The organism is Lutibacter sp., assembly GCF_016342705.1.
Taxonomy (GTDB): domain Bacteria; phylum Bacteroidota; class Bacteroidia; order Flavobacteriales; family Flavobacteriaceae; genus Lutibacter.
In genome coordinates, this window is sequence record NZ_JAEINV010000007.1 from 57672 (window position 1) to 115342 (window position 57671).

Here is a 57671-nt window from a genome sequence, read left to right on the forward strand (position 1 = left end):
ACTACCTTTAAATAAGAATGATAATACTTCTTTATTTACTGTATCTAACATTGAATTAAACAATTCAAATGATTCAAATTTGTAAATTAATAATGGATCTTTTTGCTCGTAAGTTGCATTTTGAACAGACTGCTTTAATTCATCCATTTGACGCAAATGATCTTTCCAAGTATCATCAATAATAGCCAATGTAATGTTTTTTTCAAAATCTGTAACTAAACCTTTTCCTTCAGTTTCATAAGCTTCTTTTAAGTTTGTAACAACTTTTAATTCTTTAGAACCATCAGTAAAAGGAACAACTATTCTTTCAAATCTGTCACCTTGTTTTTCATATACTTCTTTAATTACTGGGTATGCAGCTTGTGCATTTCTAGATAATTTTTCTTTATAATGTTTGTAAACCTTATCAAATAATTTATCGGTTAAATCCTGTGCAGGTAAGGTTTTAAATTCTTCTTCTGTAAAAGGAGCGCTTGTTGAAGAAAAACGAATTAATTCAAATTCAAAATTTTGAAAATCATTAGTTCCTTTATTCTCAAGAATTAAAGAGCTACAGGTATCATACACCATATTTACAATATCTACTTGTAATCTATCGCCATATAATGCGTGACGACGACGTTTGTAAACTACTTCTCGTTGAGAGTTCATAACATCATCATATTCTAACAAACGTTTACGTACACCAAAATTGTTTTCTTCTACTTTGCGCTGTGCACGTTCAATTGACTTTGTAATCATAGAATGTTGAATTACTTCACCATCTTCTAATCCCATTCTATCCATCATTTTTGCAATTCTTTCCGAACCAAATAAGCGCATTAAGTTGTCTTCCAAAGAAACATAAAATTGCGATGAACCTGGATCTCCTTGACGACCAGCTCTACCACGTAACTGACGGTCAACTCGACGAGAGTCATGGCGTTCAGTACCAATAATGGCTAAACCTCCAGCTTTTTTAACAGAATCAGATAGTTTAATGTCTGTACCACGACCAGCCATGTTGGTTGCAATTGTTACCACTCCTGCATTACCAGCTTGTGCAACAATATCGGCTTCTTTTTTATGTAATTTTGCGTTTAATACATTGTGATTTATTTTTCTGATGGCAAGCATTCTACCTAACAATTCAGAAATTTCAACTGATGTTGTACCTACTAAAACCGGACGGCCTTGATTTACCAAGTTTACTATTTCATCAATAACAGCATTGTATTTTTCACGTTTGGTTTTAAACACTAAATCTTCTCTATCAAAACGTTGTAAAGGAACATTTGTTGGAATTTCTACAACGTCCAATTTGTAAATATCCCAAAATTCACCAGCTTCAGTAATTGCAGTACCTGTCATACCTGAAAGTTTGCGGTACATTCTAAAGTAATTTTGAAGTGTTACTGTTGCGTATGTTTGGGTAGCGGCTTCAATTTTTACATTTTCTTTAGCTTCAATAGCTTGATGTAAACCATCTGAATATCTACGGCCTTCCATAATACGACCAGTTTGCTCATCAACAATTTTAATTTTATCTTCCATAATAACATATTCAATATCTTTTTCAAATAAAGTATATGCTTTTAATAGTTGATTCATTGTATGAATACGCTCGCTTTTTATGCTGAAATCTCTATAAAGGGTTTCTTTTAGTGCTATTTTTTCTTCCTCGGAAGTTTCTTCTTTTTCAATCCTTCCAATTTCGGTACTTAAATCTGGTAAAATAAAGAAGTTTTCATCACCATCATCTCCAGATAAAAATGTGATACCTTTATCTGTTAATTCAATAGAATTGTGTTTTTCATCAATCACAAAATACAATTCTTCATCAATTTTAGGCATTTCACGGTTGTTATCTTGCATGTAGAAGTTTTCCGTTTTCTGTACAAGTTGTTTAATACCTTCTTGACTTAAATATTTTATTAATGCTTTGCTTTTTGGTAAACCTCTAAAAACACGGTACAATAAAAAAGCACCGTCTTTTGTGTTTCCATCAGCTATTAATTTTTTTGCTTCAGCTAAAACTCCTGTTAAGTAATTACGTTGTGTAGATACAATTCTGTCTACACTAGGTTTTAGTTCGTTAAACTCGTGGCGATCTGCATTTGCTGTTGCACCTGAGATGATTAATGGTGTACGCGCATCATCAACTAAAACTGAATCCACCTCATCTACAATGGCGTAATTGTGTGGGCGTTGAACTAAATCGTTTGGCGAATGTGCCATATTATCACGCAAATAATCGAAACCAAATTCGTTATTTGTCCCATATGTAATATCAGAATTATAGGCTTTTCTGCGTTCATCGGAATTTGGTTGGTGATGATCAACACAATCAACACTTAAACCATGAAACTCAAACATTGGACCCATCCAAGCAGCATCACGTTTTGCTAAATAATCGTTTACTGTTACAACGTGAACTCCTCTTCCCGTTAAGGCATTTAAATATACAGGCAATGTTGAAACCAAGGTTTTTCCTTCACCAGTCATCATTTCAGCAATTTTACCTTGATGTAAAACAGCACCTCCAATTAATTGTACATCATAATGTACCATGTCCCAAGTAACTTCTTTTCCTTGCGCATCCCAAGTGTTTGCCCAAATAGCTTTATCATTATCTAAACTAACATTGTCTCTTGTTGCAGAAAGTTCTCTGTCAAATGGAGTTGCAGTTACAATAATTTTTTCATTTTCAACAAAACGTTTTGCCGTTTCTTTTACAACTGCAAATGCTTCGGGCATTATTTCTTTTAAAATTTTTTCAGAAGCTTCGTAGCGTAAATCTTCTAATTCGTCAATTTCGGTGTAGATTTCTTCTTTTCTATCAACAGTTGCATCGTGAGCTTCCTCATTTAGCGAAGTTATTTTTGAAGTAAATTCTTGCGTTCCTTCATTTATTTTTTGTTTGAAATAATTAGTTTTTGCTCTTAACTCATCATTAGTAAGCTTTGAAATTTCATTTTCAAAAGCTCTTACATTAGCAATAATTGGTTGTAGTAGTTTTAGATCACTCTTTTTTTTATCTCCAACAAATATTTTTAGAACTGAATTTAATATACTCATTTTTAGGTTAAATTTTTTTATTATACCAATCTTGTTTAAAAGGGTTTAATAGTGTTTAATATTACAAAGCGAAGTTAAAATAATTTAAGGTTATATTTTAATTTCAAATTAAAATAATAAGTTAAAAAATAAAAAAAAGCCTCAATAGAGACTTTTTAGTTTTTTAATATTTTTAGTATTCATCCTCATTCCAAAGATAATCCTCATCGGAAGGATAATCAGGCCAAATTTCGAGAATTGATTCAAAATTTTCATCGTCATCTTCAATTTCTTGAAGATTTTCAACAACTTCTAAAGGAGCACCCGTTCTAATTGCATAATCTATTAACTCATCTTTTGTTGCTGGCCAAGGCGCATCTGATAAATAAGATGCTAATTCTAATGTCCAATACATAATTTTGTGTGTATTAAATTTTTGCAAAAATAATTTTTTTACTTAAAAAACCAAGTATTTTTTGCTTTTTTTTCACTATTAAAAAGAACTTATTTTATTTTCTCCGGAATCCATTGAATTTCCTGAGCATTATTGTCGTAAGTCAACTTTCGTGCCAGTACAAATAAGTAGTCAGAAAGTCGGTTTAAATAAATGAGTATTTGTTCATCAATCTCACTTTCAACACTTAATTGTGTCGTAATTCTTTCAGCTTTACGACAAATACATCTTGCAATGTGACAAAATGACACGGTTGTGTGGCCGCCAGGTAGAACAAAGTGAGTCATTGCTGGTAAGGTTTCATTCATAGTGTCAATTTCATTTTCCAAAAGTAGAACAGCTTCGGAATTTACTTTGTTAATATTTAAACGTTCCTTTCCGCTTTTTAAAATAGCTTTTTCAGGTGGAGTAGCCAACATAGCACCTAATGTAAAAAGTTTGTTTTGAATTGAAATTAATATTTCTGTGGAATGTTGGTCAATTTTTTGGTCTCTTATTAATCCTAAGTAGGAGTTTAATTCATCAATTGTTCCGTAGGCTTCAATGCGCAAGTTGTATTTTGGCACTCTTGTTCCACCAAATAATGATGTTTCTCCTTTATCTCCAGTTTTAGTATAAATTTTCATAAATTAATTTTAAATAATTAGGTACAATACTTTGGGTGTGTTTTTTAAACACGTATTGTAAAATGTTGTTTTAACTGTTCATTTCTAAAAAAAACAATTCCCCAAAAGTACGTATTTATTGTAACAGTTACTTTTGGATGCTGCTTAATTATTTCCCAAGTTTCATGCATTTCTTTGTTCCAATAAATATCATCAAAAATAAAAATAGCATTTGTGTCTGCTGCTTGTAAGCACCTGTTAAAATAATTTAAAGTGGCTTCTTTTTGGTGATTTCCATCAAAATAAATAAAATTAAAATTTGTTTTTTCAATAATTTCTGGTAACGTGTTTTGAAAATTGCCAACTATTAATTGAATGTTTTTTAATTGAAATTGATTAAAAGTTTTTTCTGCAATTTCAGCTGTATTTTTACATCCTTCAAGGGTGTATATGTTGGAATTAGCATTTCCAATATGTAAAGCACAACTTCCTAAACCAACAGAAGAGCCAATTTCAAGTACATTTTTTGGGTTAAAATATTCAACTAAACGTATTAATAAAAAGGCTTTTTTAGTTGTTATTCCTGCAATTTTTGCAATGTCAGATATTTTACGTGTATTGCTTTTAAAAACTCTAGAACCTTTTCCAAAGTCGGATATTTCAATTTCAGAAGTATTATTCTTTAAGTGCTTTTTAATTTTTTTAAACAATAATATTTTAGCGCGGTTAGTTTTACTATAAAAACATTTTGTTACTAAATTATAAACAAACGGCGAATGAACTCCATGCTGATTTGTAGATTTTAATAAAAACGAAATATATGTAGAAATTTTAAACCACATGAATGCTTATTTTAATGCGAAAATAATAGAAAAATTATTTTAATAAGCGATTTAAAATTATATTTGCCTTACCCACATTTAATTTTATGAGAAAAATATTTTTATACCTTATTTTTATTGCAATTTGTTCATCTTGTGTTTCTACAAAACAAATGACCTATTTTCAAGGAGAGCCTGTTAGTAAATCGGATATTTATAAATTGAATAATGAGCCTTATCGTTTGCAAGTAAATGACATTTTATATATTGATATTAAAGCTGAAAACCCTGAAATAGTCTCGTTATTTAAAAGTGGTGGAAGCAATGGAAGTGGAGTTTCTTCAAGTAGCGGAGGTTTGTACTTTAGTGGGTATACAATTGATAGACACGGAAATATTAGAATTCCATATATTGGAGATTTAAATGTGTTGGGTTATACGGAAAAGGAGGTAAGAGAAAAAATTGAAGTTGAATTGGGTAAGTTTTTAAAAAATCCCGAACTAGTTTTTGTAACTGTTAAGTTAGCTGGAATTAGATTTGTGGTTACTGGTGAAGTTGGTTCACCTGGAACTATTAATTTAATGCAAAATCAAGTAACCATTATTGATGCTATTGCCAATGCAGGAGAAATTTCTGAATTGGGAAATAAGCAAGAAGTTACAGTGATTAGAAAATCTTTAGATGGCGTTAAAAAATACCAATTAGATTTTACTAAAATTGAAGTTTTTGAATCTGAAAATTTTTACGTACAACCAAATGATATTATTTATGTAGCTCCTTTAAGACAAAAATCGTGGGGAACAGGAACAACAGGTTTACAAACTTTTTCTACTGCAGTAACAATTTTATCATTTTTGGTAAGTTCTGTATTATTAGTTAAAAATATATAATAGTTGCAATGAATAATAAATTCAAATTTGTTGAAAACCAAGGAGATCATATTTCAGATATTAAAGATTATTTATTCAGAATTTTATCTAATTGGAAATGGTTTTTAGTTACAATTCCGGTAGCACTTGCAATTGCGTATTATTTTAATATTTCTGCTGAAAAAATTTATGGATTAACAAACACTATTGAAGTTAAAGAAAAAAGTAATCCATTATTTTCATCAGGAACAAATATAGCTTTCAATTGGGGAGGAGTAAGTGATAAAGTAGAATCTATAAGGAAAGCGTTAACTTCAAGATCTCATAATGAAAGTGTTGTTGAGGAATTAGAATTTTATATAGATTATTTAAAAGAAGGGCGATTTAGACAAGAGGATGTTTATGGAATGACTCCTTTTAAAATTATATTACAACCAAATCAATTTCAGCTGTTAAATACGCCTATAAAAATTGATTTTATAGATGAAAAAACGGTTAATTTATCAGTAGTTTTTGAAAGTGGAAAAACATATAAATTAATTAATTATAAAGATCAATCTACTAAAAAATTTAAATCAGAGACTTCAAATTTTTCTCAAACATTTTCTGCGGATGAATATATAAATTTACCCTTTTTAAAAGGTCAAATTAGTATAGAATCTATTACTAATGATTTTAAAGGAAAAACCTATTACATTCAATTAAATACAATAAACCAAGTTACGGGCAAATACCAAAATGTACGAGCAAAAGGTTTGGCAGGAACTTCATTAATTGAACTTTCATTAACGGGAACAAATAAAAATAGACTGGTTGATTATTTAAACAAAACTGTTGAAGTTTTAGCAAGGGTTGAATTGGAGCAAAAAACAAATTATGCTAGAAGTACCAAAGAATTTATTGACGCGCAGTTTAAAAACACATCTGATAGTTTAAAATTAATTGAAACTAATATTGAAGAGTTTAAACAAAAAAATTCAATTTATAATTTATCGGCTGAAGGTGGAGAAATTTTCTCGCAAACTACTGGGTTAGATAAAATGCAAGAGCGACTTTCAGATAGAATTGTTTATTTTAATAATTTAGAAAATTATATAAAAACGCACACAAACTATTCAAAAATTCCTGCTCCAGCTATTATAAATATTGAAGATGGTTCAATTTCTGAAATGGTTGGAAATTTAACGGACTTATCAATAAAAAATGAAAAACTTTCTAAAGAAGTAACGGCAAATCACCCTTCATTAATATTAGCAAATCAGCAAATTGAAACCGCTAGAAATGTTTTGTTGGAAAATATATCATCACTTAAAGATGCCACAAAAATTAGTTTAAACAATAGTTTAAAAAGGCTGAATTCTTATACTTATGAGTTAAATAAGTTACCAAATAAAGAACAAAAATTATTAAATTTTCAAAGAAAATACAGTTTAACAGAATCTAACTTTGTGTTTTTAATGCAAAAAAGATATGAAGCAGATATTGCTATTGCAGCAAGTGTTTCAGATATTACAATGTTAGATTCAGCAAAAGATACCGGGCAAGGATTTATTTTACCGCGTGTGTCATTTAATTATATGATAGCGTTATTATTGGGAATTATTTTACCATTATTTGTAATAATAGCTAAAGAAATCCTGGATAGTAGAATTCATACAGCAGAAGATATTGAACGTGTTTCGCCTATTCCAATTTTAGGTATTGTAGGGAAAAATACTGCAAAAAATAATTTAGCTGTATTTTTAAAACCAAAATCTACTGTTGCGGAATCATTTAGAGCATTAAGATCAAATATTCAATTTTTATTTGTTAGAAAATCAAGAGACACCTCTAAAACTGTGATTGTTACCTCATCAGTAAGTGGTGAAGGAAAAACATTTATTTCTATTAATATGGCTACGGTTTTTGCTTTGGGAGGAAAGAAAACCATATTAGTTGGATTGGATTTAAGGAAACCAAAAATATTTGGAGATTTTGATTTAACAAATGATAAAGGAGTTGTTAATTATTTAATTGAAGAAGAAAATATTGAAGGAATTATTCAGCGTACAACTATTCCAAATTTAGATGTTATTACATCTGGGCCTATACCTCCAAACCCTTCAGAATTATTAATAAGCTCAGCAACTGAAGAATTAATCAGTTATTTAAAAGAGCATTACGATTATATAATATTAGATACACCACCAATTGGTTTAGTGAGTGATGCCATTGAATTGCTTAAATATGCAGATTCTACAATTTATGTGGTGAGACAAGGATATTCTCAAAAGGGAATGTTACGTATGATTAATGAAAAATACAAAAAAGAAGAAATATCAAATATCAGCATTGTTTTAAATGATTTTAAAATTAAAACAAAATATGGATATGGTTACGGATATGGCTACGGATATGGTGGTTATGGCAATTACTCGAATGGATATCATGAAAATGATAAAAATTCTTTTTTCAGTAAAATTTTCAAGAAAAAATAAGAGTTAAATTTCAATACCTTCAATAAAAACTTTTTCAATTTGGTGATTTCCAAATGAATATGGAATAAAATTATAGCTAGGTATTTTTTTAGTAACTATAAAATTAGCTTTTTTACCTCTACAAATACTTCCGTGAGTTTTTTCTAAACCCATAGCGTAGGCGCCGTTTATAGTGGCTGCATTTATAGCTTCTTCAGGAGTCATTTTCATTTTAACACATGCAGTTGAAACAACAAAATTCATATTTCCAGATGGCGTAGAACCTGGATTATAATCAGTTGCAAGAGCTAAAGGTAATCCTGCATCTATCATTTTTCTTGCCGGAGTATATGGAATACTTAAAAAATAGGAGCAAGAAGGCAATGCAACCGGCATTGTAATGGTATTTTTCAGACATTCAATATCTTCTTCTCTCATTTCCTCTAAATGATCTACAGAAAGTGCGTTGTATTTAACGCCAGCTTGGACTCCTCCAATTGCATTAAATTGATTTACATGAATTTTTGGTTGTAACCCATAAACTTTTCCCGCTTCTAATAATTGATTTGTATCTTCAACAGAAAAGTAACCTGTTTCACAAAATATATCAATAAATTCGGCTAAATTTTCTTTCGCAACTTGTGGTAAAATAGTATCTATTACATCTTTTAAATAATCACTTTTTCTATTTTTATATTCATTTGGCAAAGCGTGAGCTCCTAAAAAGGTAGCTTTTATTGCTATAGGATAATTTTCCTTTAATTTTTTTATAACGTTTAGCATTTTTAATTCAGCTTCTTTTGTTAAGCCATAGCCAGATTTTATTTCAACAGCACCAGTTCCCAAATGCATTATTTCTTCCAAACGCAGGGCAGATTGTGAGTATAAATCTTCTTCACTAGTTTTTTGTAAAAGTTTTGCAGAATTTAAAATACCACCACCCTTATTTGCAATTTGTTCATAGGTAAGTCCATTAATTCTATCTACAAATTCTTGAGATCTGTTACCTGCATAAACAATATGTGTATGACTGTCACACCAAGTTGGCAAAATTAATTTATCTGTAACATCAAAAATTTTATCAAAATAAATATTATTAGGAAAACTTTCCATGAAACCAAAATCAGAAATAATATCATTTTCAATAATTAAAAAAGCGTTCTTTATCGTTGGAAGATTATTCATTTCTTTTCCTGAGACGTATTTTTTTGGTGAATCTTCAATTTGAATTAACTCTTTTATATTAATAAATGCATTTTTCATATTTTGAACTAAAATTTAATTCAAATATACTATTATTTTATAGAGTATTTAATGAAGATTTTTTTTGAAAACGTGACAAATGTCACAAAAATTAATTTAAAATAAAGTGGTAAACCAGTTCATATGGAGTATCTTTGCAAAAAATTATTAGAATGAATAAAGCTATATATATAGCAACAAGTGAGGCCAATAGTGGTAAGTCAATTGTTGCTTTAGGACTCATGAGAATGCTGTTAGGGAAAACTGCAAAAGTTGGGTATTTTAGGCCAATAATTGATGGTCATAAAGGAGGTAAAAAGGATAATCATATTAATACAATAATATCTCATTTTGAGTTAGATATGAATCCAAGTGAAGCTTTTGCTTTTACACGTGCTGAATTTATAAGTAAGAGAAACCAAGGAAAAGAAAGTGAAATATTTGACACCATTATTGAAAAATACAAAGCAATAGAGGAAAAGAATGATTTTGTATTGGTTGAAGGAAGTGATTTTTCTGGTGAAGGAACTGCTATTGAATTAGATGCAAATATTTTGGTGGCTAAAAATTTAGGTATTCCTGCAATAATAGTTTCAAGTGGAGTTGGAAAAACATTGGATGAATTTATAAATGGTTTACACTTGGCCTATGATTCTTTTAGAGAAAAAGAAGTGAAAGTTTTGGCAGTAATTGCCAATAAAGTTCAGGAAAAAAATATTGAAATTGTAAGAGAAGGTGTTGAGAAAAATTTACCTAAGGATGTTTCTGTAAATGTAATTCCATTAATTCCGTCATTACAAAACCCAACAATTAAAGAAATTGCAAAAGCCATTGATGCAAAAGTATTGTTTGGAAAAGAGTTTATAAATAATCAAACTACAACGTTTAAAGTTGGAGCAATGCAGTTAAGAAATTATTTAACGCATTTAGAACAAGATTGTTTAATTATAACACCTGGCGATAGAGCCGATATTATTTTAGGAGCGTTGCAAGCAAATATATCTAGCAATTATCCGTCTATTTCAGGAATTGTGCTAACTGGTGGAATTTTACCAGAAGAACCAATAGTTAAACTAATAGAAGGATTACAACAAATTGTTCCAATATTAACTGTAAATGGTGGAACTTTTGATGTTGCAAATAAAATAGGCGCCGTTCGCTCTCATATGTATGCGGAAAATAAAGAGAAAATAATTACATCGTTAAATATTTTCGATAAATATTGTGATGCTGAGAAATTAACAGAAAAATTTGTAACATTTAAAAATAATGGGATTACTCCTAAAATGTTTCAATATAATTTGTTGAAAAGAGCAAAAACAGCAAGAAAACATATAGTATTACCTGAGGGAAATGATGATAGAATTATTGCTGCTGCAGTTCGTTTAATTCAAATGGATATTGTTGATTTAACTATTTTAGGTGATAAAAATAAAATTGAAGAAACTGTACTTAGATTAGGGTTGAAAATGGATTTTGAGAAAGTTTCAATTATTAATCCGCTAGATTCTGAATATTATAATGATTTTGTAAATACTTTATTTGAACTAAGAAAAAACAAAGGAGTTACAAAAGAAATTGCAGAAGATTTATTGAGTGATGTTTCTTATTTTGGAACAATGATGGTATATAAAGGCTTGGCAGACGGAATGGTTTCTGGAGCAGCACATACTACTCAACATACAATTAAACCAGCACTACAATTTGTAAAAACCAAACCAGGTGTTTCAGTTGTTTCATCGGTTTTCTTTATGTGTTTAGATGATAGAGTATCTGTTTTTGGAGATTGTGCAATTAATCCAAATCCTACTGCAGAACAGTTAGCTGAAATTGCAATTTCTTCAGCAGAATCAAGTATTAACTTTGGAATTGAACCAAAAATAGCAATGCTTTCATACTCTTCAGGAGCTTCAGGTAAAGGTGAAGATGTAGATATTGTAAGAAGAGCTACTGAAATAGTAAAAGAAAAACGACCAGATTTAAAAATTGAAGGACCAATTCAATATGATGCTGCGGTAGATCCTGCAGTTGGTAAAAGTAAAATGCCAAACTCAGAAGTTGCAGGGCAAGCAAATGTGTTAATTTTCCCTGATTTAAATACAGGAAACAACACCTATAAAGCTGTGCAAAGAGAAACAGGAGCATTAGCAATTGGCCCAATGTTACAAGGTTTAAACAAACCAGTGAACGATTTAAGTAGAGGTTGTACAATTGACGATATTTTTAATACAGTAATATTAACTGCAATACAAGCACAAGGTTTATAATGAAAATTTTAATAATTAATTCAGGTAGTTCTTCCATTAAATATCAACTATTTAAAATGCCTCAAGAAGAAGTAATTTGTTCAGGATTAGTAGAAAGAATTGGATTGGCAAATCCAGAAATTCACTACAAATCAAATAATCATTCTATTGATAAAATTTGTGAAATTCCAAATCATGAAATTGGTTTAGGAAAAGTAGTGAAATTTTTATTAGATGAAGAAGTAGGTGTCATAAAATCTACTTCTGAAATAATAGCTGTTGGACATAGAGTAGTGCATGGTGGTGCTGCTTTTTCTAATACAGTAGTTATTGATGAAAAAGTAAAGGATATAATAAAAGAATTATTTCCATTAGCTCCTTTACATAACCCAGCAAATTATGAAGGAATTATAGTAGCAGAAACCATGTTTCCTTCGGCAACACAAATAGCTGTTTTTGATACTGCTTTTCATCAAACTATGCCAACAAAAGCATATAAATATGCAATTCCTAATAAATTCCTAAACGTAAATAAAATTCGTAGATATGGTTTTCATGGTACAAGTCACAAATTTGTAACTGAAAAGGCAATTGAACATTTAGGTGCAAAAAGCTCAAAAATAATCACAATTCATTTAGGAAATGGATGCAGTATGACAGCTGTAAAAGATGGAAAAAGTGTTGATACTTCATTAGGTTTTGGTCCAAATGAAGGCTTAATTATGGGAAGTAGAAGTGGAGATGTAGATCAAGCAATTATATTTCATTTAGTGAATAATTTAGATTATAGCATTGATGAAGTGAACAATATATTACTTAGAGATAGCGGTATGACAGGTTTAACCGGTCACAGCGATTTAAGAGACATTGAAAAACTTGCAGCGCAAGGAAATGAAGACTGTAAGTTAGCTTTAGATATGAGTGCTTATAGAATTAAACAATACATAGGTAAGTATGTAGCCGTTTTAAATGGGTTAGATGCTATTATATTTACTGCTGGAGTTGGTGAAAATTCTATAGTACTTAGAAAATTGATTTGTGAGGAAATGGAATTTTTTGGAATTGAAATTGATGAAGAAAAAAACAACGTTAAAGCAAGAAAATTAACTGAAATTCATTCAGAAAAATCAAAAGTAAAAATTGTTGTAATTCCAACCAATGAAGAGTTAGAAATTGCAAAACAATCTTTTCAATTATTAAATTAATTACAAAGATTTTATATAAAAAAAAGCGTTGAAGAAATTCAGCGCTTTTTTATTTTATCAATATAATAATTCTTATTTCAAAGAACCAATCATATCTTCAGGTTTTACCCATTCATCATATTGTTCTGGAGTTAAATACCCTAAACGAACGGCTTCTTCCTTTAATGTTGTTCCATTTTTATGTGCAGTAGTTGCAATTTCTGCAGCTTTGTAATACCCAATTTTTGGGTTTAAAGCAGTAACTAACATTAAAGAATTATTTACTAATTCAGAAATACGAGAATGATTTGGTTCAATGCCAATGGCACAGTTTTCATTAAAACTAGCACAGGCATCTCCAATTAAACGAGCCGATTGTAAAAAGTTAACCGCCATAACAGGTTTAAAAACATTTAATTCATAATGACCTTGAGATCCTCCAAAAGTAATGGTAACATCGTTACCAATAACTTGTGCACAAACCATTGTTAATGCTTCAGACTGAGTAGGATTTACTTTTCCTGGCATAATTGAACTTCCTGGCTCGTTAGCTGGAATTATTAATTCACCAATTCCTGAACGTGGGCCAGAAGCCATCATTCTAATATCGTTGGCGATTTTATTTAAAGAAACTGCTAATTGTTTTAATGCGCCATGGCTTTCAACAATAGCATCATGTGATGCTAATGCTTCAAATTTATTTTCTGCAGAAATAAAAGGAAGTCCAGTAAATTCAGCAATTTTTTGAGCAACTAAAACGTCATATCCTTTTGGAGTATTTAATCCTGTACCAACGGCTGTTCCTCCTAAAGCTAACTCAGCTAAATGAGGTAACGTATTTTTTAACGCTTTTATACCATGATTTAATTGAGAAACATAACCAGAGAATTCTTGTCCTAATGTTAAAGGAGTTGCATCCATAAGGTGTGTTCTACCAATTTTAACAACAGCTGCAAATTCTATGGATTTGGACAGTAAAGTATCTCTTAATTTTTCAACACCAGGAATTGTTATTTCTGCAATCATTTTATAACATGCAATATGCATTCCAGTAGGAAAAGTATCATTACTAGATTGTGATTTGTTCACATCATCATTTGCTTGAATTACCTGTTCGCCTTCACCAATCACATTCCCTGAAATTTCCTGTGCTCTGTTTGCAATAACTTCATTCACATTCATATTACTTTGAGTGCCAGAACCTGTTTGCCAAATTACCAATGGGAATTGATCATCTAATTTTCCTGCTAAAATTTCATCACAAACATCTGAAATTAAATCTCTTTTTTTTGAAGAAAGTACGCCTAAATCACAATTTGCGTGTGCTGCTGCTTTTTTAAGGTAGGCAAAACCGTAAACAATTTCCAAAGGCATGGATCCAGAAGGGCCAATTCTAAAGTTGTTTTTAGATCTTTCTGTTTGAGCTCCCCAATAGTTAGCACCAGGAACTTTAACTTCCCCCATGGTGTCTTTTTCAATTCTGTATTTCATAAGATTGTATTTAACATTTTAATAGAGGTGTTTTGAGTTTTTATTTAAATATAAGCATTAATTATATAATTTTTTTATTTGGAATAGAATCAATCAAAAATTACTTTTTAAAATTATTGCATTCATTCAATTTTGAAATTAAAGAGGATAAATAAATCTCATTTCTATCAACTATTTTCTACATCCATTGTATATTTGTAGGAGTTAAAAATTGAATTACAATAAAATTATATAAAATGTCTGAATTTAAATACCAAAAGCCATTTCCTATAAAAAAGGATACAACAAAATATCGTTTGTTAACTAAAGATCACGTATCTGTAGTTGATTTTGATGGAAGAAAAATTTTAAAAGTTGCACCTGAAGGACTTGAGTTACTATCACAAGAAGCCTATCACGATGTGTCTTTCTATTTACGTGCAACTCACTTAAAAAAGTTAGAAACTATTTTAAAAGATCCAGAAGCTACAGATAACGATCGTTTTGTTGCATATACCATGTTATTAAACCAAATGGTAACAGCTGAAGGAGAATTACCAACTTGCCAAGATACTGGTACCGCAATTTGTGTGGGTAAAAAAGGGGAAGATGTTTATACTGGTGTTGAAGATGCTGAGTACATTTCAAAAGGAGTGTACAATACTTTCCAAACGGATAATCTTCGTTTTTCGCAAATTGTTCCGTTAACGATGTTAGAAGAGAAAAACTCAGGAAATAACCTTCCTGCTCAAATTGATATTTATAGCGCAACAGGAAATACATACGAATTTTTATTTATCACAAAAGGTGGTGGATCAGCAAACAAAACATACTTGTATCAAATGACCAAGTCTTTGTTAACGGAAGAAAATCTAACCAATTTTGTGAAGAAGCATATTATGGATTTAGGAACTTCTGCTTGTCCTCCGTACCATTTAGCATTTGTAATTGGTGGAACTTCAGCTGAAGCAAATTTAGCAACTGTAAAAAAGGCGTCAGCTGGTTATTTAGATCATTTACCAACTGAAGGAAACGATGGCGGTCAGGCTTTTCGTGATCTTGTATGGGAAGAAAAAATCACAAAAATTTGTCAAGAAAGTGGAGTAGGAGCGCAATTTGGCGGAAAATATTTTGTACATGATGTTCGTGTTATTCGTTTACCTCGTCACGCTGCATCTTGTCCAGTAGGAATGGGTGTTAGTTGCAGTGCCGACCGTAATGTAAAAGGTAAAATCACAGAAGAAGGAATTTTCTTAGAACAATTAGAAAAAAATCCGTCACAATTTTTACCAAAAGAAGCGCCACACTTAAAGGATGCAGTTGAGTTAGATTTAGATCAACCAATGGATAAAATACGTGCCGAGCTTTCAAAATATCCTATAAAAACACGTTTCAGTTTAAGAGGAACATTAATTGTTGCTCGAGATATGGCACACGCAAGAATTAGTGAAATGTTAGCGAATGGTGAAGAAATGCCTCAGTACTTTAAAGATCATCCAGTGTATTATGCAGGACCTGCAAAAACACCAAAAGGAATGGCTTCTGGAAGTTTTGGACCTACAACAGCAGGGCGAATGGATCCTTACGTAAATGAATTCCAAAAAGCTGGAGGTAGTATGGTAATGGTTGCGAAAGGAAACCGATCTCAACAAGTAACTGATGCTTGTAAGGCAAATGGAGGTTTTTATCTTGGCTCAATTGGAGGGCCAGCGGCAATTTTAGCGAAAAACAGTATAAAATCTGTTGAAGTAGTTGATTTCCCAGAATTAGGAATGGAAGCGGTTCGTAAGATTAGAATTGAAGATTTTCCAGCATTTTTATTAGTTGATGATAAAGGGAATGATTTTTTCGCAGAATTTAAATAGTAAATAGAAATCAAAATATATTAATTAAAGACACCATATTTTTTTGGTGTCTTTTTTTGTTTAAAAAGGGATTATGATAAAGAATAAAATTTTCAATGAGAGTTTTTACAAATGAATAGTTAATTTTCTTTCATTCAATTTATTTAGTTATACAAACCCAATGATCGTAGTTTTAGTTTACCTATTTTAAGGAAATTATTTTTTTAAATAGAAGTAAAAATTGAACAAGAAGGGTAGTTGCGTTTTTTTATTGAAATATGATATGAGAAATATCATAAAAAAATAAAAAGTAGTTATGATTAATTAAAAATAAATACTAATTTTGTTAAAAATTAAAAAAACCTTATACAAATTATGGATTTATCTCAGTTTTCAGGATTCTTAGTATTTTTAGCAATTTTCACCATGGGATTTTGGTTAATGATTTTTTTATTAACATTTGTGATTCCTTATTGGTTAGTGGGTTATTTTAGAGAAGCTTGGAAATTTAGAAAAGAAGATAAAGCGAAAGCAACAGCAAAAAAATAATTTTGAAATTATATATAAAAAAAGGGACAATTTAATTGTCCCTTTTTTATTTTATGCTTTAAACATTTCTTCTTCTCCACCACCTTCAAATCCTTTTGATCTTTCTCTCTTTTTATTTTGATTGAATCTATAGGTAAAGTTCAACAAAATTTGTCTAGATCTCCATTGAAATTCACTTTTACTAATGGTATTATCTGTATAACTACTTGAATTTCTTTTTCTTGAATTAAGGAGGTCGCTTACGTTTAATGAAAGCGTTCCTTTTTCATTTAAAATATCTTTACTAAACGCTAAGTTTACAGAAACTATTCCTTCTCTTTTTGAAAATGCTCCTTCTGATGGTCCCATATACATTCCGCTTGTTTGCCAATCTATTTTTCCAGGTAAGGTAATTCTAGATTCTAATCTAGTAAACCAGCTAATATCATCTTTATTATAACTTATAGCGTTGTAAGTTCCTTCGGTAGCTGATTTAAAAAAGTTAAAACTATTGGTTAGTTTCCACCATTTTAATGGATTGTAATTTGTAGTAAATTCAAAGCCATATCTATCTTGAGAACTTAAATTAATAGGTGTTCTAATAATTACTAAAGTTTGCTCATTATCAACATCTCTTAAACTTTCGGTTTCTACCCACTCAATGTTGTTTATTGTGTGCTGATAATATACAGATGAGTTTAAGGTAATTTTATTCCATTTTTTTAAATACCCAAAATCAAAAGAGTTTGTATATGTTGGGTCTAAATAAATATTTCCTTTTCTAATATATGTTTTACTAGTTCTTGTTTCAAAAGGATTTAGGTAAAAACTACGCGGCCTACTTAATCTTCTACTATAGCCTAACGTTATATTTTCAGAATCACTAAATTCTAAGCCCAAATTAACGGTTGGAAATAATTCGGTGAAATTTTCAGTAAAACTGTCATTTGTTTGAATTAGTTTTATTGTCCTATCCGTATTTTCTAATCTTAAACCTAATAAATAAGAAAATTTATTAATTTTTTGCCCGTATTGTGAGTAAGCAGCGAATACATTCTGTTGAAAATCTAATGTGTTTGAAAAGTCTAGATTATTAGTGTATACATTATTTTCATATTCTTCTAATAAATAATCGGTTACCTGGTTGTTTAAATCAGCATTCACACCAAATTCAAATTGTGTATTTTCATTTATTGGAAGAACATAATCTGCTTTAACCAAAACATCTTCAGATTCTTCGTTTGTAAAACTTCTTTCTAAAGTGTTTTCATCAACAATTCCAAAATTATCTTCTTCATAAATGTTACTTTTATTGTCTTCATTACTTTTACCATATCTAAAATCGAATGTTAATTTATGACCATCTTTTTTAAAGTCTTTGGTTAAGTTTAAGGTGTATTCTAATGTTTTATCTTTTTCAGTATCATCTTCCAATCTATAATTTTCAACCAATAAATTGTTTAATATATTATACTCTTTTCTTGTATTTGTTGATGAATCATCTCCATCTGAAGTTCTATATAAAACAGTTCCAGTTAATGAAGTTTTGTCATTAATATAATATTCCAAACCGAATTGAGAATTAAAACGGTTGTTATTTCTGTTATATTTAGTATTTTCATTTACATATTTTGGGGCATCATCTATAGGGTTTTTATAGGTTACATCGGTGTTAGATTTCCCAGGTGAATTATTATAGTTATAACCGAAATTTGTAAAATAATTAACTTTGTTTGTTCTGTAATTTAAGTTTGCAGAAGCTCCAAAATAATCAGGATTTCCAGCAGTTGCAGTAAAGGAGCTGTTAAAACCTTGCGCTTTTCCTTTACGTAAAATAATATTTAAAATTCCAGCAGTTCCTTCAGCATCATAACGTGCCGATGGACTAGTAATTACTTCTACTTTTTCTATAGCATCTGCGGGAAGTTGGCGCAACGCGTCTGTACCACTTAAACCAACTAAACCAGATGGTTTTCCGTTGATTAAAATCCGTACGTTTTCATTTCCACGTAAACTTACGTTTCCTTCTACATCTACAGAAACTGATGGAACATTATCTAAAACATCAGATGCAGTTCCACCTTTTACGGTCATATCTTTACCTACGTTGTATATTTTTTTGTCCAATCTAATTTCAACAGTACTTTTTTCGGCAATTATTTCAACTTCATTTAAAGATTCTGCATTTATTTCTAATAAAATAGTTCCTAAATTTAAATCTTGTTTTATTTCTCTATTTTTAAAAGTTTTGGTTTTAAAAGAAATAAATTCAATAGAAATATCATAAGAGCCTTTAGAAACTTGGATTTCAAATTTTCCATTTTGGTCTGTTATTCCACCTGTAATTGCTTTACCATTTAAAGGAGTTAAAATAATAGTTGCGTATTCTAATTCTTGTTTTGTCTCAGCATCTAAAACTATTCCCGAAACTGAATATTGTTGAATTGCTGTATTTTTAGCTTGAGGACTTTTATTTCCAGAATTTTGGGCAATACCAATAAAGGAAATAAAGCAAAAAGTTAAAAGGATGAATTTTTTCATTGATTTTTAAGTTATAGTTTATGGTACAAATATACTTTATGTGTTAGTACTTATATGTTAACGAGTGTTAATGATATCAAACAGCTTTTTAAGTAAATATGTTATAAATTAAAATTTTTAATAGGTTGATATTAAATTAGATATGTGAATAAATAACAAAAATCATCAAGAATGCTTGATGATTTTTGTTATTTATTATTGTTAAAAAAAAACTAAAATTTTAAAGTAAAGTTTTTATAATTTCAGGCGGACGCCCAATTACTGCTTTTCCGTTATTTATAACGATAGGTCTTTCTATTAATTTTGGATTTTCAGCCATTGCATTTATAATTTCAGTATCAGAAAGTGTTTTTCCTTTGAAGTTTGCTTTCCAAATTGCTTCATTTTTTCGAACTAAATCTATAGGTTTAATACCTAATAATTTAATAATTTCTGTTAGCTCTTGCTCCGTAATAGGATTTTGTAAATATTGAATTGTTTCAAATTTTATTTTTGAAGCTTCTAAAATAGCCAAACCTTCTCGGCTTTTACTACAACGTGGATTGTGATAAATTTTCATGGAGTTATTTTTTTGCAAAGGTACAGCTAAAATAAAAATTTAGTAATTAGGTTTTGTCTCTTTTTTATCAAAGTCTATTTTTCTATCTTTTTTAGTTTGGTTAAATCTGTAGGTAAACGATAAAATAATAGTGCTGTATTTGTTTTCAATGATACTATTTGAAAAATAATTGGTATCAAACCTATCTCTATTTGTAGTTTTAGATTTAAATAAATCATCAACACTTAAGCTAATGGAGGCATCTTTATTAAATATATCTTTATTTATAGCTGCACTTGCGTAAGTGTAAGCTTTCCTATTAAAATATAATGCATTAGATGCTAATTGATGCTTGGCATTAATTTGAAAATCAAAAATATTTGGAATTTTAACTTGTGTAAGTAAACCAACAGCACCAATTAAATTTTTATGATTGTAGTTTTTAGTAATAGTTTGGTTAGCGTCATTTACAGTTTCAAAAATACCTGATTGGTCAAAGTTTACCAATAAAATATTTCCATTAAAATTAAGGTAATTATTAACTTTATAAGTTGCAGTTAAATTTAAACCGTAATAATCAACTTTACCTACATTATATGGTTTTGTAATTAATTTGTTGATGCCGTTTATTTGTTCACCGGTTTCATAGGTTACATTTTCCCACCAACTTTTATATCGATTAAAAAATAGGTTGGGTGAAACACTTATTTTTTCACCTGAAAAGTTGTAATAAAAACTTGCCATATATATATCAACAGGATTAATCTTTTCGTTTCCAATATAGGAAGATGTTTCACTAATTTTTTCTTCATATGGTTGTAAAACTTCTGGTGCAATTCTTTGAATTCCTGTTCTATAACTTACACCAATACTGTTGGCATCGTTAATGGTATAATCAATAGAACCAGAAGGAAATAAGTTGTTTTGGTTTTTATGTTGGATAACATTTAAACTCAAATAATCAATAGATGATTCTTGAAATTCACCACGTAAACCTGCCGTAAAATAAAATTTATTGGCTTCGTATTCAAAATCAATAAAAGTACTATGTATATTTTCAGAATAATCTAAATCATTATGTATAGCTGTTCCTTTGTAGATAAAAGGAATTTTACCAAACTCACCTTCATAACCAATAGTGTATAAAAAAGAGTCTCCAATTGGATTTATATAGCTAATATCAAAGATTGTATTTTCAAGCGCATTTTTTTGTTCATAAATTTCATCAGTAAAATTGGAGTTTGAATTGTTTATGGCATTGTTTTCTGTTTCAGTATCTTTCATAAAACTAAAACTAGCGGTTAATTCCCTACCTTCTTTTTTAAAATCATGCTCAAAATTAACAATAAATTCCATAATTTCATTTGGGAACTCACTAGTATAATTTCTCTTATTACTGGCGGTTACTTGTTGGTTAGCGTTTAAAAATTCTGAATCTGTTATGCTAAAACTGTTTTTATTTAAATTTGAATAATTTAAAGTTGTAGTAAGTGTTGTTTTTTTTGTTAAATAATAATCGGCGCCAATAGTTGTAACAAATCCTTTATTTTTACTACTAAACTCACTTTTTTCATTTAAAAAAGCACTGGTAACTCCATTATTAAAATATTCATTTTTTGATGTTGAAGTTAAAATTGGGTTGCTGCTATAGTAAGAAGTATTGGTGAAAAAATTCACGTATTTAGATTTGTGATTTAACGTTAATAAACCTCCATAATAATCTTTAAATCCTCCAGAAACAGTTATTGAAGCATTTAGTCCTTCATCTTTTCCTTTTTTTAGAATAATATTAATAATCCCTGTAGCAGTTGCTTTATATTTTGCACCTGGGTTTGTAAGCACTTCAACTTTTTCAATAGAACCTGCAGGTAGTGCTTTTAAAGCTTCTGCTTTTGTCATACTTGAAGTTCGTCCGTTAATCATAACAGTTACATCACTTTGGCCTCTTAAAGTAACAGCACCATCAGAATCTACGTTTACAGAAGGAATGTTGTTTAATATTTGAGTAGCGGTACTTCCAGCAGCAGATAAATCTCTATCAACATTAAATACCATCTTATTTGATTTAAAATCGATAGCTTTTTTTTCTGAAATCACTTCAATTTCATTTAAAAACTCTGTATCCAATTCTAAAAATATAACACCAACATTAAGGTCTCTTGAAATGGTTGAAATATTCAGTTGTTTAGATTTATAGGATAGAAATTCAACTGTAGCATAATAATTTCCTTCTTTTACATCAATGGTAAAATTCCCTTTTGAATTAGTAATTGCTCCACATTTTATTTGTATAGAATCACTATCTTTAAAAATGATGGTGGCATATTCAAGAGGTTTTTTTGTTTCAGCATCTAAAACTTTACCTGAAATAGTATAAATTGGTGATATGCTCTTTTGACTAAAAAGAAATATAGGAGTTATTAAGATAAGCAGTAAAATTACTTTTCTCATAATTTACAAGTTATTTAATTCACAACAATTTTTGGTATCATTAAAATAATGATAAATTAATCTTTATTCGCGATAAAAATACAAAATATTGTTAATAAACAACGCTTTATGTGTTAAAAAATACTGTTTATTGTTGATAAAGTAAAAATATTGTTAAATATTAATTTGAAGTAATTGTAACTTATTTAATAAATCCTTGTTTGTTTGGTAATGAATGCTATTTATTTTTAACTTTTTTGCAGCCTCACAATTTTCAAAATTATCATCAATAAATATTGCTTCTTCAGGATTTACATTAAAACGATTTAATAAAATGTTATAAATTAAAGGATATGGTTTTCTTGTTTTTTCTATTCCAGAAACAACTACGCCATCAAAATCTTCAAAAAAAGGAAATAATTCTATTGCTTTATTCCATTTTTCAGCGCTCCAATTCGTAAGTGCATAAACTTTATAATTCCCTGAAGATTTTAATTTTTTAAAGAGTTCTACGTTTTCTTTAATTGGTCCTGATAGCATTTGTGTCCAATCTTTATAAAATAATTTTATTAGATTTTCATATTCAGGAAATTCAGCAATTTTAATTTTTTCGCCTTCAGCAATAGTTCTTCCTGCATCTTGTTCCATATTCCAATCAGGAGTACAAACATTTTTTAAAAACCACTGTACTTTTTCTTCATCTCCATTAAAAGCTTTTCTGTATACATATTCAGGTTTCCAATCAACCAAAACGCCTCCTAAATCAAAAATTATAGTATTTATTTTCCTTTTCATAGTAATTATAATTCATTAGGAGAAGATTCTTTTTGTCCGTTTTGCATTAAATACGCTTTTATAAAGCCATCAAGTCCACCATCCATAACCGCATCAACATTTCCAGTTTCAAAACCTGTACGTACATCTTTTACTAATTTATAAGGATGCATCACATAATTTCTAATTTGCGAGCCAAATTCAATTCTCATTTTTCCAGCTTCTATGTCTTCGCGAGCTTCATGCTGTTTTTTTAATTCAATTTCGTATAATTGAGATTTTAACATTTGTAAGGCTCTATCTCTGTTTTCGTGCTGCGAACGTGTTTCTGAACAAGAAATTTGAATTCCGGTAGGTTTATGCGTTAGCTGAACTTTTGTTTCAACTTTATTTACATTTTGTCCACCAGCACCGCTACTTCTTGAGGTAATTATTTCATAATCAGCTGGATTAAGCACTATATCAATACTGTCATCAACCAACGGATACACATATACGGATGCAAAGGAAGTATGTCTTTTTGCATTGCTATCAAAAGGCGAAATTCTCACCAAACGATGCACACCATTTTCACCTTTTAAATATCCAAAAGCAAATTCTCCTTCTATTTCTAAGGTTACAGTTTTTATTCCGGCAACATCACCTTCTTGAAAGTTTAATTCTTTTACTTTAAAACCTTGATTTTGACTATACATTAAATACATGCGCATTAACATTTGCGCCCAATCGCAACTTTCTGTTCCTCCAGCACCTGCAGTTATTTGTAATACAGCGCTTAAACTATCACCTTCTTCAGAAAGCATATTTTTAAACTCTAAATTCTCAATTAAATTTATTGTTAAATTGTATTTGTTTTCAACTTCTTTTTCAGAAACTTCATCTTCTAAATAAAATTCATATAAAACAGTTACGTCCTCAAAATTGGTGCTTGCATTTTCAAAATCTTCCACCCATTTTTTTTCAAGGCGAAGTTTTTTCATTACAATTTCAGCGTCTCTCGGATTGTTCCAAAAATTAGGATTGGCAGTTTTTTCTTCCTCATTAGAAATTTCAACTTTTTTCTTGTCAATATCAAGGTAAGTTTTTAAATTGCTGAGGCGTTCTTGTAATTTATTTATATGTTCGTTTGTTATCATTTCATGTATTAATAAATACAAAAATAACTTTTCATTTTTAATTCTATGCAAATAAATTTAATAAGTGACACTGTCACTAAACCAACTAAAGGAATGCTTGCCGCTATGATGAGCGCAAATGTAGGTGATGATGTTTTTAAAACAGATCCTACTGTAAATAAACTTCAAACAAAAATGGCTAAAATGTTTGGTATGGAGGATGCGCTGTTTTTTCCATCGGGAACTATGGCAAATCAGGTAGCCATAAAATTACATACACAACCTGGTGATAGAATGTTTTGTGATAAATGGGCGCATGTTTATAATTTTGAAGGCGGAGGACCAGCATTTAATTCAGGTGTTACATCGTGTTTAATTGATGGTGAAAGAGGGATGTTTAAAGCCAAACAATTAAGTGATATTATTTCAGGAAGTAGATCAGATATTCACTCACCTTTTTCACGATTGGTTGCTTTAGAAAATACAACGAATAAAGGAGGTGGTGCTTGTTGGGATTTTGAAGAAATTTTAAAGGTTAAAAAAGTTTGTGAGGATAATTCCTTAGCATTTCATTTAGATGGGGCACGTTTATTTAATGCTTTGGTGGCTAAACAAGAAACGCCTAAGCAATATGGGGAAGCGTTTGATACTATTTCAATTTGTTTATCAAAAGGTTTAGGCGCTCCGGTTGGTTCTGTATTAATTGGCACAAAAGCACATATGGAGAAAGCACTTAGAATCCGTAAATTATTTGGTGGAGGAATGAGACAAGCGGGTTATTTGGCAGCAGCAGGAATTTATGCTTTAGATAACCATGTAGAAAGGTTGGCAATAGATCATACCAGAGCAAAAATTATTGGTGTTGCTCTTCAAAATTGCGAATTAATAAAAAATGTTGAACCAATTGAAACCAATATTGTAATATTTAATGTAATTGATGAAATTAATGAATACGATTTTATTGAACGGTTAAATAAAGCAGGAATTTCACTAATTTCTATGGGTCAAGGAAAATTAAGAATGGTAACACATATAGATTTTACAGAAGAAATGTTAGAAATGGTAGTAAATACAATTGAACATATTTAAAATAAATAAAATGAAGAAAATAACAATTATTGGTCTCTTTTTAGGTTTTTTTAGTGTTGCACTATTTGCGCAATCTGAAGTAAATTTAATGCTTACTCAAATTTCAACAGCAACTTCAGCAAACAGAATAGAAAAGGATATAAAAACCTTAGTGAATTTTGGAACAAGGCATACGTTGTCAGATACAATTTCAAAAACAAAAGGAATTGGTGCAGCTAGAAGATGGTTAAAATATGCCTTTGAAGAAGTTTCTAAAAATTGCAATAATTGTTTAGAAATTAGTTATTTAGGCGATTTAGTAATGGCGGATGGAAGAAGAATAATTAAAGATACGAGAGTAGTAAATGTATTAGCCATTCAAAAAGGCACAAAATATCCAAACAACTATATAATAATGTCTGGTGATATTGATTCTCGTGTTTCTGATGCCAATAATTTTACTTCAGATGCGCCAGGAGCAAATGATAACGCTAGTGGTTTAGCTGGAACTATTGAAGCTGCAAGAGTATTAAGTAAATATAAATTTCCAGTTTCTATTATTTATGTTGGTCTTTCTGGTGAAGAACAAGGTTTATATGGAGGGAAAATATTAGCAGATTATGCCAAAAAAAATGGTTGGAATATTTTAGGAGTTTTAAATAATGATATGATTGGTAATATTGAAGGAATTGATGGAGTTATTGATAATAGTACTTTTCGAGTTTTTAGCGAAGCAATTTCTATGGAAACTACCGATAGAGAAAAGGGTGCAATGCGTTTTTACGGAGGTGAAATTGACGGGCCTTCACGTCAGCTAGCCAGATATATTGATAAACTAACCGATGAATATATGACCAATTTAGATGCAATTATGATTTATAGATTGGATAGGTTTGGTAGAGGAGGACATCATAGACCTTTTAATGATGCAGGTTTTACAGGTGTTAGAATTATGGAAACGCATGAAAATTACAATCGCCAACATCAAGACATAAGAACAGAAAATGGTATTAAATATGGCGATGTTTTAGAAGGTGTAAATTTTGAATATGCTGCAAAATTAACAGCCGTTAATTGTTTAACATTAGCATCTTTAGCAGCAGCACCGATAATGCCAGAAAATGTAATGATTGCTGGAGCAGTGGAACCTTCAACACGTTTAAAATGGGATGCTTCAGATGATGAAAATATTATTGGATATAAAATTTATTGGCGAGATACAAAGTCACCACAATGGCAGTATAATAGATTTGTTGGAAATATTTCTGATTACACCTTAAAAAACATTGTGATAGATAATTATTTATTTGGAGTTGCAAGTGTTGGGAAAAATGGTGCAGAAAGTTTAATTCAATTTCCAAGAAAATTGATTCCAGAAGGCATGTAATTTTTGAATACTTTTTACGACTGAACTTAAAATAATTTAAAATGAAGAAAATTATATTAGTTCTATTTGTTATTGGATTTGGACTATCTGAATCTATAGCACAATCCACTATTACTAAAAAAAATCAAATGAATAAAAAAATAGAAATTGCAACATTAGCAAATGGTTGTTTTTGGTGTACTGAAGCCATTTTTCAAAGATTAAAAGGCGTGGAATCTGTTACTTCTGGATTTTCTGGAGGAAATATTAAAAATCCTGCATATAGAGAAGTTATTACCGGAAGAACTGGTCATGCTGAAGCTATTGAAATTAAATTTGATGCAAATGTTATCTCGTTTCAGGAAATATTAGATGTGTTTTTTAGCACACACGATCCAACAACGTTAAATAAACAAGGATATGATGTAGGTACGCAATATCGTTCAGCAATATTTTATCATTCAGAAGGGCAAAAAAACATAGCAGAAAATTTTATAATTGAACTTAATAAAGCAAAGGTATTTGATGCTAAAATAGTGACTGAGGTAACTCAATTTACATCATTTTATAAAGCGGAAGATTATCATCAAAATTATTATAATAACAATAAAACTCAGGGTTATTGTATGGCCGTAATCAACCCGAAATTGGAGAAATTCATTAAAAAATACAAAGCTAAATTAAAAGATTAAAAATTTGGCATCCTTATTGTATTCTATGAATTAAACAATAATAGATGCAAAAAAAACACAAATTACTTTTATTAAGTATCCTGTTTGATGCCATAGGAATGCTATCATTTGTTGTCCCGTTTATAGGTGAAACTTTTGATGTTTTATGGGCGCCAATTTCAGCTTTGTTAATTTATAAAATGTTTAAAGGTGCCGAAGGAAAAGTAGGTAGTATAATTTCATTTGTGGAAGAAGCTGGTATTTTTGGTACAGACTTTTTACCAACATTTACACTAACGTGGATTTATAAATTTATTTTAAAAAAAGATAAGAATGACATTAAGCCTCTTCAAAAAAACGTTTAAAACCCATTCTTAACAACATTTTTTTTGTAAAAAAATTCCAGAAAAATTTAAATTGGCCAAAGAAAAAACCAACTATTGGAAGTGTAATTTGATAAATTATAAAAATTAATAGAATTCTAACGGGCCAAAATAACCAAGGGTTTGTTGTTTCATAGTCTAAACCTATAAATTCAGTTAATGGCTTTGCAATATAGGCAGCAAATGTTCCATTTATTGAAAATACAAGTATTATTAATAAAATTTGAAAGTTAGATGTTAATCCCCAACGTTGTTTTAATTTTTCCATTTAGTTAATTTTCAAGGCAAAAATACATTTATATTTTAATTAGAAAATTTTTAATAAAAAAAGGTCAAGAGATTCTCCTGACCTTTTTTATGTGTTTTGTTGTTTTTATTTTCCAAATAAACCACCTAATAAACCTCCAAGGCCACCTTTCTTTTTACTGCCAGTAGCCATCCCAATTAAATCATCAATTACACTTCCATCGCCATCAGCATCCAATATTTTTGTAATCAAACTTTGTTCTTGTTGAGCGCCACCTCCTAAAAGGCCACCAAGTAAATCTCCAATTCCATTACCATCATTTACATTTTGAGAACGTTTTTCTTTTCCTAAATATGCCATAACAAAAGGAGCTGCCATTTGTAATAAATTCATGGCAGAACTAGCGTCCATTCCACTTTTTTTACTTACTGCATTTGCAACATTTTGTTGTTTGCCTCCAAATACGTGTCCTAAAATACCAGCACCATCAGATAAAACATCACTATTTCCAAGCATTCCACCTATATTATCTAATAAACTTCCATCATGCTTTCCAGATAAAGCTCCCAATAATCCTTCCGCCCCTTGTGGCGTTGAAGCATTATTTTTCATTGCTCCTAAAATTAAAGGTAAAGCCGTAGATAAAGCTGAGGCCGTTTTAGCTTTGTCTTGTCCAAGTTGTGAACTTGCATTGTTTACTAATGTTTTTCCTAAATCGCTATTCAATAGATCTAATAATCCTGCCATTTTTTTATCTTTTATAAATGAGGTTAATAATTTGTTTTATGACACCATATTTTTTAAGAAGTCACTGCAAAATAAAAAAAATAATTAAACGTTCTATGTTTTGGCTTAATCTTTGTTAATTTATTTTAAACTTTAAAAGATATATTATGAAAAAAATAATTTTTTCTTTACTTTTATTACTAGCATTTTCCAATTTAATAAATGGACAAGAAATCTCTGATAATGCTATTGGATTGCGTTTTGGTGATAATGCCGGTTTTGGAGGAGAAATTTCTTATCAAAAAAAATTATCCAATATAAATAGATTGGAAGTAGATTTAGGTTTTAGAAGTCGATCAAATGAAAATGATGCTTTTAAATTAACTGGAATTTATCAGTGGATGTGGAATATTGACCAAGGATTTAACTGGTATGCAGGTTTTGGAGCGGGTGTTGGTTCTTGGACTAATAACAACATTAATTCAACAAAAAATGATGGGATGTTTTTAAATGCAGACGGAAATATAGGAATTGAATATAATTTTGATATACCTTTATTAATTTCATTAGATTTCAGACCTGAAATTGGATTACTTGGAAATTATAGTGATGCTGATTTAGATTTATCTTTATCCTTAAGGTATCAATTTTAAAAAAAACTATATTATAATATTTAAAAAGCACTCTCAGTGCTTTTTTTTGTTCAAAAGTTAAAAAATAGCAAGGTATTTTCTATCTTTCCATAAATTTTAAACTATTAAATGAAAAAAATAGCATTACACTGGCAAATATTAATTGGAATGGCTTTAGGAGTATTAATAGGATTATTAATGACTCAATTTGAACAAGGCAAAGAAATAGTACAAGATTGGATTAAACCTTTTGGAACTATTTTTATTAATTCATTAAAATTAATTGCAGTTCCGTTAATTTTAGCCTCACTAATCAAAGGTGTTTCTGATTTAAAAGATATTTCTAAACTATCAAAAATGGGGACTAGAACTATTGGTTTGTATTTAGCAACTACAGTTATTGCTGTTTCAATAGGACTTTTGTTGGTGAATATTATTCAACCGGGAAATTCAATTTCCGAAGAAACTAGGCAAGAATTAGTTGATAATTACAGTGGAGATGCTGCTAAATATTCCGAAGAAGCTTTTAAACAAAAAGAAACTGGACCCTTGCAAGCATTGGTTGATATTGTACCAGAAAATATTTTTGGAGCTGCCTCAGAAAATAAAAACATGTTACAAATTATATTTTTCGCCATATTTTTTGGGATTGGTTTAATTTTAATTCCAGAAAAAAAAGCGAAACCTGTAAAAAAATTCTTCGATGGTTTTAATGAAGTTATTCTTAAAATGATTGATTTAATAATGTTAGCGGCTCCTTATGGAGTTTTTGCATTATTAGCCGCTTTGGTTGTTGAATCACCAAGTATAGATTTATTTAAGGCATTAATTTGGTATGCATTTACAGTTATTTTAGGATTAATTTTAATGATTGGATTTTATAATTTATTAGTTTGGGTGGTTGCTAAAAAAAATCCATCAACATTTTTTAAAGGAATTTCACCAGCGCAATTATTAGCATTTTCAACAAGTAGTAGTGCCGCAACATTGCCTGTTACCATGGAAAGAGTTACGGAACATTTAGGAGTAGATGAAGAGGTGAGCAGTTTTGTATTACCAATTGGTGCAACTATAAATATGGATGGAACAAGTTTATACCAAGCGGTTGCAGCAGTTTTTATTGCGCAAGCTTTTGGAATGGATTTGTCATTAGGGGTTCAATTAGGAATTATAGTAACTGCAACGTTGGCGAGTATTGGTTCTGCCGCAGTTCCAGGTGCTGGAATGGTGATGTTAGTAATTGTTTTAGGTCAGGCAGGAATACCTGAAGCAGGTTTGGCATTAATTTTTGCCATTGACAGGCCTTTAGATATGTGCAGAACAACTGTAAATGTTACTGGAGATGCAACCGTTTCTATGTTAGTTGCTAAATGGTTAGGAAAACTTCATGAACCAAAAATTAAGAATTGGGATGATGAGTATCATAAAAAAAAGTAAATGTTTTTATGAACCTATAAAACGATCTTTTAATTCTTTCGTAGGAATCATACAGCTATCCTTTTTACCGTACCATTTATATCTGTTTTTAGCAATATAGTTATAAACATAATCTCTTATAAAGACAGGTATTACTATAAATATATACAAAAGAAAATAACCGTTATTTAAATGTTTAGCAATTTTTAATGCAGCAGTTGATTTTTCATAAATTTTATTAGCTTCAATTAAAATAATAGAATCAAAAATTATTTTTTTTGAGTTATACTGTAACAAAATTTCTTTTGCAGCGTCTGATTGTAGTGAGGCAAATAAAAAATGCTTTTTTTTATCGTGTTTAATAATAAAGTTAACTGAGGAGTTGCATAAATTACAAACACCATCAAAAAAAATAATTGATTTTCCTTCATAATTGTTCATAGAGTAAAATTACATAAATTATTAATATTTTATGGTTTTAACATAAATTTAGTAACTACTCTAAATATCAATTTTTAAATTCGTTAAAAACAACAACCAAATGATCAAGATTGAAAACCTACATAAATCATATCCAATAGGAAAAGATTCTCTTCACGTATTAAAAGGATTAGATTTACATATTAAAGAAGGCGAATTTGTAGCAATTATGGGTTCTTCTGGTTCTGGAAAATCAACATTATTAAATATTGTTGGTTTATTAGATGTGCATGATTCTGGAAATTACTATTTAAATGGTCAATTAATTGAAAATTTAGATGAGCGAAAGGCAGCAATTCTTAGAAATAAATTTTTAGGATTTGTTTTTCAATCGTTTAATCTAATTAATTATAAAAACGCATTAGAAAATGTAGCACTTCCTTTATATTATGCAGGAATGGGAAGAAAAGAACGCAATGAAGTTGCCATGCAATATTTAGAAAAAGTTGGATTAGCAGATTGGGCAACACATTTGCCAAGTGAACTATCTGGAGGTCAAAAACAACGTGTAGCTATTGCGCGTGCATTGGTTACAAAGCCTAAAGTTGTTTTGGCTGATGAGCCTACAGGAGCATTAGATTCTTCAACATCACATGCTGTAATGGAATTGTTAAAAGAAATTAACAGGGAAGGAATGACTGTTTTTGTAATTACACACGAAGAAGATATTGCCGAAGAAACTGATAGAATTGTACGTTTAAAAGATGGTGTAATTATAAGTGATGAAAAAACAGTAAAAAAATCAAAAGTATAAGCTATGTTTGATTTAGATCGTTGGCAAGAAATTTTCCAAACCATCAGTAAAAATAAATTAAGAACTATTCTTTCTGGGTTTACTATTGCATTTGCTATTTTATTATTTACATTATTATTTGGAATTGGAAATGGCTTGAAGCATACTTTTGAAAAACAATTTGCAGGAGATTCTCAAAACTCTGTTTATGTAAATTCAGGAAGTACCACAAAACCATACAAAGGACTGCAAAGTGGAAGACAAATTCAATTTAGAAATGAAGATGCTAAATTTATAAATGAAAAATTTCCAGATGAAATTCAGTTTTTCAGCCCAAATATTCAACGTAGTATGCAGGCAATTTATAAAGGTGAGCAAAACAGATATACAGTAAGAGGTGTTTATCCAGATTATCAACCTTTAGAATCTGCAGTCATTCAGGATGGAAGATTTTTAAGTTATATAGATATAAAAAGTAGAGCCAAAGTTATAGCTATTGGTAGATTGGTAGAGGAAGATTTATTTGGAGCAAAAAGTGCGATGGGTAAAAATATAAATCTTGATGGTATTTCTTATAAAGTAGTAGGTGTTTTTAATGATCCTGGAGGAGATAATGATGAAAGATATATTTATGCACCTTTTACAACAATACAAGGAATGTATAAACCAAATGACGAAGTAGATTATTTTGGTTTAACTTTTAATTCTAAACTCAGTGTAGACGGAGCTTTAGCTTTCAGTAATTTATTGACCAAGGTTTTAAAAGAAAAGCATAATGTTGATCCAAGAGATCAAGGCGCGATTAGAGTTCGTAATTATGCAGAAGGAACAAAAAATGTACAACAATTTATGACTGTTTTAAACATAATTATATTATTTATTGGTATAGGAACTTTAATAGCAGGTATTATAGGTATTAGCAATATAATGGTATATATAGTAAAAGAGCGTACAAAGGAATTAGGAATAAGAAAAGCATTGGGAGCAACTCCAAATTCAATTATTGGAATGATTTTAATGGAATCTATTTTTATTACTGCTTTAGCTGGTTATACAGGATTAATGTTAGGCGTTTTTGCTTTAAGAGCATTGGGAGATAGTTTAGAAAAATATTTTATTTTAAATCCAAGCGTAGAAACTTATGTAGTTGTAGGAGCAACCATTGTACTTATAATTGCAGGAACCATAGCGGGTTATATACCTGCAAAAAGAGCAGCAAGTATTAAACCAATTGTAGCATTAAACGACGAATAACTATGTTTAAATTTTTAATTGATACAGACACCTGGCAAGAAATATATAGCAGTATTCGCAAAAATAAAATGCGAACTGGGATTACTATTATTGGTGTAATGTGGGGAATATTTTTATTGGTTGTTTTATTAGGAGCCGCAAAAGGAGTTGAAAATAATTTTAACAGATTATTTGGAGATTTTGCAACTAACAGTGTTTTTGTTTGGGCGCAACAAACCAGTAAACCGTTTAAAGGTTTCCAAGAAGGAAAAGGGTTAACTCTTAAAATGTCAGATTTAGAAAGTATTAGAAACGAAATAAAAGGACTTGAATTTGTAGTGCCACGTCATCAAACACAAGCGTTAACCGTAAATAAATTTAAAACAGGAAATTTTGGAGTTTTTGGAGATTATCCAGAGTTTGATAAAGTTCAAAAGAGAAATTTAGTATATGGGCGTTTTATTAATGATAATGACATAAAAGAAAAGAAAAAAGTTTGTGTTATTGAAGAGGAAATTTACAAACAACTTTTTGATAAAGATGAATATCCAATAGGGCAATATATTAAAATAAACGATATCAACTACAATGTAGTTGGGATGTATAAAGAAGGGCAAATAGGAAGTGGAGGTCCTCAAGGTAATATTCACATTCCATTTACAACGTTTCAACAAGTATACAATAGAGGTGATAGTGTGGGTTGGATGATGATTACTGGACAGCCAGGTTTTGATATCACCCAAATTGAAGCAGATGTAAAGTTGCTATTAAAAAATTTACATAATGTACATCCAAAAGATAATAGAGCTTTCGGAAGTTTTAATTTAGGAAAAGAAATAGCAAAAGTAACTGGCTTTATAACTGGTATGCAATTCTTAACATGGTTTGTGGGGATAGCCACATTAATTGCAGGGGTTTTTGCAATTGGTAATATTTTGTTAATCACCGTTAAAGAACGTACCAAAGAAATAGGGGTTAGACGAGCGCTTGGTGCAAAACCTTGGGAAATTAAACGCCAAATTATTATGGAATCTGTTTTTTTAACAACGGTTGCGGGTGCTTTAGGAATTATCTTTGGAGGAATAGTACTTATGATTATTGACGCAACTTTAGGGCAGGGTCCTGAGCCTACTTTAACAAATCCAACAGTGGATATTCCAGTAATTCTAACCGCTGCATTAACTTTAATTGTATTAGGTACTTTAATAGGCTTAATTCCTGCACAAACAGCAGTAAGCATTAGACCAATTGAAGCATTAAGAGAAGAATAAATTATAAAAGAAAAAATAAACTGAAAATCAATACCAATGAAAAAAACTATAATTTTTGGATCAATAGCAGTAGCATTAATTGCTGTTTTACTATGGTTTGGAGCTAAAAATAGCAAATCGCCAATTCAATATGAAACAGAAAAGCCATTTAAAACAAATATTGTTAAAAAAACAGTAGCAACAGGTAAAGTTATTCCTTTGGAAGAAGCTGAAATAAAACCAAAAGTTTCCGGAATTATAGAGGAAATATTTGTTGAAGAAGGTGCTCAGGTTAAAGTTGGAGATTTAATTGCAACCATTAGAGTTGTGCCTAATGTAGCATCATTAAATAGTGCTCAAGGATCAGTAAAAACATCACAATTACGTTACGACAATACTAAAACATTGTACGATAGAAATAAAACACTTTTTGAAAAAGGAGTTGTTTCTAAACAAGAATTTGAAGCAACTGAATTAAATTTTAATAGTGCTAAGCAAGATTTAAATAATGCTCAAAATAATTTAGATATTATAAGAAAAGGTTCTGCGGCAGGAATGGGGAAAACGGCAAACACTTATGTGAAAGCGGAAATTTCTGGTACAATTTTAGAAATACCTGTTCGTAAAGGAAATCAAGTGATTGAAAGTAACACTTTTAATGCAGGTACTACTATTGCTACTATCGCAGATATGACAAAAATGATTTTTGAAGGAAAAGTAGACGAGGCTGAGGTTGGAAAAATTAAAAATGGGACTGTTTTAGAAGTTTCATTAGGAGCTATTGAAAAGAAAAAATATCCAGCCAAACTTAATTTTATTGCTCCAAAAGGAACAGAAGAAAATGGAGCTGTTCAATTTAAAATTAAAGGAGATGTTACTTTAGATGATGAATTTTTTGTGAGAGCGGGTTACAGTGCAAATGCAGATATTGTTTTAGAAAAGAAAGACAGTGTTTTATCAATTAAAGAAGCGTTATTACAATTCGATAAAAAAACCGAAGCACCTTATGTTGAGGTTAAAACTGGAGATCAGCAATTTGAAAGAAGAGATGTGGAATTAGGAATTTCTGATGGAATTAATGTTGAAATTATTTCTGGTGTTACATTAAAAGATGAAATTAAAATTTGGAATAAAACTTCTAAGAAAGAAGATGAGGAAGAAGAAAATTAAAAGTTAATTTTTATCAATAATTTAAAGCGTTTTAATTTATTTTAAAACGCTTTTTTTGTATATTTATAAAAGTACTTTATAAATAAAAATTGTTTTACATTTTGTTTTTATGATTTTTATCAGACATATTTTATTTAAAAAGTAAGAACTTTATAATATTAAAATTTAAAAGTATATAGCGTATGGAAAGTCAGATATTATTCTTAAGTGATTTAAACTTCAACTTAGAGGTTTGGAAGAGAGAATTAAAGTTTCAGGAAAGTGAAATGGATTATTTTGAAGAAAAATTAGAACATATTGCAATTCGTGATTTAGGAAAGGAAGTAATGGTTCGATTAGAACATTTTCAAAATAAAATAATTCGGGAGCGTGAAGTAATGGGTCATTTAAGACATAGAATACGAATGAAAAAACGTGAGATAGCTCACGCAAAAGTAGATAATAAACAAGAAATAGTGTTTCAAGAAAAACAAATACTATTAAAAGATGAAATGAAAACTTTTGTAAAAATGCATTATGAATTAAAAGAAGATATGATGGATTTTTTCCTTAAATATTTATAATAAAAAAAGAGCCGCAAATTTTGCGGCTCTTTTTTTATTTAAATTGATTTGAAATTACTTCAGCTTTTTTAGATTGGGAATAGTCATAAAATCCTTCACCAGATTTTATACCTAATTTGCCTGCTTGTACCATATTAACCAATAAAGGGCAAGGTGCATATTTTGGATTCTTAAATCCATCATATAATACATTTAAAATAGATAAACATACATCTAGTCCAATAAAATCTGCTAATTGAAGTGGGCCCATTGGATGTGCCATACCTAATTTCATAACAGTATCAATTTCATAAACACCAGCAACACCATTATACAAAGTTTCAATAGCTTCATTAAGCATTGGCATTAATATTCTATTAGCTACAAATCCAGGATAATCATTAACTGCAACAGGAACTTTTTGTAAGCTTTCTGAAAGTTTCATAATAGATTCAGTTACTTCTTTGGAAGTATTGTAACCATTTATTATTTCAACTAATTTCATTATTGGTACTGGATTCATAAAATGCATTCCAATTACTTTTTCAGGCCTTTTAGTTACAGCCGCTATTTTTGTAATAGAAATTGAGGAAGTGTTGGAAGCTAAAATGGCATTTTTTGGAGCTGCTTCGTCTAATTGTTTAAAAATCTTCAATTTTAAATCAATATTTTCTGTAGCAGCTTCCACCACTAAATCACAATTTTTCACTCCCTCGGAAATTGAAGTGAAAGTTGTTATATTTTTTAAGGTTTGATTTTTAATTGTTAACGTAATTTTTTCTTTTTCAATTAACCTATCTAAGTTTTTGGTAATAGTTGCCAAACCTTTATCAATTGCTTCTTGAGATATATCAATTAAAAATACTTGAAAGTTTTGTTGCGCAAATACATGAGCAATTCCGTTACCCATTGTTCCTGCACCAATGACAGCTATATTTTTCATTTTGTTTAGATTAAATAGTTAATTTACCTTTTAAATACGTAATTGCTTGTCCACTCATTTCAACTCTGCCTATTAAATTTTCACATCTTAAAAATCCTGTTCTTTTAGATAGTTGTATTGCGGTTAAGTGGTTTTTGTTTAACTCTTTTGCCCAATATGGAATTAATAAAGTATGAGCAGATCCGGTTACTGGATCTTCATTAATTCCTATTTTAGGTGCGAAAAAGCGAGATACAAAATCTGCTTTTTCGCCTTTACTAGTTACAATAATTCCAGAAAATGCTAACTCGGTTAATTTGCTAAAATTTGGTTTTAAATGTTTAATAGTAGCTTCATTTTCTAATAACGCTATTATTTTCCAATTGCCTTTAAAAGTTTTCAGAATAGGAACATTTAGAGCTTCTTTAAGTATTAAAGGTGTTTCAATTTCCTTTATATCTTCTGATGGAAAATTTAAGGTGTACCAATTTTGTTTCTTTTCAACAGATAAAATGCCGCTTTTTGAACTAAATTCAATACTATTTGTTGGGTAATTTAATTCTGAAAAAATAATATGTGCAGCTGCTAAAGTAGCGTGTCCGCATAAATCAATTTCACAAGAAGGAGTAAACCAACGAATTTCAAATTGATGGCTGTTTTGCACAAAAAAAACTGTTTCAGATAAATTATTTTCTTCTGCAATAATTTGCATTAAACTTTCTGAAACCCATTCTTTCAAGGGGATTACCGCCGCAGGGTTTCCTTTAAATAGTTCATTTGTAAAGGCATCAACCTGATAAATAGTCATTTTAAAAATCGTTTATAATCATATGTGCAACACGCAGTGCTTCGGTTCCATGTTCTAAAGTTACAATAGGTGTTGTATTGTTATTGATTGCATCGGCAAAAGTTTCTAATTCATCTAAAATAGCGTTGTTTCTACCAATAATTGGATTTTCAAAATAAATTTGCTTTTTAACGCCCTCAGCATTTTGTAAAACCAAATCAAAATCACCTTGAACTTTTGGAGCATCTTTCATTCTTACAACCTCAGTTGCTTTTTCAAAGAAGTCTACTGCAATATAAGCGTCACGTTGAAAAAATCGTGTTTTACGCATGTTTTTTAATGAAATTCTGCTGGCAGTTAAATTTGCAACACAGCCGTTTTCAAATTCAATACGAGCATTTGCAATATCTGGTGTATCACTAATAATAGCAACACCACTTGCATTTATTTTTTTAACCTTAGATTTTACGACGCTTAAAATAATGTCAATATCATGAATCATTAAATCTAAAACCACGGGCACATCTGTTCCGCGTGAATTAAATTCAGCTAATCTATGTGTTTCAATAAACATTGGGTCGGTAATTAAATCTTTAACAGCAGTAAAAGCTGGGTTAAAACGTTCTACATGTCCAACTTGACCTTTTACGTTATGTTTTTTTGAAAGTTCAATTATTGTTTCAGCTTCTTCAACTGTTTTTGTAATTGGTTTTTCAATAAAAACATGTTTACCTTTTTCTATGGCTTGTTTAGCACAATCAAAATGAGACAGTGTAGGAGTTACAATATCAACTACATCAACTGCATCAATTAATTCTTGAATGGAATCAAAAGATTTATAACCAAATTCAGCTTCAATTTTTGCTGCATTTTCTTTTATAGGATCATAAAAACCAACTAAGTTATATTTTTGAGAATGATTTATTAAGTTTAAATGAATTTTGCCAAGATGTCCGGCTCCTAAAACTCCTGCTTTTAGTATCATAAGAATATTTATTTTTAGATAAACAAAAGTAAGAATCTTTAAGCATTTATTCCTATTTTTAGCCTTTCAAATTTAAATTATTAGTGAAAGATACCCACAAACATCAAGGACTTAGAAATCAGTTAGTAAAAATAATTTCAGAAAAAGGAATTACAGATAAAAATGTTTTAAAAGCCATTGCAGCCGTGCCAAGACATTTATTTATGGATTCTGGTTTTGTTGATTTTGCTTATCAAGATAAAGCGTTTCCAATTGCTGCAGACCAAACAATTTCACAACCTTATACTGTTGCTTTTCAAACGCAATTATTGGAAGTAAAACCCAATCAAAAAATATTAGAAATTGGTACGGGTTCTGGCTATCAAACGGCTGTTTTAATTGAGATGGACGCTAAGGTTTATACTATTGAAAGACAACAGGAATTATTTAAAAAAACAAAATTGTTTTTACCTAAACTAAATTATAAACCAAAAAAAATGGTTTTTGGTGATGGTTATAAAGGGTTAGTTAATGAAGCACCATTTGATGGAATTATTGTTACAGCGGGAGCTCCGTTTGTTCCAAACGCGTTATTATCTCAGTTAAAAATAGGAGGTAAGTTAGTGATACCAATTGGTGATGATGTGCAAATTATGACACTTTTTGTTAGAACAAGCGAAAAAGATTTTGAAAAACACGAGTTGGGACAATTTAGATTTGTACCTATGTTAAAAGAAAGGAATTAGATAAAAAAAAACGTCTCCATATGGAGACGTTTTTTTTTATCTATCTTATTCTGAAATTTTATGCCAATACTGAGTTCTACCAATTAAAGCAAAACCAATATAACCTCTTACTTTTAATTTAGTATTATTTTCTAAAGTAATGTAGCATTTATATTCTTTTCCAGTTTTTGGATCTAATATTTTACCATCGTTCCATTCATCACCGTCTTTAGTTAAGCCATCAATAATAACCATACCTTTTACGGGTTTGTTTTTTTTGTCCCCTTTGCATAGGTCACAAACTTTATCTTCTTTTCCTTTTTCTAAAACTTGTAAAACTTTAGCATAAACTTTTCCGTTTACATTGTAAATTTCTACAATAGATTTTTCTTTTCCAGTTTCATCATCAATGGTTTTCCATTTTCCGAAAATAGATTGTGCATTACTTGAAAATGTTAAAAACAAACCAAGTGTAACTAGTAATAAAACGTTTTTTTTCATAATTATATATTTAATTGTTAATCGTATTTTGCATCAAATTGTCCATTCCATTTACCTTGAACTTTTAAAACTTGTTCTATAACATCTCTTACACATCCAAATCCGCCTTTAAAGTGAGAAATGTACAATGAAATTTCTTTAATTTCAGAAACTGCATCTTTTGGACAACAGGCGAGTGCAACTTCTTTCATTACTGGTAAATCAGGAATATCATCACCCATATATAAAATTTCTTTTGGGCAAATATTTTTATTTTCTAAATATTCTTTAAATTGAATTAATTTGTTATGTGTTCCTAAATAAATATCATTAATTCCCAGTCCTTCCAATCTTTTTCTAACACCTTCATTGGCACCTCCAGATATAATACAAATATTGTACCCTAAATCAATTGCTGTTTTTAACGCATAGCCATCTTTTATATTCATAGCTCTTGTTAGTTCTCCTGTGGTAGAAATATGTACAATTCCATTGGTTAAAACTCCATCTACATCAAAAATAAATGTTGTAATATTTGGCATTATTTCTTTATAACTTTTCGTCATAAGTTTCTTTTATTGATTTAGTTAACAATGTGTAAATATCTAATTGAGTAGATGTTAACATTGCTTTATGAGTATTTAATGTTTTTGTATCCTGTCTTTTTGCAGGTCCAGTTTGCGCATCAAATGGCGATATTTTATTTATTTTTTGAACTGTTTCTAAAATAATAGGATGTAATATTTCAAACGGAACATTATTTTTAGTACAAATTTGTTCTGCATTAAAATATAAATGATTCACAAAATTATTTACAAAAACTGCTGCTAAATGTACTACTTTTCTTTGTTCGGAATTAATTAAATAAACATTGTTTGATATTTCTTTTGAAAAGTTCTTTAAAATTTCCAAATCATGACTGGTAGAGGCTTCAATACAAATTGGAATATTTGTAAAATTTACGTTTTTTTCTTTTGAAAATGTTTGAGGAAAGTAAATAACGCCTTTAGTTGAATTTGATTTTAAATCATTTATAGAAGTTGCACCAGAAGTATGTACTACTAGTTTTGTTGGAAAATTTAAATGAGATGATATTTCTGAAATAGCATTATCTGAAACACATAATATATATATATCGGCTGGAATTATGCCGTTTATATTATTGGTAATAGAAACTTTATCTTTTAAATATTCAATTTTAGTAATACTTCTATTATAAACTTGAACTAGTTTAATACTAGTGCTATTTAACATTTTTTGTGTTAAATGATACCCTAAATTACCAGCGCCAAGTAATACAACTTTAACCATTATGCGAATATAAACATAAAAAAAATTCCGCCTTTTAAAAAGACGGAATTTTTAATTTTATTAAAATTATTTAAGAATACTAATTATCCTTGTTTTTTAATTGCAGCTTGCGCAGAAGCAATACGTGCAATTGGCACTCTATAAGGAGAACAACTTACATAGTTTAATCCGGTATTAAAGCAGAATTCTACTGAACTTGGTTCACCACCATGTTCACCACAAATACCAACTTTTAAGTTTGGTTTTACACTTCTACCTTTTTCAGTACCCATTTGTACTAATTGTCCAACACCTTCTTGATCTAATACTTCAAAAGGATCTACTTTTAAAATTCCTTTTTCAATATATACAGGTAAAAATTTACCAGCATCATCACGCGAATATCCAAATGCCATTTGAGTTAAATCGTTTGTTCCAAATGAGAAGAAATCGGCTTTAGAAGCTATTAAATTTGCAGTTAAAGCAGCTCTAGGAATTTCAATCATTGTTCCAACTAAATACTCAATAGTATCATTTCTTTCTTCAAAAACTTTATTTGCAGTATTTCTAATTAAAGCTTCTTGGCTTTCAAATTCCGCTAGAGTTCCAATTAAAGGAACCATTATTTCTGGTTTTGCAACAATCCCTCTTGCTTTTAAATTTAAAGCAGCTTCAATAATTGCTCTTGCTTGCATTTCAGTAATTTCTGGATACGTAATTCCTAATCTACAACCTCTGTGACCTAACATTGGGTTAAACTCTTCAAGTTCTGCAACTTTAATTTTTACAGCCTCTAATGAAATGTGCATATCTTCAGCTAAACTACGTTGTGTTTCTAATTGATGAGGAACAAACTCATGTAAAGGTGGGTCTAATAAACGTACAGTTACAGGAAGTCCTTCCATTGCTTCAAAAATACCTTCAAAATCTTCACGTTGCATAGGTAATAACGATTCTAAAGCACGTTTTCTACCTTTTACAGTATCAGCTAAAATCATTTCACGCATTGCTTTAATACGGTCTACTTCAAAGAACATATGTTCTGTACGCGTTAATCCAATACCTTGAGCACCAAATCCACGTGCAATTTTTGCGTCTTTTGGAGAATCAGCATTAGTTCTTACTTGCATTGTAGCATATTTGTCTGATAATTTCATAATTTCAGCAAATTCACCACTTAATTCAGGTTCACTTGTAGCAACTTTTCCTTCAATAATATTACCAGTAGAACCGTTTAAAGAAATCCAGTCACCTTCGTGATATTCTTTTCCGTCAACAGTTAATGTTCTAGTTTTGTAATTAATTTTTAAGGCTCCAGCTCCAGAAATACAACATTTACCCATACCACGAGCAACAACAGCTGCGTGAGATGTCATACCACCACGAGCAGTTAAAATACCTTTGGCAATATTCATACCTTCTAAATCTTCAGGAGAAGTTTCTATACGAGTTAAAATTGTAAACTTATATTTATTTGCTTCATCAGCAAAGAAAACAATTTGACCAGTTGCTGCACCAGGAGAAGCAGGTAAACCTTGTGCAATTACATGTGCTTTTTTTAAGGCTTTAGGATCAAAAACTGGGTGTAATAATTCATCTAATTTATTTGGTTCAATACGTAAAAGGGCTTCTTTTTCAGTAATTAAACCTTCTTTTAACATATCCATTGCAATTTTAACCATTGCAGCACCAGTACGTTTACCATTTCTGGTTTGTAATATCCAAAGTTTACCATCTTGCATAGTAAACTCCATATCTTGCATATCTCTATAATGATTTTCTAATTTTTCTTGGTAACCATTTAATTCATTATAAATGTTTGGCATTAACTCTTCTAAAGAAGGATAACTTTTTGCTCTATCTTCTTCTTCAACTTTAGCTAATTCTGCCCAGCGTACTGAACCTATTTTTGTAATTTGTTGTGGAGTTCTAGTTCCCGCAACAACATCTTCACCTTGAGCATTTATTAAATATTCTCCATTAAATAAGTTTTCACCAGTACCAGCATCACGCGTAAAACAAACTCCTGTACCAGAGTTGTCTCCCATATTACCATAAACCATTGCTTGCACGTTTACAGCGGTTCCCCAATCTGCAGGGTAACCATTCATATTTCTATAATAAACGGCTCTATCACCATTCCAGCTATTGAAAACGGCTACAACAGCTCCCCATAATTGTTCATAAGGATTTGTTGGAAAATCATGGCCTGTACGTTTTTTTACAGCATCTTTAAAATCGTAACAAAGGTCTTTTAAATCTTGAACTGTAAATTCAGTGTCTAATTCAATATTGCGTTTATGTTTTAGAGCTTCCATGATTTCTTCAAAAGGATCTATATCTTCTTTTGATTCTGGTTTCATTCCTAAAACTACATCGCCATACATTTGGATGAAACGACGGTAAGAATCCCAAGCAAAACGCTCATTTCCTGTTCTGTTAGCTAATCCAATAACAACATCATCATTTAAACCTAAATTTAAAACTGTGTCCATCATTCCTGGCATTGAAACTCTAGCCCCTGAACGTACCGAAACTAATAATGGATTTTCTTTGTCTCCAAATGTAGCACCCATTATGCTTTCAATATTATTTATAGCTTGTTCAACTTCTGGTGTAATCATTTCTACAACAGTATCTTGACCAAGTGAATTATATTCTGTACATACTTCAGTTGTTATAGTAAATCCAGGAGGGACAGGAATTCCAATTAAACTCATTTCTGCTAAATTAGCTCCTTTACCACCTAATAGGTTTTTCATTTTACTGTTTCCGTCTGCAGTTTTATTTCCAAACTTGTAAACTCTTGTTTTGACTTCTTGTATCGTCTCCATCTTTGTATTATTAATTATTTTTTGGTTTTTTATGCTAACAAATTTAATAAGAGTTGAAGTAGGATTTTATGACTTATGTCATTTAAATTAAATCAATTTTAAGCAGTGTAATTATTGTTACTTTACCATTTAAGCAAAAAAAAAGGGACGTTTTTACATGTCCCTTAATTTATTAAATAATTTTAATATTAAAATTCAATATTTAGTAAATCACCAGAAAGTTGCAGTATTAATAATTCAGCATTTTTAGCGTCATATTTTGCCTGATTTAAACTTGATTGTGCGTTTAAAAGGTTTATTTGCGCTTGTCTAAATTCAATAGAAGTAATTTGCCCTAGTTTAAATTGCTCTTCTGTTCTAGAAAAATTATGAAGGTTTGTTTCTACATTTTTTTCTTCTGCTTGCAATATAAACAGCGCATTATTGTATATTTCTATAGCGTTTGCAATAGAGCGTTCAATAGTGTTATTTATTTGTTCTTTTTGAATTTGAAGATTATCTGCAATTATTTTAGAATTTTTAATTCTAGTTTTTGTAGATCCTCCATCAAAAACGCTCCAATTTAAACTAATACCAGCACTTAACCCTTTTGAAAGTTGTTCCGCATATGTAAACGTAGCGTCATTGTTATATTTATTAAAACCATACGAACTATTTAAATTAAGTGTAGGAAACAAATCTGATTGATTAATTTTTATATCTAAATCATTCAAAACAATGCTTTTGTCTAGTTTTTGAATATCTACGTTATATGCTTTCGCTTTTTTTAAAACAGTTTGAAAATTAAATAATTGGTTGAAGGAAATATTTGTGTCTACACCAAAATCGGTGGTCACATTTCTTCCTAATAATAAATTTAAATCGCGTTTAGAATTTGATAATAAACGTTGTAAATTAATATATCTTATACTATCATTATTAACGTCTACTTCAGCATTTAATAGTTGAAGTTTGGTATTTTGCCCGTATTCAAAGGCGTAATTAGCGCGTGTTAACCGCTGTTTTGAGATAGCTAAAGTTTCTAAAATGTTTTTGGTATCTTCAGTTAAACGGGCTACTTCATAATACAATGAGAAAATTTGAAGTAAAGAATTTTCTACAATTGCTTTGGCTTCAAGTTCAGATAAATTATAGGATTCCTTTAATTTTTTATAATTGTAAGCTCTTCCAAATCCATCAAATAAGGTGTAATTTAATGCAAGAGAGCCATTATAACTAGTTACTTCAGCATTATCTGTCTTTGAAGTAGTGCCACTTTGCGAAGTTAATTCTGTATTATTATTTGAATAATTAATACCTGATGAGGCAGTAATTTTTGGCAAAAATCCAGAATTTAAAACACTGGCATTATTTTCAGCAATTTTAATATTGTTTTTTGCCATTAAAATTCCATAATTATTTTCTAAAGCTAGTGTAATTGCTTCTTTTTTAGAAAGCAATTCTTGTGAAAAAACAGCACTAATGCTTGCTGTTGTAATCCATAGAAATAAGGCAAATTTAATATGTTTCATGTTCTTCACTTTTTTGTTCAATAATTGCTCTTTCAACTTCTTCTTTTGTTACTTTTTCACCAGTTCGCATCCATTTAATAAATACTTTTATAGAATTTGCTACCGATAATAGCAAGGGCAATAAAACCAGTGTTAATATTGTTGAAATAGCAATTCCATATGAAATAGAAATAGCCATTGGTTTTAAAAATTGTGCTTGTCTGCTTTTTTCTAATAATAATGGTGCTAATCCGGCAACGGTTGTAAGTGTTGTTAGTAATATAGCTCTAAATCTAGATACTCCGGCTTGTAAAAGCGCGTCATCAAATTTCATTCCTTCTTTTAAATAGGAGTTAAACTTTTCAATGAGGACTAAACCATCATTTACCATAATTCCAATGAGGGCAATAATTCCCAACCACGAAAGCATATTTACTGGAAAATCATGAATCCAATGTCCCCAAACAACGCCTATTAAACTAAAAGGAATTAATAGAATTAATAAAAGAGGTTGCTCATAAGATCTAAATGTAAATGCAATCACCATATATATTAGCGCTAAAATTGTATAACCAACTTTAATGGCGGAACTCTTTGTTTTTTGAGCTTCTCTATTTTGACCCTCATAAACAGCACTAACCGTTGGGTATTTTGATGAAATTTCTGGCATAATGGTAGCTTTTACTTCATCTAAAATATCTGAAGCACTTTCATCAGGAGATTTTAAATCGGCTGAAATTTGAATTTCTCGTTTGCTATTTAAATGGTTTATTAAAACATCTCCACGTTCAATTTCATACGTTGCAATTTCAGAAAAAGGCACATTTTGGTTGGAAGGTGTTGTAATCCACATATCATCTAAATTTTTTAAAGATGATCGGTCTTCCTTTTTATAACGAACCCAAACTTTAATTTCATCTTGTCCACGTTGAAAACGTTGTGTTTGTAATCCGAAAAAACCTGAACGAACCTGATTCATTACTGTTTGAAGGTTTAAACCAAGTAGATAAGCATTATCTTTTAATTTAATTCTTACTTCTTTTATACCAGCAGGATCATTGTCTGAAATATCCTTAAGCAATGGATTATTACTTAAAATAGTCTTTAATTCTTCTTTAGCAGCTTTTAATTCATCAATATTATTTCCAAGTAAAGAAACAGCAATTGGGCTTCCTCCAAAATTTCCCCCAGAACCAAAAGTTAAACTTTCTACTCCGTGAACTTTACCAACTTTATCTCTAATGGCATTTGTAATTTCTGGTGACGAAAAATCTCTTGCTTCACCAGGAAGTAAGTTAATTGTTAAACTACCATTTGCAGAACCAGGACCAATTCTTTTAATAATATTTTGGATTACGGGTTCACCGCTAATTTGCTTTCCAGTATATTCATCATTTACATCCCAGGCAACTTTTTCAATTTCAGAAATAATAGAATCTGTAATTTTTTCATTTGTTCCTTGCAGCATTTTTAAATCAATAGAAACTCTATCACTAGCTATTGAAGGAAAAAAAGATGTTTTTACAATTCCTCCACCAAGTCCGCCAATACTAAAAATAAGCAGTGAAATAGGAATTACAAATCCTAGTAATTTATTTTTTAGGAAATATTTTAAATAAGGAGCGTATAAGTTATCTCTTACATAAAATAACCCTATTTCTGCTTTTTGATTGATGTTGTAAAAAAAGGAATTTAATTTATTTCTTTTTTTATCCTTTCGTTCTAAAGCTTTTGAGTGTGCAATATGGGCAGGTAAAATTATTAACGCTTCTATTAATGATACTGTTAAGGTAAGAATTACAATTAATGCAACTTCACCAAAAAACTCTCCAATTCTACCATCTAAAAAGAAAAATGTAGAAAAGGCTATTACTGTTGTTATGATAGCGGACACAACAGGAGGAATTACTTCTAAGGTTCCATCAATTGCGGCCTGAATAGGTGATTTTCCTTTTTCATAATGATGATAAATATTTTCACCAATAACAATACCATCATCCACTAAAATACCAATTACAATTATCATCCCAAATAAAGACAATACGTTAATTGTAACTCCTAAATTTGCAGCAAAAATAAACATACCAAAGAAGGCAATAGGAATTCCGGTAGCTACCCAAAATGCCAAACGAATATTTAAAAATAAAGCTAAAAAAAACAGCACTAATAAAATACCCATTACTGCGTTTGAAAGTAATAATTCTGAACGTTGTTTTAAGGTAATAGAGTTATCGCTTGAAATATCAATTTTAACTTCACTTTGTTCTTTGTTAAATTTTTCAATATAACTTTTTACGCTTTCGGCTGTTGATAATAAATCTTCACTATTGGTGTTACTTACTGTAATGTCAATAGATTTTTTACCGTTAAAATATAACCTGTCAGGGTTTTCAGACCAGGCATCTCTAACATCGGCAATGTCACTTAACCGAATAATATTTCCATTTTCATTTCCTCTTACAACTAAATTTAATAGTTCGTTTCCGTAATAGTTTTTATTTCTAGCCCTAATTAAATAGTCTTCAGCATCTGTTTTTATATTTCCTCCTGAAATTAGTAAATTAGATTTGCTAACAGCATTTGCAACTTCTGTAAATGATAAATTATAGGCTAATAAATCATTTTCACGCACAGCAATTTCAATTTCCTGATCAGGATAACCTGAAAGGCGCACTTGTGAAATACCATCAATACTTCTTAAATCATTTTCAACATTTCTGGCATATTGTTTTAAGGTTGCCAGTGAAATATTCTCGCCATAAATAATAAAACTTATAGTAGATCTAATATTTTCTATTTTTGAAATTATTGGAGGCTCCATTCCAGAAGGAAAGGAGGGAACTCTATCAACTGCATTTTTTACATCGGCTAAAACAACATCAATGTTTTTTCCTTTTATAATTTCAATATTAATTGATGCTGAATTTTCTCTGGAAACCGAAGTAACTCTATCAACACCAACAATTCCTTTTAAATTGTCTTCAATTTTAAGCACAATTCCTTCCTCCATTTCTTGAGGGGAAGCGCCAGGGTAGGTTAAATTAATTGAAATATTTCTAGATTCTGTTAATGGAAAAAAGGAAGATTTCATGGATAAAGCACCCGCCAAACCAAAACCAATAAATGCCAAAATAAAAACATTTACAGCTACAGGGAACTTTATAAAATAGGTAATTACTTTTCTCATTATTGTACCTTGTTTTCGTTAAATATTTTTACTAACATACCAATATGAGCGCCAGGAATTGGTTTGGAAACTATTTTTGTTCCATTTTCTAAACCTTTTATAACAACAGTATTTTTATTTTCAAAAATTAGATTTACATCAACTAAATCTAAGACAGAATCTTTAACAATAAATAGTTTTGAATTATCTACTAATAAATTTCTGGCTACTTCAAAAGCATTTTCTTCAGGATTTGATTGTAATGCAGCTTCAACATATTGACCTTCTTTTAAATCTTTAGCTCTAACCTCAATAAATGCCTTAATAGTTTGTGTTGAAGCATCTACTTTACCATTAATTCTAACAACTTTACCTGTCCAATTATTTGATTTTTCTAAATTGTATAAGGTAACTTCTTTGCCAATTTGTAATAAATCTTTGAATTCTGATTTAATAGAAACGCTCACTTCAAAGATTGAGGGATCAATAAATTCACCTAATTTTTGTCCAACTCTAATTAATGTTCCTGGGTTTACCATAGATTCTGTTACAATTCCAGAAAATGGAGCTCTTAAATTATATTTACTTAGCTTTACTTCTAAATTTTTAACATTATAATAAGTAGTATAAATTCCGCGTCCTGAAATAAAGAATTTTTCTTTTTCTGAAGATATTTCTGGTAGTTTTTGAATAGTTTTATTTATATCAAAATTCTGTAGATATTCTTGCCAAGCATTATAATTGTTAGGAAAATCTAATTTTATATCTGGCATTATTGCAGTAATTACATTGTATAAATTGCTTTTTTGAGCTTGTAAATTAGCATAAAACTCTTCACTATTAATTTTTATAATTGTTTCACCTTTATTAAAGTTAGTTCCAGCTTTAAATTCTTTTCCTGTATTCACTAAAACTCCTTGCACTTCAGAATATAATTCAATTTTATTTTTAGCAACTAAATTACCATTAGCACTTATAATAATTGGAATGGAAACGTTTTTAACTTCATCTACAAAAACAGTTTTAACAATTTTTTCTACCTGTTGCTTTGGCTTTTGCTTGGAGTCGATCAAGTATTTTGCAAGTAATATTGCCGAAACTAAAAGTAAAATGGCTATAATTATTGAAATATTTTTTCTCATTATATAGAAAGTTTTAATGCGTTAATTTTAATGCTATGTATTTTTTTAACTAAAAATGAATTTTTTATTTTAAAAAACACAAAGGTAACAGAAATTAATAAAGTTATATGTGCAACTTTGTTAACTAGTGTTAATAAAAAAATCACTCAAATTGAGTGATTTTTTATGAAAAAACTATTATTGTGGGGGTTGATTTATTTATTGTGAAATTGAAACTGGATTAGCTAAAATTTCAATTGTTTTTGGATTGTTATTGAAATCTAAAATCGTTAAAAGGGGTAGAGATTTAATAGATTCACTAACAGTTCCACTTAATCTATTATCATTTAATAATAATATTTCTAGTTTAATTAAGTTACTTAGTTCCGAAGGAATTGAGCCTTCAAATAAATTATTTGCTAAAGCTAATTCATTAAGATTAGTTAATTTTCCAAGTTGTGATGGTAATTTTCCGTACATTGAATTATCAAAAAAGCTTAGCGTATTTAATTTTGAAAGATTTCCTATTTTTTCTGAAATAACGCCAGAAAGTTTATTACTACTAACTTGCAATACTTCTAAATTTGTTAAATCATAAATTGAATTTGGTAAAACACCACTAATTAAATTATTAAATAACACTAATTCTTTTAAACTTGCTAAATTTCCAATATTAGAAGGAATAACGCCTTCAATTTGATTCATAAATAATTGAATACTTTCTAATGATTTAATTAAAGTAATTTCTGTAGGAATAGTACCATTTATTTTATTAAAACCTAAATTCAATACTTTTAAGTTTATTAAATTTTTAATGGAAGAAGGAATAGTTCCATTTAAATTATTCATACTTAAGTTCAATTCTACAACTTTATTATTTTTAATAGTAACACCATGCCAAGAAGTTACATTTTCATTAATATTCCAAGGAGTATTCCACTCATTACCATTTGTTGATTTGTATAAATCAACTAAAGCATTTTTTTCCAAATCAGAAATTTGAGCGCTTACAAGCGGGGCTATAAAAAATAACGCTACTAAAACTATTAAATTTTTCATTGTCTTTTGGATTAAGTTAAAATTATTCCTTAGTAATTATGATGCTAAAATAAAAATTAAAATTCAATTAAACAAATAAAATTACCAATTATTTATAAAAACTTACCATTTGTTTGTTTTACGGGTTATTCCTTTCTTTTTTCAAATACGCTGATTACAACATAAATGAAAGGAAATTAAAGAAGGAAAAATGTTCTATATTTGCCCTAAATTAATAAGTAGAAGAACATGAAATTAGATATATTAGCCATAGGAGCTCATCCGGATGATGTTGAATTAGGTTGTTCAGCAACACTTGCTAAAGAAATATCTTTAGGTAAAAAAGTAGGTATTTTAGATTTAACACGTGGTGAATTAGGAACAAGAGGTTGTGCAAAAATAAGAGCTATAGAAGCTAAAAATGCTGCTGAAATTTTAGGGGTTTCGGTAAGGGAAAATTTAGGATTTGCAGATGGTTTTTTTGAAAACAATAAACAGCATCAATTAGAAATTATTAAAATTATAAGAAAATATAAGCCAAACATTGTATTGTGTAATGCTTTTGATGATAGACATATTGATCACCCAAAAGGAAGTAAGTTAGTATCTGATGCATGTTTTTTATCGGGCTTAGTTAAAATTGAAACCGAAATAAGCGGTGAAAAACAATTAGCATGGAGACCAAAACAAGTATACCATTATATACAATGGAAAAACGTTGATCCTGATTTTGTTGTAGATGTAAGTGGTTTTATAGATATTAAAATGGCGGCTGTTAAAGCGTATAGTTCACAATTTTATGATCCAACAAGTAAAGAACCTACGTCACCAATTTCCAGTAAGAATTTTTTAGACAGTGTTAAATATAGGGCTCAAGACTTAGGAAGATTAGTAGGAGTTGAATTTGCAGAAGGCTTTAATACAGAACGTTATGTTGTTGTAAAAAATTTAGATAATTTATTTTAAAAAATAGTTGCAAAAAATAAGAAATGTAGTATATTTGCATCCGCATAAATGGTGGTTGTAGCTCAGCTGGTTAGAGCATCGGTTTGTGGTACCGAGGGTCGCCGGTTCGAACCCGGTCTTCCACCCAAAATTAAAGGTCTGTTTTTACAGACCTTTTTTTGTATCTCAACGTTTTATTTAAGAATATTTTAATCTCTTTTAAAATTAAATTTTATAGTTTTACCATAATTAATCAATATTTAAAAAAATGAAAAACATACTATATCTTTTTACTTTTATTTTAACTGCTTCTGTTATTGCTCAAACCACCAATAATTTAGATTTAGAAAAACAAAAATTAAAAGAAGCTTTAAAATATGGAGATAAAACTGTTGCGGCTAACTCAATGTTTTCACTAATAGCATTAGAAGGACCAACAAGTACATATAGAGATAGTTTAGCATATTTATATTTTAATGAAAGAAATTTTGTTTCATGTTTCTTGGTTACAAATGATTTGTTGAAAAATAATCCTGAAAATGTAGATATTTTAGAAATGAATGCCATTTCTTTAGAGTCTATTGGAGCCTTAGAAAAAGCAATTGAAAAGTATAAATCTCTTTTAATAAAATCAAACAATAATTACCATGCGTATAAAATTGCTGGTTTGCAATTTGCAATGAATAAGTTTGATGAAGCACTAGTTTCAGTAAAAAAAGCCGATCAATTATCTGACAAGGCTGAAGTTAATGTAAACTTTCAAGTAAATAAAAATTACAATCAAAATGTTCCATTAAAACCAGCAATAGCTTATTTGCAAGGTTTAATTGAATTAAATTTAGATAAAAAAGCAGAAGCTAAATTAAGTTTTCAGCGTGCGTTAAAATTATTTCCTGAATTTACATTGGCTAAAAGCAAGTTGTTAACATTGGAATAAAAAAGGATTTAATTTATTGTGGAAAATTAGGAATATCTTTTAAAAACTGATATTGTTCATTCTTAAAGTCCATAGTGCAATAAAAATGATCTAATCCATTTGTAACTATTAAATAGTTTGCTTGTAATTTTAAATTATAACGCGCAATTTGATCAAAAGTAGCTTGATTAATTTTAATAGTTGGCGCTTTGCATTCTACAATAATATGTGGCTCACCGTTGGTGTTAAAAACTAAAATATCGGTTCTTTTTGTTAAGCCATTTATAGTTAACTTTTTTTCAACCCCAATAAGAGAAATAGGATAGTTTTTTTCTTCAATTAAATAATGTACAAAATGTTGTCGAACCCATTCTTCTGGAGTAAGGCTCACATATTTTTTTCGAAGAATATCAAAAATAAAAAGCTTATTTTCATTACTTTTGATTCTGAATTTATAAATAGGTAAATTCAATGTCTGCATACAGCAAAAATGCTAAATTATTTTCATAAATGAGTGATGTTGCCAAAATAGTTTCTGATATAAAAAGCGGAAATATTAAACCAATTTATTTTTTAATGGGTGATGAGCCTTATTATATTGATAAAATCTCAGATTTTATTGATAAAACCATTTTAACTGAAGAGGAAAAAGGGTTTAATCAAATGGTTTTATATGGTAGAGATATTACTATTGAAGATATTGTGGAAAACGCAAAGCGTTATCCTATGATGGCTGAAAAACAGGTAGTTATTGTAAAGGAGGCGCAAGATTTATCAAGAACCATTGAAAATTTAACTACTTATGCAGAGCATCCACAACCATCAACAGTGCTGGTTATTTGTTATAAATACAAAACTATTGATAAACGAAAAAAATTATATAAAGCAATTAATAAGTGTGGATTGGTTTATGAAAGTAAAAAATTATATGAAAATCAAATAGCAGATTGGATTAGAAGAGTTTTATCTGGTAAAAAGTATCAAATTGAAGGAAAAGCAACGTTAATGTTGGTGGAGTTTTTAGGTAATGATTTAAGTAAAATTAGCAATGAATTGGATAAATTAATGGTGGTTATACCAGCGGGCTCTACCATTACTCCAAACCATATTGAAGAAAATATTGGGATTAGCAAAGACTATAATAATTTTGAATTACGAAAAGCTGTTGGTGAAAGAAATGTGTTAAATGTAAATAGAATTATCAATCATTTTGCTCAAAATCAAAAAGCAAATCCGTTGGTTGTTACTATTTCTTTATTACATGGATTTTTTACACAATTGCTCATTTACCATAGTTTAAAAGATAAATCTAATAGTAGTGTTGCAAGAGGTTTAGGTGTAAATCCTTTTTTTGTACCAGATTATATAACCGCAGGAAAAAATTACCCAATGCGAAAAGTATCGCAAGTCATTGCTTTGTTGCGTGATGCAGATGTTAAAAGCAAAGGTGTTGGAGCAAATGCAATGCCGCCGGGTGATATTTTAAAAGAATTATTATTTAAAATTATTCATTAATATTTCTTAAAAAAAAGATTATCATTCCTGAGCAGGTATGAATCTATGAAAATTTGTTGCAATTCAAAATACCCTTTATAGCTACCTGTCTACCTAAATTTGATAGTGAAAACAAAAATCTATAATTAAGATACAGATTACTTCTTATCAACAACAACTCTTTTATCTCTGTTGGCAATTTCCCAAGCCGTATAAAAAATTAATTGAGTACGTTTTTGTAATAGTTCATAATTAATTTTATCTGGAGTATCAGATGGTTTGTGGTAATCTTGATGTGTTCCATTAAAATAAAAGATAATTGGAATGTTGTTTTTTGCAAAGTTGTAATGATCTGACCTATAGTAAAACCTATTGGGATCATTATCATCATCATATTTATAGTCTAATTTTAATTTTGTAAATTTTTCATTCATTGCTTCAGATAAATCATGAAGTTCAGTACTTAATTTATCGGAGCCAATTAAATAAACAAAATCAGGATTATTTTCATGGGCATCATCCACACGACCAATCATATCAATGTTTAAATTTGCTACAGTATTTACTAAAGGAAAAACTGGAAAATTGGTATAATATTTAGAACCCAATAAGCCTTTTTCTTCACCAGTAACATGTAAAAATAAAATAGACCTTTTTGGTCTGTTACCTTCTTCTGCAGCTTTTTTAAATGCTTCAGCAATAGCCATAACTGCTACTGTTCCAGAACCATCATCATCTGCGCCATTGTAAATTTCACCATTTTCCATTCCAAGGTGATCATAATGTGCAGAAATTACTAAAATTTCATCGGGTTTTTCAGTTCCTTTAATAAAAGCCAACACATTTTCTGAAGGATTTAAATTTGATCTTAAATGGGCTGTTGGAATTTCTTGAAAATAGTCATCATCACCTAAGGGAGAAGTAATATTTCTTTTTTTATAAAAGGTTTTTATATATTCAGCTGCTTTTTTTTGTCCAGGTTCACCAGTTTCTCTGCCTTCAAATTCATCAGAAGCAATGCTATATAAATGCGTTTTTAAATCGGATACAATTATTGAATTAGCATATTTTTGAGCTATTTCACCTGTTATTTCAGTTGTTTCGTTATTTTCTGAGATATGGTTATTTGTTCCGCAACTTAAAATAATGAACCCTAAAATTAATGCTACTATTTTTTTCATTTTGTTGAATACTGAGTTTTTCAAATATATTAAAACTATTTTGAATGTGAGATGGTAAATTGTTTTAGCGTTTTACTAAAATGAATTAAATCAGAGTCAAAAAGGTTATCTAGTTCATTATTATGAATTAATTCTTCAGTTTTTCCACTCACAAATTTTGAAGAGGACATTAGCCATAATTCATCAGCTAATTGCAAAGCTAAATTGGTTTCGTGTGTAGAAATAATGATGGTTTTATTAAATTCTGAAGCTAAGTTTTTTAATAATGAAAAAGTATTAATTGTATGATGTAAATCTAAATGTGCGGTTGGTTCATCTAAAACAATAATAGGGGTATTTTGTGCCAGTGCTCTTGCAATTAAAACACGTTGCAACTGTCCGTCGCTTAACTCATAACATTTTGTTTTCATTAAATGTTTGGTGTTGGTTTTTTCAAATGCAGTATAGATTATTTCCATATCTTCACTGGTTAAATAACCAATCCAGTTTGTAAAAGGTTGTCGCCCTAAAGCAACCAATTCAAAAACGGTTAAACTACTATCTGGTAATCTTTCAGTAAGTACCAAACTTAGCGTTTTTGCTAAATCATTATTTGTTATAGATTTTAAGTTTTTTTCATCAATAAAAATTTCACCATTAAGCGCTGGTTGTACCTTTGTTAAGGTTCTTAATAAGGTAGATTTTCCAATACCATTTTTACCTAACAAGCAAACCATGTTTCCAGATTTTAAACTAATATTTAAATTACAAGCGATGGTTGAAATATGCTTTTTGGAACGATATCCAATAGCTAAATTAGAAACTTTTAAAATGTGCTTTTCGTTTTGTTCCATTAATAATAAATCTTACGTTTTCTAACCAATAACCAAATAATAATTGGTGCGCCAAATAAAGAAGTTATGGCATTAATAGGTAATGTATATTCGCTATTTGGCATTTGAGCAATGCTATCGCAAATAAGCATAATTATTGCACCACTAATGGCAACAGCAGGTAATAATGTTTTATGATTGGATGTGCTAAATAATAATTTTGTTAAATGCGGAACTGCTAAACCAATAAAGGCAATTGGTCCTGAAAATGCTGTAATAACTCCTGTTAATAAACTGGTTGCTATCAATGTAAAATTTCTTGTTTGTCTTACATTTACACCCATACTTTTTGCATAGTTTTCACCTAATAGTAAACTGTTTAGTGGTTTTATAATAAAAACAACGAATGAAATACCAATAATGAATACAATTAAAAGTGCTGTAATTTCATTCCAGCTTAAATTTCCCAAACTACCAAAACTCCAAAACATATATTGTTGTAATTGGTTGGCGCTGCTAAAGTATGCTAAAACACTAATTACTGCAGAAGTTAAACTTCCAAACATTAATCCAATAATTAAAATAGACATGGTATTTCTAACTTTTGCCGCAGCAATCATAACTGCCGAAAGGACTAAAAATGCACCAGTACTTGCTGCAATGGCTTGTCCCCAGCTTGAAAATGAGTAGCTTACAATATTTGCACCTAAAAATGAGCCACCTAATATTAAAATAGCAACTCCTAAACTTGCTCCAGAACTTATTCCTAAAACAAACGGACCAGCAAGTGGATTTCTAAATAAAGTTTGCATTAACAATCCGCTAATTGAAAGCCCAGAGCCCACAATAATTGCAGTAATTGCTTTTGGTAATCTGTAATTTAATATAATAGACCGCCACGATTCTTTTTCAATATTCCCATCTATAAAAGCTAGAAATATTTGTTTTAACGGAATGTAAACGGAACCTAAACTTATATTTATTATAAATATTAAAATAAGCGTTAATATTAAAATAATAAAAGTGTTACTGTATGATTTTGTTGGGTTTACCAATCTTTTCTATTTAAAAATGTTACTAATTTTTCAACGGCTTTTCCTCGATGACTAATATTTCCTTTCTCTTTTAAATCCATTTCAGCAAAAGATTTTGTATAACCGTTAGGCATAAAAATAGGATCGTAGCCAAAACCACTAGTTCCTTGTTTTTCTCTTAAAATATGTCCTTCACAAATGCCTTCAAAGATAAACTGTTTTCCTTGAATATTCAATGCAATTGCAGTTCTAAATTGTGCTTTTCTGTTAGTATTATCTCCAAGCTCATTTAACAATTTCTGCATATTTGCTTCAGCATTATTTTCTTTTCCAGCATAACGTGCTGAAAAAACACCGGGCTCATTGTTTAAGGTGTTTACTTCCAGACCTGTGTCATCGGCA

The 57671-nt window shown here is 29.7% G+C and carries 51 protein-coding genes and 1 tRNA gene (2 of these 52 cut by a window edge); 22 read left to right on the plus strand and 30 right to left on the minus strand.

From position 1 onward, the window contains the following. The 4 genes from secA to JEY78_RS08275 all read right to left on the minus strand — a co-directional run. Positions 1-3057: the 5' portion of a preprotein translocase subunit SecA gene (gene secA, locus JEY78_RS08260; protein ID WP_291849406.1), read on the minus strand. The gene continues 282 nt to the left of window position 1, outside the view; only the first 3057 of its 3339 coding nucleotides appear in the window; its start codon is at positions 3055-3057; its stop codon lies beyond the left edge, outside the window. 172 nt (positions 3058-3229) lie between these two features. Then, the gene (locus JEY78_RS08265) at positions 3230-3451 is read right to left on the minus strand and encodes a DUF2795 domain-containing protein (RefSeq protein WP_291849409.1); all 222 of its coding nucleotides are present in this window, start codon (positions 3449-3451) and stop codon (positions 3230-3232) included. 89 nt (positions 3452-3540) lie between these two features. Beyond that, positions 3541-4116 carry a cob(I)yrinic acid a,c-diamide adenosyltransferase gene (locus JEY78_RS08270; protein ID WP_291849412.1) on the minus strand — a complete coding sequence of 192 codons (576 nt, stop codon included), beginning with the start codon at positions 4114-4116 and terminating at the stop codon, positions 3541-3543. Between the two features lie 44 nt (positions 4117-4160). Then, positions 4161-4937: an O-methyltransferase gene (locus tag JEY78_RS08275; protein WP_291849415.1), complete on the minus strand. Its 777-nt coding sequence runs from the start codon at positions 4935-4937 to the stop codon at positions 4161-4163. 86 nt (positions 4938-5023) lie between these two features. Between JEY78_RS08275 and JEY78_RS08280 the strand changes: the two genes are divergently transcribed. Beyond that, positions 5024-5806 carry a polysaccharide biosynthesis/export family protein gene (locus JEY78_RS08280; RefSeq protein WP_291849418.1) on the plus strand — a complete coding sequence of 261 codons (783 nt, stop codon included), beginning with the start codon at positions 5024-5026 and terminating at the stop codon, positions 5804-5806. A gap of 8 nt (positions 5807-5814) precedes the next feature. After that, the gene (locus JEY78_RS08285) at positions 5815-8262 is read left to right on the plus strand and encodes a tyrosine-protein kinase family protein (protein ID WP_291849421.1); all 2448 of its coding nucleotides are present in this window, start codon (positions 5815-5817) and stop codon (positions 8260-8262) included. A 3-nt stretch (positions 8263-8265) separates the two neighbouring features. Here the strand turns inward: JEY78_RS08285 and hutI are convergent, their stop codons facing one another. Continuing rightward, on the minus strand, positions 8266-9504 hold the full coding sequence (gene hutI / locus JEY78_RS08290; protein WP_291849425.1) for an imidazolonepropionase: 1239 nt from the start codon (positions 9502-9504) through the stop codon (positions 8266-8268). A 152-nt stretch (positions 9505-9656) separates the two neighbouring features. Here hutI and pta point away from each other — a divergent pair, with 152 nt between their 5' ends. Together pta and JEY78_RS08300 are read left to right on the plus strand one after the other, a co-directional pair. Further along, positions 9657-11750 carry a phosphate acetyltransferase gene (gene pta, locus JEY78_RS08295; protein ID WP_291849428.1) on the plus strand — a complete coding sequence of 698 codons (2094 nt, stop codon included), beginning with the start codon at positions 9657-9659 and terminating at the stop codon, positions 11748-11750. After that, positions 11750-12934, plus strand: coding sequence for an acetate/propionate family kinase (locus JEY78_RS08300; RefSeq protein WP_291849431.1), 1185 nt, complete (start codon positions 11750-11752; stop codon positions 12932-12934). The genes pta and JEY78_RS08300 overlap by 1 nt, the downstream gene beginning before the upstream one ends. Positions 12935-13006: 72 nt before the next feature. On the opposite strand, the gene fumC is transcribed toward JEY78_RS08300, so the two are convergent. After that, on the minus strand, positions 13007-14404 hold the full coding sequence (gene fumC, locus JEY78_RS08305; RefSeq protein ID WP_291849434.1) for a class II fumarate hydratase: 1398 nt from the start codon (positions 14402-14404) through the stop codon (positions 13007-13009). A gap of 236 nt (positions 14405-14640) precedes the next feature. Here fumC and JEY78_RS08310 point away from each other — a divergent pair, with 236 nt between their 5' ends. Beyond that, the gene (locus JEY78_RS08310) at positions 14641-16248 is read left to right on the plus strand and encodes a fumarate hydratase (RefSeq protein ID WP_291849437.1); all 1608 of its coding nucleotides are present in this window, start codon (positions 14641-14643) and stop codon (positions 16246-16248) included. Positions 16249-16602: 354 nt separating this feature from the next. Then, positions 16603-16776, plus strand: coding sequence for a hypothetical protein (locus JEY78_RS08315; RefSeq protein ID WP_291849440.1), 174 nt, complete (start codon positions 16603-16605; stop codon positions 16774-16776). A 51-nt stretch (positions 16777-16827) separates the two neighbouring features. On the opposite strand, the gene JEY78_RS08320 is transcribed toward JEY78_RS08315, so the two are convergent. The 5 genes from JEY78_RS08320 to prfB all read right to left on the minus strand — a co-directional run bounded on the left by JEY78_RS08320 (position 16828) and on the right by prfB (position 24174). After that, positions 16828-19296: a TonB-dependent receptor gene (locus JEY78_RS08320; protein ID WP_291849443.1), complete on the minus strand. Its 2469-nt coding sequence runs from the start codon at positions 19294-19296 to the stop codon at positions 16828-16830. Between the two features lie 220 nt (positions 19297-19516). Continuing rightward, positions 19517-19855, minus strand: coding sequence for an arsenate reductase (glutaredoxin) (gene arsC / locus JEY78_RS08325; RefSeq protein WP_291849445.1), 339 nt, complete (start codon positions 19853-19855; stop codon positions 19517-19519). Between the two features lie 39 nt (positions 19856-19894). Further along, positions 19895-22285 (minus strand): outer membrane beta-barrel protein, encoded by a 2391-nt coding sequence (locus tag JEY78_RS08330; RefSeq protein WP_291849448.1) that lies wholly within the window; start codon positions 22283-22285, stop codon positions 19895-19897. A gap of 153 nt (positions 22286-22438) precedes the next feature. Beyond that, a complete protein-coding gene (locus JEY78_RS08335; protein WP_291849450.1) occupies positions 22439-23059 on the minus strand; it encodes an HAD family phosphatase in 621 nt (206 codons plus the stop codon). A gap of 5 nt (positions 23060-23064) precedes the next feature. Then, entirely contained in the window at positions 23065-24174 is a 1110-nt protein-coding gene (gene prfB, locus JEY78_RS08340; protein ID WP_291849454.1) for a peptide chain release factor 2, read from the minus strand. Between the two features lie 45 nt (positions 24175-24219). Here prfB and JEY78_RS08345 point away from each other — a divergent pair, with 45 nt between their 5' ends. The 4 genes from JEY78_RS08345 (at position 24220) to JEY78_RS08360 (ending at position 27623) form a co-directional block, all read left to right on the plus strand. Further along, on the plus strand, positions 24220-25242 hold the full coding sequence (locus JEY78_RS08345) for a low specificity L-threonine aldolase (protein WP_291849457.1): 1023 nt from the start codon (positions 24220-24222) through the stop codon (positions 25240-25242). 10 nt (positions 25243-25252) lie between these two features. After that, positions 25253-26608, plus strand: a complete 1356-nt coding sequence (locus JEY78_RS08350) for a M28 family metallopeptidase (protein ID WP_291849460.1) — start codon at positions 25253-25255, stop codon at positions 26606-26608. Positions 26609-26736: 128 nt separating this feature from the next. Next, positions 26737-27279: a peptide-methionine (S)-S-oxide reductase MsrA gene (msrA, locus tag JEY78_RS08355; protein ID WP_291849805.1), complete on the plus strand. Its 543-nt coding sequence runs from the start codon at positions 26737-26739 to the stop codon at positions 27277-27279. A gap of 44 nt (positions 27280-27323) precedes the next feature. Further along, on the plus strand, positions 27324-27623 hold the full coding sequence (locus JEY78_RS08360) for a hypothetical protein (RefSeq protein ID WP_291849463.1): 300 nt from the start codon (positions 27324-27326) through the stop codon (positions 27621-27623). Here JEY78_RS08360 and JEY78_RS08365 read toward each other — a convergent pair. Next, entirely contained in the window at positions 27598-27909 is a 312-nt protein-coding gene (locus tag JEY78_RS08365) for a DUF6787 family protein (protein ID WP_291849468.1), read from the minus strand. The two genes, JEY78_RS08360 and JEY78_RS08365, sit on opposite strands and share 26 nt — an antisense overlap. Positions 27910-28014: 105 nt before the next feature. Further along, positions 28015-28635, minus strand: coding sequence for a DUF937 domain-containing protein (locus JEY78_RS08370; protein ID WP_291849471.1), 621 nt, complete (start codon positions 28633-28635; stop codon positions 28015-28017). A 146-nt stretch (positions 28636-28781) separates the two neighbouring features. Here JEY78_RS08370 and JEY78_RS08375 point away from each other — a divergent pair, with 146 nt between their 5' ends. Beyond that, positions 28782-29267 carry a hypothetical protein gene (locus JEY78_RS08375; RefSeq protein WP_291849474.1) on the plus strand — a complete coding sequence of 162 codons (486 nt, stop codon included), beginning with the start codon at positions 28782-28784 and terminating at the stop codon, positions 29265-29267. Between the two features lie 108 nt (positions 29268-29375). Continuing rightward, positions 29376-30683: a dicarboxylate/amino acid:cation symporter gene (locus JEY78_RS08380; RefSeq protein WP_291849477.1), complete on the plus strand. Its 1308-nt coding sequence runs from the start codon at positions 29376-29378 to the stop codon at positions 30681-30683. A gap of 6 nt (positions 30684-30689) precedes the next feature. On the opposite strand, the gene JEY78_RS08385 is transcribed toward JEY78_RS08380, so the two are convergent. Beyond that, positions 30690-31103: a thiol-disulfide oxidoreductase DCC family protein gene (locus JEY78_RS08385; protein ID WP_291849480.1), complete on the minus strand. Its 414-nt coding sequence runs from the start codon at positions 31101-31103 to the stop codon at positions 30690-30692. Between the two features lie 100 nt (positions 31104-31203). Between JEY78_RS08385 and JEY78_RS08390 the strand changes: the two genes are divergently transcribed. The 5 genes from JEY78_RS08390 (at position 31204) to JEY78_RS08410 (ending at position 36091) form a co-directional block, all read left to right on the plus strand. Further along, positions 31204-31896 carry an ABC transporter ATP-binding protein gene (locus tag JEY78_RS08390; RefSeq protein ID WP_291849483.1) on the plus strand — a complete coding sequence of 231 codons (693 nt, stop codon included), beginning with the start codon at positions 31204-31206 and terminating at the stop codon, positions 31894-31896. Positions 31897-31899: 3 nt separating this feature from the next. Continuing rightward, positions 31900-33129: an ABC transporter permease gene (locus tag JEY78_RS08395; protein ID WP_291849486.1), complete on the plus strand. Its 1230-nt coding sequence runs from the start codon at positions 31900-31902 to the stop codon at positions 33127-33129. 2 nt (positions 33130-33131) lie between these two features. Beyond that, the gene (locus JEY78_RS08400; protein ID WP_291849490.1) at positions 33132-34379 is read left to right on the plus strand and encodes an ABC transporter permease; all 1248 of its coding nucleotides are present in this window, start codon (positions 33132-33134) and stop codon (positions 34377-34379) included. Positions 34380-34415: 36 nt separating this feature from the next. Next, a complete protein-coding gene (locus JEY78_RS08405) occupies positions 34416-35528 on the plus strand; it encodes an efflux RND transporter periplasmic adaptor subunit (RefSeq protein ID WP_291849492.1) in 1113 nt (370 codons plus the stop codon). 182 nt (positions 35529-35710) lie between these two features. Beyond that, the gene (locus tag JEY78_RS08410; RefSeq protein ID WP_291849494.1) at positions 35711-36091 is read left to right on the plus strand and encodes a hypothetical protein; all 381 of its coding nucleotides are present in this window, start codon (positions 35711-35713) and stop codon (positions 36089-36091) included. Positions 36092-36125: 34 nt separating this feature from the next. Here the strand turns inward: JEY78_RS08410 and JEY78_RS08415 are convergent, their stop codons facing one another. The 3 genes from JEY78_RS08415 to JEY78_RS08425 are packed head-to-tail and all read right to left on the minus strand — an operon-like array spanning position 36126 to position 38761. Next, the gene (locus JEY78_RS08415; RefSeq protein ID WP_291849496.1) at positions 36126-37013 is read right to left on the minus strand and encodes a 3-hydroxyacyl-CoA dehydrogenase family protein; all 888 of its coding nucleotides are present in this window, start codon (positions 37011-37013) and stop codon (positions 36126-36128) included. Between the two features lie 10 nt (positions 37014-37023). Continuing rightward, the gene (locus JEY78_RS08420; protein WP_291849498.1) at positions 37024-37800 is read right to left on the minus strand and encodes a PhzF family phenazine biosynthesis protein; all 777 of its coding nucleotides are present in this window, start codon (positions 37798-37800) and stop codon (positions 37024-37026) included. A gap of 1 nt (position 37801) precedes the next feature. Next, the gene (locus JEY78_RS08425; RefSeq protein WP_291849808.1) at positions 37802-38761 is read right to left on the minus strand and encodes a Gfo/Idh/MocA family oxidoreductase; all 960 of its coding nucleotides are present in this window, start codon (positions 38759-38761) and stop codon (positions 37802-37804) included. An 86-nt stretch (positions 38762-38847) separates the two neighbouring features. On the opposite strand from JEY78_RS08425, the gene JEY78_RS08430 reads away from it, so the two are divergent. Next, positions 38848-39489 (plus strand): protein-L-isoaspartate(D-aspartate) O-methyltransferase, encoded by a 642-nt coding sequence (locus JEY78_RS08430; RefSeq protein ID WP_291849500.1) that lies wholly within the window; start codon positions 38848-38850, stop codon positions 39487-39489. A 45-nt stretch (positions 39490-39534) separates the two neighbouring features. Here the strand turns inward: JEY78_RS08430 and JEY78_RS08435 are convergent, their stop codons facing one another. The 8 genes from JEY78_RS08435 to JEY78_RS08470 all read right to left on the minus strand — a co-directional run bounded on the left by JEY78_RS08435 (position 39535) and on the right by JEY78_RS08470 (position 50908). Beyond that, complete coding sequence (locus JEY78_RS08435; RefSeq protein ID WP_291849502.1) at positions 39535-39969, minus strand: DUF2147 domain-containing protein; 435 nt, start codon at positions 39967-39969, stop codon at positions 39535-39537. 17 nt (positions 39970-39986) lie between these two features. Continuing rightward, positions 39987-40514 (minus strand): HAD family hydrolase, encoded by a 528-nt coding sequence (locus tag JEY78_RS08440; protein WP_291849504.1) that lies wholly within the window; start codon positions 40512-40514, stop codon positions 39987-39989. Further along, positions 40498-41259: a DUF2520 domain-containing protein gene (locus JEY78_RS08445; RefSeq protein ID WP_291849507.1), complete on the minus strand. Its 762-nt coding sequence runs from the start codon at positions 41257-41259 to the stop codon at positions 40498-40500. Before JEY78_RS08445 ends, JEY78_RS08440 begins: the two co-directional genes overlap by 17 nt. An 83-nt stretch (positions 41260-41342) precedes the next feature. Further along, on the minus strand, positions 41343-44072 hold the full coding sequence (ppdK, locus tag JEY78_RS08450) for a pyruvate, phosphate dikinase (RefSeq protein WP_291849510.1): 2730 nt from the start codon (positions 44070-44072) through the stop codon (positions 41343-41345). A gap of 188 nt (positions 44073-44260) precedes the next feature. Next, positions 44261-45583: a TolC family protein gene (locus tag JEY78_RS08455; protein ID WP_291849513.1), complete on the minus strand. Its 1323-nt coding sequence runs from the start codon at positions 45581-45583 to the stop codon at positions 44261-44263. After that, complete coding sequence (locus tag JEY78_RS08460) at positions 45570-48749, minus strand: efflux RND transporter permease subunit (protein ID WP_291849514.1); 3180 nt, start codon at positions 48747-48749, stop codon at positions 45570-45572. Before JEY78_RS08460 ends, JEY78_RS08455 begins: the two co-directional genes overlap by 14 nt. Beyond that, the gene (locus JEY78_RS08465) at positions 48749-49870 is read right to left on the minus strand and encodes an HlyD family efflux transporter periplasmic adaptor subunit (RefSeq protein WP_291849517.1); all 1122 of its coding nucleotides are present in this window, start codon (positions 49868-49870) and stop codon (positions 48749-48751) included. Before JEY78_RS08465 ends, JEY78_RS08460 begins: the two co-directional genes overlap by 1 nt. A 198-nt stretch (positions 49871-50068) precedes the next feature. Further along, a complete protein-coding gene (locus tag JEY78_RS08470; protein ID WP_291849520.1) occupies positions 50069-50908 on the minus strand; it encodes a Two component regulator three Y domain protein in 840 nt (279 codons plus the stop codon). Between the two features lie 228 nt (positions 50909-51136). Between JEY78_RS08470 and bshB1 the strand changes: the two genes are divergently transcribed. The 3 genes from bshB1 (at position 51137) to JEY78_RS08485 (ending at position 52769) form a co-directional block, all read left to right on the plus strand. After that, positions 51137-51853 (plus strand): bacillithiol biosynthesis deacetylase BshB1, encoded by a 717-nt coding sequence (gene bshB1 / locus JEY78_RS08475; protein ID WP_291849523.1) that lies wholly within the window; start codon positions 51137-51139, stop codon positions 51851-51853. Between the two features lie 50 nt (positions 51854-51903). Continuing rightward, a tRNA-His gene (locus tag JEY78_RS08480) sits at positions 51904-51979 on the plus strand. A 121-nt stretch (positions 51980-52100) separates the two neighbouring features. Continuing rightward, positions 52101-52769 (plus strand): hypothetical protein, encoded by a 669-nt coding sequence (locus tag JEY78_RS08485; protein ID WP_291849527.1) that lies wholly within the window; start codon positions 52101-52103, stop codon positions 52767-52769. A 13-nt stretch (positions 52770-52782) separates the two neighbouring features. Here the strand turns inward: JEY78_RS08485 and JEY78_RS08490 are convergent, their stop codons facing one another. Then, entirely contained in the window at positions 52783-53229 is a 447-nt protein-coding gene (locus JEY78_RS08490; protein WP_291849529.1) for a type I restriction enzyme HsdR N-terminal domain-containing protein, read from the minus strand. A 29-nt stretch (positions 53230-53258) separates the two neighbouring features. On the opposite strand from JEY78_RS08490, the gene holA reads away from it, so the two are divergent. After that, a complete protein-coding gene (gene holA / locus JEY78_RS08495; RefSeq protein WP_291849532.1) occupies positions 53259-54263 on the plus strand; it encodes a DNA polymerase III subunit delta in 1005 nt (334 codons plus the stop codon). Between the two features lie 137 nt (positions 54264-54400). Here holA and JEY78_RS08500 read toward each other — a convergent pair whose 3' ends face one another. The 4 genes in view from JEY78_RS08500 to JEY78_RS08515 are tightly spaced (at most 35 nt apart) and all read right to left on the minus strand, a layout consistent with a single transcriptional unit that may run on beyond the window. Continuing rightward, positions 54401-55423 (minus strand): M28 family metallopeptidase, encoded by a 1023-nt coding sequence (locus JEY78_RS08500; RefSeq protein WP_291849535.1) that lies wholly within the window; start codon positions 55421-55423, stop codon positions 54401-54403. A gap of 35 nt (positions 55424-55458) precedes the next feature. After that, positions 55459-56256 carry an ABC transporter ATP-binding protein gene (locus JEY78_RS08505; protein ID WP_291849538.1) on the minus strand — a complete coding sequence of 266 codons (798 nt, stop codon included), beginning with the start codon at positions 56254-56256 and terminating at the stop codon, positions 55459-55461. Next, complete coding sequence (locus JEY78_RS08510) at positions 56256-57290, minus strand: iron ABC transporter permease (protein WP_291849541.1); 1035 nt, start codon at positions 57288-57290, stop codon at positions 56256-56258. The genes JEY78_RS08505 and JEY78_RS08510 overlap by 1 nt, the downstream gene beginning before the upstream one ends. Further along, on the minus strand, positions 57284-57671 hold the 3' portion of the coding sequence (locus tag JEY78_RS08515; protein ID WP_291849544.1) for a non-canonical purine NTP diphosphatase. The gene runs 200 nt beyond the window's last position; the window shows 388 of its 588 coding nt (coding positions 201-588); its start codon lies beyond the right edge, outside the window; it ends in the stop codon at positions 57284-57286. The genes JEY78_RS08510 and JEY78_RS08515 overlap by 7 nt, the downstream gene beginning before the upstream one ends.

Excerpts from the sequence above, each read along its gene's own strand:
- JEY78_RS08265 (WP_291849409.1), bottom strand. The coding sequence starts at position 3,451 with ATGTATTGGACATTAGAATTAGCATCTTATTTATCAGATGCGCCTTGG.
- JEY78_RS08270 (WP_291849412.1), bottom strand. The coding sequence starts at position 4,116 with ATGAAAATTTATACTAAAACTGGAGATAAAGGAGAAACATCATTATTT.
- JEY78_RS08275 (WP_291849415.1), bottom strand. The coding sequence starts at position 4,937 with ATGTGGTTTAAAATTTCTACATATATTTCGTTTTTATTAAAATCTACA.
- JEY78_RS08280 (WP_291849418.1), top strand. The coding sequence starts at position 5,024 with ATGAGAAAAATATTTTTATACCTTATTTTTATTGCAATTTGTTCATCT.
- JEY78_RS08285 (WP_291849421.1), top strand. The coding sequence starts at position 5,815 with ATGAATAATAAATTCAAATTTGTTGAAAACCAAGGAGATCATATTTCA.
- hutI (WP_291849425.1), bottom strand. The coding sequence starts at position 9,504 with ATGAAAAATGCATTTATTAATATAAAAGAGTTAATTCAAATTGAAGAT.
- pta (WP_291849428.1), top strand. The coding sequence starts at position 9,657 with ATGAATAAAGCTATATATATAGCAACAAGTGAGGCCAATAGTGGTAAG.
- JEY78_RS08300 (WP_291849431.1), top strand. The coding sequence starts at position 11,750 with ATGAAAATTTTAATAATTAATTCAGGTAGTTCTTCCATTAAATATCAA.
- fumC (WP_291849434.1), bottom strand. The coding sequence starts at position 14,404 with ATGAAATACAGAATTGAAAAAGACACCATGGGGGAAGTTAAAGTTCCT.
- JEY78_RS08310 (WP_291849437.1), top strand. The coding sequence starts at position 14,641 with ATGTCTGAATTTAAATACCAAAAGCCATTTCCTATAAAAAAGGATACA.
- JEY78_RS08315 (WP_291849440.1), top strand. The coding sequence starts at position 16,603 with ATGGATTTATCTCAGTTTTCAGGATTCTTAGTATTTTTAGCAATTTTC.
- JEY78_RS08320 (WP_291849443.1), bottom strand. The coding sequence starts at position 19,296 with ATGAAAAAATTCATCCTTTTAACTTTTTGCTTTATTTCCTTTATTGGT.
- arsC (WP_291849445.1), bottom strand. The coding sequence starts at position 19,855 with ATGAAAATTTATCACAATCCACGTTGTAGTAAAAGCCGAGAAGGTTTG.
- JEY78_RS08330 (WP_291849448.1), bottom strand. The coding sequence starts at position 22,285 with ATGAGAAAAGTAATTTTACTGCTTATCTTAATAACTCCTATATTTCTT.
- JEY78_RS08335 (WP_291849450.1), bottom strand. The coding sequence starts at position 23,059 with ATGAAAAGGAAAATAAATACTATAATTTTTGATTTAGGAGGCGTTTTG.
- prfB (WP_291849454.1), bottom strand. The coding sequence starts at position 24,174 with ATGATAACAAACGAACATATAAATAAATTACAAGAACGCCTCAGCAAT.
- JEY78_RS08345 (WP_291849457.1), top strand. The coding sequence starts at position 24,220 with ATGCAAATAAATTTAATAAGTGACACTGTCACTAAACCAACTAAAGGA.
- JEY78_RS08350 (WP_291849460.1), top strand. The coding sequence starts at position 25,253 with ATGAAGAAAATAACAATTATTGGTCTCTTTTTAGGTTTTTTTAGTGTT.
- msrA (WP_291849805.1), top strand. The coding sequence starts at position 26,737 with ATGAATAAAAAAATAGAAATTGCAACATTAGCAAATGGTTGTTTTTGG.
- JEY78_RS08360 (WP_291849463.1), top strand. The coding sequence starts at position 27,324 with ATGCAAAAAAAACACAAATTACTTTTATTAAGTATCCTGTTTGATGCC.
- JEY78_RS08365 (WP_291849468.1), bottom strand. The coding sequence starts at position 27,909 with ATGGAAAAATTAAAACAACGTTGGGGATTAACATCTAACTTTCAAATT.
- JEY78_RS08370 (WP_291849471.1), bottom strand. The coding sequence starts at position 28,635 with ATGGCAGGATTATTAGATCTATTGAATAGCGATTTAGGAAAAACATTA.
- JEY78_RS08375 (WP_291849474.1), top strand. The coding sequence starts at position 28,782 with ATGAAAAAAATAATTTTTTCTTTACTTTTATTACTAGCATTTTCCAAT.
- JEY78_RS08380 (WP_291849477.1), top strand. The coding sequence starts at position 29,376 with ATGAAAAAAATAGCATTACACTGGCAAATATTAATTGGAATGGCTTTA.
- JEY78_RS08385 (WP_291849480.1), bottom strand. The coding sequence starts at position 31,103 with ATGAACAATTATGAAGGAAAATCAATTATTTTTTTTGATGGTGTTTGT.
- JEY78_RS08390 (WP_291849483.1), top strand. The coding sequence starts at position 31,204 with ATGATCAAGATTGAAAACCTACATAAATCATATCCAATAGGAAAAGAT.
- JEY78_RS08395 (WP_291849486.1), top strand. The coding sequence starts at position 31,900 with ATGTTTGATTTAGATCGTTGGCAAGAAATTTTCCAAACCATCAGTAAA.
- JEY78_RS08400 (WP_291849490.1), top strand. The coding sequence starts at position 33,132 with ATGTTTAAATTTTTAATTGATACAGACACCTGGCAAGAAATATATAGC.
- JEY78_RS08405 (WP_291849492.1), top strand. The coding sequence starts at position 34,416 with ATGAAAAAAACTATAATTTTTGGATCAATAGCAGTAGCATTAATTGCT.
- JEY78_RS08410 (WP_291849494.1), top strand. The coding sequence starts at position 35,711 with ATGGAAAGTCAGATATTATTCTTAAGTGATTTAAACTTCAACTTAGAG.
- JEY78_RS08415 (WP_291849496.1), bottom strand. The coding sequence starts at position 37,013 with ATGAAAAATATAGCTGTCATTGGTGCAGGAACAATGGGTAACGGAATT.
- JEY78_RS08420 (WP_291849498.1), bottom strand. The coding sequence starts at position 37,800 with ATGACTATTTATCAGGTTGATGCCTTTACAAATGAACTATTTAAAGGA.
- JEY78_RS08435 (WP_291849502.1), bottom strand. The coding sequence starts at position 39,969 with ATGAAAAAAAACGTTTTATTACTAGTTACACTTGGTTTGTTTTTAACA.
- JEY78_RS08440 (WP_291849504.1), bottom strand. The coding sequence starts at position 40,514 with ATGACGAAAAGTTATAAAGAAATAATGCCAAATATTACAACATTTATT.
- JEY78_RS08445 (WP_291849507.1), bottom strand. The coding sequence starts at position 41,259 with ATGGTTAAAGTTGTATTACTTGGCGCTGGTAATTTAGGGTATCATTTA.
- ppdK (WP_291849510.1), bottom strand. The coding sequence starts at position 44,072 with ATGGAGACGATACAAGAAGTCAAAACAAGAGTTTACAAGTTTGGAAAT.
- JEY78_RS08455 (WP_291849513.1), bottom strand. The coding sequence starts at position 45,583 with ATGAAACATATTAAATTTGCCTTATTTCTATGGATTACAACAGCAAGC.
- JEY78_RS08460 (WP_291849514.1), bottom strand. The coding sequence starts at position 48,749 with ATGAGAAAAGTAATTACCTATTTTATAAAGTTCCCTGTAGCTGTAAAT.
- JEY78_RS08465 (WP_291849517.1), bottom strand. The coding sequence starts at position 49,870 with ATGAGAAAAAATATTTCAATAATTATAGCCATTTTACTTTTAGTTTCG.
- JEY78_RS08470 (WP_291849520.1), bottom strand. The coding sequence starts at position 50,908 with ATGAAAAATTTAATAGTTTTAGTAGCGTTATTTTTTATAGCCCCGCTT.
- bshB1 (WP_291849523.1), top strand. The coding sequence starts at position 51,137 with ATGAAATTAGATATATTAGCCATAGGAGCTCATCCGGATGATGTTGAA.
- JEY78_RS08485 (WP_291849527.1), top strand. The coding sequence starts at position 52,101 with ATGAAAAACATACTATATCTTTTTACTTTTATTTTAACTGCTTCTGTT.
- JEY78_RS08490 (WP_291849529.1), bottom strand. The coding sequence starts at position 53,229 with ATGCAGACATTGAATTTACCTATTTATAAATTCAGAATCAAAAGTAAT.
- holA (WP_291849532.1), top strand. The coding sequence starts at position 53,259 with ATGAGTGATGTTGCCAAAATAGTTTCTGATATAAAAAGCGGAAATATT.
- JEY78_RS08500 (WP_291849535.1), bottom strand. The coding sequence starts at position 55,423 with ATGAAAAAAATAGTAGCATTAATTTTAGGGTTCATTATTTTAAGTTGC.
- JEY78_RS08505 (WP_291849538.1), bottom strand. The coding sequence starts at position 56,256 with ATGGAACAAAACGAAAAGCACATTTTAAAAGTTTCTAATTTAGCTATT.